This window comes from Pseudomonas sp. 20P_3.2_Bac5 (genome assembly GCF_025466035.1).
In the GTDB taxonomy this organism is placed as follows: Bacteria; Pseudomonadota; Gammaproteobacteria; order Pseudomonadales; family Pseudomonadaceae; genus Aquipseudomonas.
The window spans coordinates 1-57671 of record NZ_JANLOA010000009.1; the positions used below are offsets into that span (position 1 = coordinate 1).

Annotated in this window: 44 protein-coding genes (1 of these 44 running past the window's edge); 9 read left to right on the plus strand and 35 right to left on the minus strand. The window is 65.2% G+C overall.

The genetic code is table 11. The features are described from left to right. Window positions 1-2: 2 nt before the first annotated feature. From NTD88_RS01040 to NTD88_RS01050, 3 genes are read right to left on the minus strand one after another with little or no spacing between them, the layout of a single operon-like run. A complete protein-coding gene (locus NTD88_RS01040) occupies window positions 3-1322 on the minus strand; it encodes a di-heme oxidoredictase family protein (protein ID WP_262191702.1) in 1320 nt (439 codons plus the stop codon). After that, window positions 1322-2620, minus strand: a complete 1299-nt coding sequence (locus tag NTD88_RS01045; RefSeq protein WP_262154847.1) for an ABC transporter substrate-binding protein — start codon at window positions 2618-2620, stop codon at window positions 1322-1324. The genes NTD88_RS01040 and NTD88_RS01045 overlap by 1 nt, the downstream gene beginning before the upstream one ends. Then, window positions 2607-4652: a TonB-dependent receptor plug domain-containing protein gene (locus tag NTD88_RS01050; protein WP_262154846.1), complete on the minus strand. Its 2046-nt coding sequence runs from the start codon at window positions 4650-4652 to the stop codon at window positions 2607-2609. Before NTD88_RS01050 ends, NTD88_RS01045 begins: the two co-directional genes overlap by 14 nt. Before the next feature lie 361 nt (window positions 4653-5013). Between NTD88_RS01050 and NTD88_RS01055 the strand changes: the two genes are divergently transcribed. Then, entirely contained in the window at window positions 5014-5655 is a 642-nt protein-coding gene (locus NTD88_RS01055) for a LysE family translocator (protein WP_095153684.1), read from the plus strand. Between the two features lie 43 nt (window positions 5656-5698). Here NTD88_RS01055 and NTD88_RS01060 read toward each other — a convergent pair whose 3' ends face one another. From NTD88_RS01060 to NTD88_RS01080, 5 genes are all read right to left on the minus strand, one after another. Then, on the minus strand, window positions 5699-6001 hold the full coding sequence (locus NTD88_RS01060) for a DUF3077 domain-containing protein (protein WP_095153683.1): 303 nt from the start codon (window positions 5999-6001) through the stop codon (window positions 5699-5701). 365 nt (window positions 6002-6366) lie between these two features. Next, the gene (locus tag NTD88_RS01065; protein ID WP_262154845.1) at window positions 6367-7149 is read right to left on the minus strand and encodes an SDR family NAD(P)-dependent oxidoreductase; all 783 of its coding nucleotides are present in this window, start codon (window positions 7147-7149) and stop codon (window positions 6367-6369) included. A gap of 151 nt (window positions 7150-7300) precedes the next feature. Next, window positions 7301-7807: an HNH endonuclease gene (locus NTD88_RS01070; protein ID WP_262130573.1), complete on the minus strand. Its 507-nt coding sequence runs from the start codon at window positions 7805-7807 to the stop codon at window positions 7301-7303. Window positions 7808-7909: 102 nt separating this feature from the next. Continuing rightward, window positions 7910-8128 (minus strand): hypothetical protein, encoded by a 219-nt coding sequence (locus NTD88_RS01075; RefSeq protein WP_262154844.1) that lies wholly within the window; start codon window positions 8126-8128, stop codon window positions 7910-7912. A 61-nt stretch (window positions 8129-8189) separates the two neighbouring features. Beyond that, complete coding sequence (locus tag NTD88_RS01080) at window positions 8190-8747, minus strand: GNAT family N-acetyltransferase (protein WP_175650712.1); 558 nt, start codon at window positions 8745-8747, stop codon at window positions 8190-8192. Between the two features lie 81 nt (window positions 8748-8828). Here NTD88_RS01080 and NTD88_RS01085 point away from each other — a divergent pair, with 81 nt between their 5' ends. Beyond that, complete coding sequence (locus NTD88_RS01085) at window positions 8829-9305, plus strand: GNAT family N-acetyltransferase (protein ID WP_262154843.1); 477 nt, start codon at window positions 8829-8831, stop codon at window positions 9303-9305. A 27-nt stretch (window positions 9306-9332) separates the two neighbouring features. On the opposite strand, the gene NTD88_RS01090 is transcribed toward NTD88_RS01085, so the two are convergent. Together NTD88_RS01090 and NTD88_RS01095 are read right to left on the minus strand one after the other, a co-directional pair. After that, window positions 9333-9677, minus strand: a complete 345-nt coding sequence (locus NTD88_RS01090; protein ID WP_095153678.1) for a carboxymuconolactone decarboxylase family protein — start codon at window positions 9675-9677, stop codon at window positions 9333-9335. A 95-nt stretch (window positions 9678-9772) separates the two neighbouring features. Beyond that, window positions 9773-11170 (minus strand): L-lactate permease, encoded by a 1398-nt coding sequence (locus NTD88_RS01095; RefSeq protein ID WP_262154842.1) that lies wholly within the window; start codon window positions 11168-11170, stop codon window positions 9773-9775. A 77-nt stretch (window positions 11171-11247) separates the two neighbouring features. Between NTD88_RS01095 and NTD88_RS01100 the strand changes: the two genes are divergently transcribed. Further along, entirely contained in the window at window positions 11248-11802 is a 555-nt protein-coding gene (locus NTD88_RS01100) for a helix-turn-helix domain-containing protein (RefSeq protein ID WP_095153676.1), read from the plus strand. Window positions 11803-11845: 43 nt separating this feature from the next. Here NTD88_RS01100 and lpxO read toward each other — a convergent pair whose 3' ends face one another. Both lpxO and NTD88_RS01110 read right to left on the minus strand, forming a co-directional pair. Beyond that, complete coding sequence (gene lpxO / locus NTD88_RS01105; RefSeq protein ID WP_262154841.1) at window positions 11846-12745, minus strand: lipid A hydroxylase LpxO; 900 nt, start codon at window positions 12743-12745, stop codon at window positions 11846-11848. Between the two features lie 159 nt (window positions 12746-12904). Beyond that, window positions 12905-13420 (minus strand): AidA/PixA family protein, encoded by a 516-nt coding sequence (locus tag NTD88_RS01110; RefSeq protein ID WP_095153674.1) that lies wholly within the window; start codon window positions 13418-13420, stop codon window positions 12905-12907. A 330-nt stretch (window positions 13421-13750) separates the two neighbouring features. Between NTD88_RS01110 and NTD88_RS01115 the strand changes: the two genes are divergently transcribed. The 3 genes from NTD88_RS01115 to NTD88_RS01125 all read left to right on the plus strand — a co-directional run bounded on the left by NTD88_RS01115 (window position 13751) and on the right by NTD88_RS01125 (window position 24571). Then, complete coding sequence (locus tag NTD88_RS01115; RefSeq protein WP_262154840.1) at window positions 13751-14170, plus strand: diguanylate cyclase domain-containing protein; 420 nt, start codon at window positions 13751-13753, stop codon at window positions 14168-14170. A 721-nt stretch (window positions 14171-14891) separates the two neighbouring features. After that, window positions 14892-20450: a Tc toxin subunit A gene (locus tag NTD88_RS01120; RefSeq protein ID WP_262154839.1), complete on the plus strand. Its 5559-nt coding sequence runs from the start codon at window positions 14892-14894 to the stop codon at window positions 20448-20450. Next, window positions 20447-24571 (plus strand): neuraminidase-like domain-containing protein, encoded by a 4125-nt coding sequence (locus NTD88_RS01125; RefSeq protein ID WP_262154838.1) that lies wholly within the window; start codon window positions 20447-20449, stop codon window positions 24569-24571. Before NTD88_RS01120 ends, NTD88_RS01125 begins: the two co-directional genes overlap by 4 nt. A 358-nt stretch (window positions 24572-24929) precedes the next feature. On the opposite strand, the gene NTD88_RS01130 is transcribed toward NTD88_RS01125, so the two are convergent. The 10 genes from NTD88_RS01130 to NTD88_RS01175 form a co-directional block, all read right to left on the minus strand. Continuing rightward, window positions 24930-27764: an RHS repeat-associated core domain-containing protein gene (locus NTD88_RS01130; RefSeq protein ID WP_262154837.1), complete on the minus strand. Its 2835-nt coding sequence runs from the start codon at window positions 27762-27764 to the stop codon at window positions 24930-24932. Next, entirely contained in the window at window positions 27757-32064 is a 4308-nt protein-coding gene (locus NTD88_RS01135) for a SpvB/TcaC N-terminal domain-containing protein (protein ID WP_262154836.1), read from the minus strand. Before NTD88_RS01135 ends, NTD88_RS01130 begins: the two co-directional genes overlap by 8 nt. Before the next feature lie 90 nt (window positions 32065-32154). Next, window positions 32155-33006, minus strand: a complete 852-nt coding sequence (locus NTD88_RS01140) for a CAP domain-containing protein (protein WP_262154835.1) — start codon at window positions 33004-33006, stop codon at window positions 32155-32157. 208 nt (window positions 33007-33214) lie between these two features. Continuing rightward, window positions 33215-33835: a cell wall hydrolase gene (locus NTD88_RS01145; RefSeq protein ID WP_095153667.1), complete on the minus strand. Its 621-nt coding sequence runs from the start codon at window positions 33833-33835 to the stop codon at window positions 33215-33217. A 162-nt stretch (window positions 33836-33997) separates the two neighbouring features. Next, window positions 33998-34705, minus strand: coding sequence for a GNAT family N-acetyltransferase (locus NTD88_RS01150; protein ID WP_262154834.1), 708 nt, complete (start codon window positions 34703-34705; stop codon window positions 33998-34000). A gap of 67 nt (window positions 34706-34772) precedes the next feature. Next, the gene (locus tag NTD88_RS01155; RefSeq protein WP_262154833.1) at window positions 34773-36398 is read right to left on the minus strand and encodes a methyl-accepting chemotaxis protein; all 1626 of its coding nucleotides are present in this window, start codon (window positions 36396-36398) and stop codon (window positions 34773-34775) included. A 116-nt stretch (window positions 36399-36514) separates the two neighbouring features. Next, window positions 36515-37369, minus strand: a complete 855-nt coding sequence (locus tag NTD88_RS01160) for a helix-turn-helix transcriptional regulator (RefSeq protein ID WP_262130585.1) — start codon at window positions 37367-37369, stop codon at window positions 36515-36517. After that, window positions 37366-37686, minus strand: coding sequence for an AzlD domain-containing protein (locus NTD88_RS01165; RefSeq protein ID WP_262154832.1), 321 nt, complete (start codon window positions 37684-37686; stop codon window positions 37366-37368). The genes NTD88_RS01160 and NTD88_RS01165 overlap by 4 nt, the downstream gene beginning before the upstream one ends. Next, window positions 37686-38381 (minus strand): AzlC family ABC transporter permease, encoded by a 696-nt coding sequence (locus tag NTD88_RS01170; protein WP_262154831.1) that lies wholly within the window; start codon window positions 38379-38381, stop codon window positions 37686-37688. The genes NTD88_RS01165 and NTD88_RS01170 overlap by 1 nt, the downstream gene beginning before the upstream one ends. Window positions 38382-38472: 91 nt before the next feature. Continuing rightward, the gene (locus NTD88_RS01175; protein ID WP_262154849.1) at window positions 38473-39114 is read right to left on the minus strand and encodes a sel1 repeat family protein; all 642 of its coding nucleotides are present in this window, start codon (window positions 39112-39114) and stop codon (window positions 38473-38475) included. A 272-nt stretch (window positions 39115-39386) separates the two neighbouring features. Here NTD88_RS01175 and NTD88_RS01180 point away from each other — a divergent pair, with 272 nt between their 5' ends. Together NTD88_RS01180 and NTD88_RS01185 are read left to right on the plus strand one after the other, a co-directional pair. Then, on the plus strand, window positions 39387-41753 hold the full coding sequence (locus tag NTD88_RS01180) for a DNA polymerase II (protein ID WP_262154830.1): 2367 nt from the start codon (window positions 39387-39389) through the stop codon (window positions 41751-41753). A 213-nt stretch (window positions 41754-41966) separates the two neighbouring features. Continuing rightward, entirely contained in the window at window positions 41967-42524 is a 558-nt protein-coding gene (locus NTD88_RS01185) for a DUF4174 domain-containing protein (RefSeq protein ID WP_095153662.1), read from the plus strand. A 58-nt stretch (window positions 42525-42582) separates the two neighbouring features. Here the strand turns inward: NTD88_RS01185 and NTD88_RS01190 are convergent, their stop codons facing one another. The 6 genes from NTD88_RS01190 to NTD88_RS01215 form a co-directional block, all read right to left on the minus strand. Further along, on the minus strand, window positions 42583-43368 hold the full coding sequence (locus tag NTD88_RS01190; RefSeq protein ID WP_262154829.1) for an amino acid ABC transporter ATP-binding protein: 786 nt from the start codon (window positions 43366-43368) through the stop codon (window positions 42583-42585). Between the two features lie 30 nt (window positions 43369-43398). Then, window positions 43399-44640 (minus strand): NAD(P)/FAD-dependent oxidoreductase, encoded by a 1242-nt coding sequence (locus tag NTD88_RS01195; protein ID WP_262154828.1) that lies wholly within the window; start codon window positions 44638-44640, stop codon window positions 43399-43401. 25 nt (window positions 44641-44665) lie between these two features. Continuing rightward, the gene (locus NTD88_RS01200) at window positions 44666-45376 is read right to left on the minus strand and encodes an ABC transporter permease (RefSeq protein WP_095153659.1); all 711 of its coding nucleotides are present in this window, start codon (window positions 45374-45376) and stop codon (window positions 44666-44668) included. Next, window positions 45373-46092, minus strand: a complete 720-nt coding sequence (locus NTD88_RS01205; protein ID WP_095153658.1) for an ABC transporter permease — start codon at window positions 46090-46092, stop codon at window positions 45373-45375. Before NTD88_RS01205 ends, NTD88_RS01200 begins: the two co-directional genes overlap by 4 nt. Before the next feature lie 126 nt (window positions 46093-46218). Further along, window positions 46219-46977, minus strand: coding sequence for a transporter substrate-binding domain-containing protein (locus NTD88_RS01210; RefSeq protein WP_262130592.1), 759 nt, complete (start codon window positions 46975-46977; stop codon window positions 46219-46221). 32 nt (window positions 46978-47009) lie between these two features. Then, entirely contained in the window at window positions 47010-47879 is an 870-nt protein-coding gene (locus tag NTD88_RS01215; protein ID WP_262154827.1) for a MurR/RpiR family transcriptional regulator, read from the minus strand. A gap of 149 nt (window positions 47880-48028) precedes the next feature. Between NTD88_RS01215 and NTD88_RS01220 the strand changes: the two genes are divergently transcribed. Further along, a complete protein-coding gene (locus NTD88_RS01220; protein ID WP_262154826.1) occupies window positions 48029-49039 on the plus strand; it encodes an Ldh family oxidoreductase in 1011 nt (336 codons plus the stop codon). Window positions 49040-49059: 20 nt separating this feature from the next. Here the strand turns inward: NTD88_RS01220 and NTD88_RS01225 are convergent, their stop codons facing one another. From NTD88_RS01225 to NTD88_RS01255, 7 genes are all read right to left on the minus strand, one after another. Next, window positions 49060-49809, minus strand: a complete 750-nt coding sequence (locus NTD88_RS01225; RefSeq protein ID WP_262130595.1) for an SDR family oxidoreductase — start codon at window positions 49807-49809, stop codon at window positions 49060-49062. Between the two features lie 54 nt (window positions 49810-49863). Further along, window positions 49864-51252: an MFS transporter gene (locus NTD88_RS01230; protein WP_262154825.1), complete on the minus strand. Its 1389-nt coding sequence runs from the start codon at window positions 51250-51252 to the stop codon at window positions 49864-49866. 503 nt (window positions 51253-51755) lie between these two features. Beyond that, a complete protein-coding gene (locus NTD88_RS01235) occupies window positions 51756-53369 on the minus strand; it encodes a dipeptide ABC transporter ATP-binding protein (RefSeq protein ID WP_262154824.1) in 1614 nt (537 codons plus the stop codon). Further along, window positions 53366-54208: an ABC transporter permease gene (locus tag NTD88_RS01240; RefSeq protein WP_262154823.1), complete on the minus strand. Its 843-nt coding sequence runs from the start codon at window positions 54206-54208 to the stop codon at window positions 53366-53368. The genes NTD88_RS01235 and NTD88_RS01240 overlap by 4 nt, the downstream gene beginning before the upstream one ends. Next, the gene (locus tag NTD88_RS01245; RefSeq protein ID WP_262154822.1) at window positions 54205-55164 is read right to left on the minus strand and encodes an ABC transporter permease; all 960 of its coding nucleotides are present in this window, start codon (window positions 55162-55164) and stop codon (window positions 54205-54207) included. The genes NTD88_RS01240 and NTD88_RS01245 overlap by 4 nt, the downstream gene beginning before the upstream one ends. Before the next feature lie 3 nt (window positions 55165-55167). Further along, complete coding sequence (locus NTD88_RS01250; RefSeq protein ID WP_262154821.1) at window positions 55168-56769, minus strand: ABC transporter substrate-binding protein; 1602 nt, start codon at window positions 56767-56769, stop codon at window positions 55168-55170. A 9-nt stretch (window positions 56770-56778) separates the two neighbouring features. Further along, window positions 56779-57671, minus strand: the 3' portion of a protein-coding gene (locus NTD88_RS01255) for an LLM class flavin-dependent oxidoreductase (RefSeq protein WP_095153648.1). 427 nt of this gene lie beyond the right edge of the window; only the last 893 of its 1320 coding nucleotides appear in the window; the start codon falls outside the window, past its right edge; its stop codon occupies window positions 56779-56781.

The following is a 57671-nucleotide window of genomic DNA, read 5'->3' on the forward strand; positions in this document are numbered from 1 at the left end:
CGTCACAACGACTTTAGAAACCCCAACAACGCCCCCCGATCCTCAGCCGACAACGCCGCAAACCGCTGCCGCGCCACCGCCGCTTCGCCGCCGTGCCACAACACCGCCTCGGTCAGGCTGCGGGCGCGGCCGTCGTGCAGGTAGCCGGCGCCGGGGTTGATCTGTTCGATCAGGCCCACGCCCCACAACGGCGGGGTGCGCCATTCGCGGCCGCTGGCCAGGTAGTCGTCGCGGCCATCGGCCAGGCCTTCGCCCATGTCGTGCAACAGCAGGTCGGTGTAGGGCTCGATCTTGCGCCCGGACAACGTTTTGTAGTCCGGGTGCACCCCGGTAGTCAGTTGCGGCCGATGGCAGAGGGTGCAACCGGCCTCGGCGAACAGCCGTTCGCCGCGTTTCACCGCCGGCGTATCGCGGTCACGCCGAGGCGGCGGCGCCAGATGGGACAGGTAGAAATGCAGCTCGCTCAGTTGCATCCCGTCCACCTCCGGCTGCCCGCCACTGACGGCCTGTTTGCACGCACTTTGCTGCGGGGCGCAGTTTTCCTGCGGGTACAGCGACGAGGTCAGGCCCATGTCGCCGTGCAGGGCGCTGGCGATCTGCTGGTTGAGGCTCGGCTGGTTGGCCTTGAGGCCGAAGCGCCCGACTTCCAGGCGCTGGCGCTCGACGCTCCAGACCTTGTTGACCCGCCCGCGCACGCCATCCGGCTTGCGCTCGTCGGCCATGCGCTGCAGGGTGCTGGCGCTGACCGTTTCCAGCAAACCAAGGCCGAACACCGGCGTGCCGACCCGCGCCGAGGTACGGATATCGCCTAGCGGTCCGTAGGCCAGTTCGCTGAATTTCAGTTGCGGCCGACGCAGGTTGACGGTTTCGCCGGCAGACAGCGTGACCTGTTTTTCCTGCCAGAGAATCTGCGCCCGGCCTTCGCCGCGCACGCCGGGAATGCCCAGCTCGTTGAGCTGGTCGCCATAGGCCGGATGCGGCTGCGGTCCGCCGTGGGCATCGCGGCCCGGCAACGACAGGCGGACCAGCATGGTGCGCATCGGCGAATGTTCATTGATCGGTGCCTGGCCACGGCCGTTTTTCGGGTGGCAGGCAATGCAGGTGATGCGGTTGTACAGTGGGCCGAGGCCGTCCACCGCCTCATCCCGCGACGGGGCGACGACCCAGGCCTGGCGAAACAGCCCGCGTCCGCGGAAGAACCGTTCCAGTTGCGCCTCGTCGTCCATCCCCGCCAAGGGCTGGGCGAAGGCCTCGCGGTCGGCCTCGGCGCTGGCGGAAACACTCGCCAGCGCCGCGATCATGGCCAATAACCAAGCGCGCATTACAGGCCCATCTCGTCGAGCTGTCGCGCCGCCTCGGCATGCCGGGTGGCGCTGTAGAACTGCCAGGCGATTTCGCGCTTGCCGAGTTCGTCCTGGTCGGTGACCGGCTGTTGCTCCATGCCGCGGTCCTGGCGCTGGCCGAACAGCGTGAGCAGGTCCGCCGCGGCGGCCTGTTCAGCGCTGATCGGGGGCACCGTGAGGTATGCCCGCACCGCGCTCAGATCGCGGCCCGCCGCTTCGCCGGCATGCACCCGCGCCCACAAGGCCGTGAGGCGCTCATGGGGTTGGCTGAGCCATTGCGCGAACAGCGAGGTGATCAACGACAGGCGCTCGCGGGACATCTTGTCGCCGTATTGGTAGGCGCCGTCGCGCGCCGCCGCGAACGGGTCGTGATAACCCGCCGGCAGTTCGGCGTACACGCTCGGGCGCACCGGCAGCTTGCGGATGTCCGGGTCGGCCAGCAGTTTCTGCCCGGCGTCGGACAACACGAAACGCACGAACGCCCGCGCCCCTTCGACGTCCTTCGCACTGCGGGTAATCGCAATGTGCGCCGGGTTGAGCCCGCCGTGGGCCGGGTAGACGAAGTCCACCGGCTGGCCGTTGCTCACCGCCGAAGCGACGAAGAAGTCGATCGACAAACCCACCGCCGAGCGCCCGCTGGCCACCTCGTCGCTGACCAGGGTGCCGCCGCGACTGACCAGCCGCGACTGCCCGGCAATCTCGCTCCACAACGCCCAGCCCCGTTCCCAGCCGTAGGCTTGCAGGACGATGTCGAGCAACACCGGGGCGAAACCGACACGCGCCGGGTCCGGCAGGGCAATGCGTCCGCGCAGCCGGGCGTCGAGCAGGTCAGGCCAGTCCTTCGGCGGCGCCACGCCCAGTTCGGCGAGCACCTTCGGGTTGGTGGCGAAGCCGTAGCCGGCCAGTTCCGTGGCCTGGTAACGGCCGTCGCGGTCGCGCAGGGCGGTGCCGCCGATCCGCTCCGGCAGCCCTTGCAGATCGACACCCAGCGGCTGCCAACTGTCGTCCCTGGCCAGCCGGGCGAAATTGCCCGGCGACGGCGCCCAGTAGACATCGACCCCGCCCTGGTCCGCCTGGCGCAGGAAGGGCAGGGCATCGAAGCCCTGGCGCCAGAGGATCTGCAGGCGGTAATCGGGGTTGGCCTGTTCGAAGGCTTCCTCGAAGCGGGTCATCATCTCTTCCGGGTAGCTGGTCATCACCACCACCGGCTGCGGCGCGGCCAGTGCGCTGGTCGAACCGAGCGCCAGGGCCAGCAGCCACGCCTTACAGCGGAACATTGAACTGCACGAAGTAGTTACGGCCAATTTCCGGGTATCCCTCGCTGTATTCATAGAGGCGGTCGAACAGGTTGCGCACGCCGGCTTCCACCAGCACGTCGTTGCTGAAGCGGTAGCCGGACTTGAAGTTGTACACCGCGTAGCCGCCGGACATCTGGCTGCCATCGGACACGTTGTAGCGACGCGACGCGGCTTCGGCGCTGCCGGTCAGGCGCAGGGCATCGAGGTTCCAGGTGGCCGAGGCGAACAGGTTGTGGCGCGGTGTGTCGATCGGGTGCAGCTCGGGATTACTGCGGTTTTCGCGGTCGAGGAAGGTGTAGCTGGCGCCCAGCTCCCAGTCGCCCAGATCACCCTTCAGGCCCAGTTCGAAGCCCTGGTTACGCGCCTTGGCGATGTTCTGGTATTGCCCGCACGGCGCCGCGCAATTGAGTTGCGCCGGCACGGTGACCTGCTGGATGGAGTCCTCGATATTGGCCACGAACAACGCCGCATCCAGGCTCCACTGTGATGTCAGCGCGCCACTGTAGCCCAACTCGTAATGGGTGGCACGTTCGGACTTCAGGTCCGGGCTCGCGATGACCGTGCCGAAGCGCGTGGAGTAGCGGTCCTTGATGGTGGCGAAGCGGCTCTTGCGCGATACGGTCAGGCGCACCTGGCCGTTGTGGTCGATGTCCAGCAGCGGGCCGGTGTTCATGAACAGGCCGAGCTGGCTGTTGACCGCGTCGTCGCTGCCGGTGGGCTCGTCGTACAGGGTCTTGACCCGTGGCGAGGACGGGTTGGTGCCGAAGTTCTCGGCGTCCAGGCTCTTGCGGTAGTTGTACGAGACGCCGCCGACCACGCTGAAGATGTCGTTCAGGCGCAGGGTGTCTTCCAGGGCGATGGATTGGGTCTGGTCGCGGAAGTTTGTCTGCGGGTCGCTGCCGTCGCGGGAGCGGTGCACGTCTTCCTTGAAGTGGTACGCCACGCCCAGGCGGTTGCCCTCGGTGATCGCCAGGTCGCCTTCGACCGAGAAGCCGGTGGATTCGTCGTCGTACTTGCTCGGGAAGCCCGACTGCAGTGTGCCGGGGATGCCGTTGTTGTAGTTGAAGCTTTCCAGCGAGTTCTTGAAGGTGTCGTGGTAGATACGGGTCTTCAGGCCGTGCTCGCCGAAGCGGGTGTTGGTGGCCAGGAACAGGCTGGTCTTGTCCCATGTCGGCCATTCCCACCAGCGCTTGCGCTGGCCGGTGGCGGGCAGGTCGCCGGCGTAGGGCGGCTGGCCCTTGCGGCCTTGCTGCTGGACGTAGCCGAGCACGTATTCGTCGGTTTCGTTGGGGGTGAAGCCGAGCTTGAAGCTGAACTTGCCGTCGCGCTTGTCGCTGTTCTCGCGGCGCCCGTTGCCTTGCTGGTTGTTGGTCGGCTCGAAGTCGTCCGGCAGCAGGGTGTAGTCGTAATCGACGTAGGAAACGCCGCCCTGCATCCACCACGCACCTTGGTTGGTGCCGACGTTGGCGTAGCTGCGGTAGGCGTTGACATTGCCGTGGTCGGTCAACTCCAGGCCGCCACCGACTTCACCTTCGAAGGCCTCGGTAGGACGCCGGGTCACCAGGTTGATCGCCCCGCCCAGGGTGTTCGGCCCGTACAGCAGCGACGCGAAGCCCTTCGCCACCTCGATGCGCGACAGGTCGTAGGTGGTGAAACGGCCCAGGTCGATGTTGCCGTCATACGGCACGTAGGTCGGGATGCCGTCGATAAACACCGGCACCTGCAGGCGGTCGAAACCGCGCACGTACACCACCTGCTCGGCGCGGCCGCCGATGTAGCTCTGGTTCACGCCGGGGGCGAGGGCCAGGGCGCGGTCCACGGTTTCGCGGTCGTGCAGGCGCATATCCTGCAACTCGACCACGGTGCTGCCGGTGGCGAGTTTCTCGTCCTGCGGGGCGGAAATCTGGATTTCACCGAGGCTGAAGGGCTTGCTAGTTTCGGCGGCGATAACGTACTGAGCGTTGATGGCGGCAATGGCCACGACCAGGGCGCGAGGGGTGAACGACTTCATGACTGCTCCATGTTATGGAGGCTGGCGTGTTGTTTCACGCGCCAAAGAGCGCCACAAAACCGCGACCCAGCCTCATCGTTATATATTCTTGTATACAACGACACCCGTAAAAAGACCCGAAACCTCCCTCCCCGGAGAGCTCGAATCCTGACGACCGAACGGATATCTGACCCGGAGGACAACCAGGCCGGGGCGAATACTAGCGTTGCCGGCTGCCTGCTGACAACGCTGTATATCAAAATGCATAACGATATTGCCGTAATGGCACTGTCGATGCTCGCGTCTTCCTGCGCGTTTCGTGCCCTGTTAGCCCGAAGCATTCGGTAACATGCAGCCTTTCAACCGTTCACGAGCCGGAAAAATGGATCTTCACTCGATACTCGCCTTCACCTTGGTCGCCGCGATCGCCATCGCCAGCCCCGGGCCGGCGACCTTGATGGCCATCAACAACAGCCTGGCCCACGGCCAGCGCAGCGCCGTGTGGTCGTCCCTCGGCAATGCGAGCGGCCTGTTCTGCCTGTCGGCGGCGGCGATGCTCGGCTTGGGCGCGCTGCTGCTCAGTTCGGAATGGCTGTTCAACGCCGTGAAAATCCTCGGTGCCGGCTACCTGTTCTACCTGGGCGCCAAGCAACTGCTGAACAAGCGCCCGATGCTTGCGGAAGGCATCGAGGAGGGCGCGGAGAAGGTCCGGCCCACACGCCTCAAACTGTACAAATCGGCTTTTTTGACCGCGGTCACCAACCCCAAGGCGACGATGTTCTTCACTGCGCTGTTTCCGCAATTCATCGACCAGAGCGCGGCGCTGCTGCCGCAGTTCTTTATCCTGACGGGCATCTTCATGACGTTGTCGGTGACGTCGTTGAGCCTGTACGCCGCGCTCGCCTCGCGGGCCAAGGGTGTGCTGACCCGGCCCTCGCTGTCGCGTTGGGTGAGCCGGGTGGTGGGCACGACGTTCATTGGCTTTGGTGCGGCGATTCTGACGTTGCGGCGGCAGGGGGCGTAAGACTGCGATAAAGGGGCCGCGAGCGCGGCCCCTCTACGGTCGATCACCTCACCTGCGGCCTTTCGACCCGGCCCAGCAACGACTCCACCAGCGCCTCGCAAATTTCCAGCGAATGGCACGTCGCCCACGCCACCCTGTCGAGCGGCGGGGTGTCGATCATCTCGCAGAGCTGGGCATTGGTTTCGAAGGCTGACCTCAAGGTCGTGGACAGATGCACCAGGGCATCTTCGATATCGACACCTTCGCACACGGCAAACAACGCCTGATGGCTGTCATTGCAGGTGCTGAAACGGGTGTGGGCAGTGGTGAGGCGAGGGGCGGGTGGATCGGGGACGATCTTGATCATTGCGGTTCTCCAAGTTCAGTGGCGCCGCCACGCATACGTGACCAAACGATGGGTGGCGGCTGTACGCAGGTTGGTCAACCGGGGAACTTGGAACCCGGCGCACACTAAGGTGCCCCACGCACAACCGCCATAACACGGAACAGCAGCCATTACTTGCTGCTGAATCGGATGCGGACGCCTGAGCGTTAAGTTCCAGACAGGTGACCAAACCTGATCGCTGATGTGCAGCGACCGGCGAAGCGTAGGCACTGATGCCGTGGGAAACAACCGCTCAGGAGGCGCGGCAGTATGATTCGGAAATTGCCTACGGGAAAGTCGTACATCGAAGGGATTTCGTAGCTTTTTGCGTCATCGTTCAAGCGAGTTCAACCGCCCGGACTGGCCGCCGACCCTGCCAACAAACCACCGTCGATATTCACTTCCGTCCCCGTCATATACGCCGCCTCATCCGACGCCAGCATCAGCGCCACCGCCGCGACTTCTTCGACCGTGCCAAAGCGCTTGAGCGGCGTATCCGCGACCAAGGCGGCCATCCGCGCTTCGCGATCAGGCCCGTCGCCGAGCATGGCTTCCCACATCGGCGTCAGAATTGCCCCCGGATGAATCGAGTTACAGCGAATCCGCCACCCCTGCTGCGCGCAATAGAGCGCCACCGTCTTGGTGTGATTGCGCACCGCCGCCTTGGACGACGCATAAGCTGCCGCCCCCGGAATCCCCACCAGCCCGGAGCGCGAGGAAATATTGATGATCGAGCCCGCGCCGCGCCCCTTCATTGCGCCGATTGCATAGCGACAACCGAGAAAGGTGCCATCGAGATTGACCCGATGCACCGCACGCCAATCCTCCAGACTCGCGTGCTCGGGATCGTGCGCCACCATACCCGTCTCGAAACCCGTGATGCCGGCATTGTTCACCAGCACATCCAGCGTCGGCACCTGCTGCGCCAAGCGAAGCCAGTCGGTTTCGTCGGCCACATCGAGTTTTATGAACTGCGCGCTGATTTCACGGGCGATGGCGGCACCGTTCGCCTCGTCGATATCGGTCACGATGACGTGACCGCCTTCTTCCTGGAAACGGATGGCGATGGCCCGCCCGATGCCCCGTGCGGCGCCGGTGATCAGGCAGGTTTTTCCCTTTAGTCTGTCCATAGTTACTCCGGCTGAGGGTGGTTTTTTTACGTGGCGTATCAGCGCTTGTCGGCCTGAACTACATGTGGCTATGAAGTTGCGAGTCTGGAGAAATTCCTTGGTGGAGAGATTCTAGTAGGCGCTTCTAGTGTTGTAGAACGTATTGCCTAGATCATGTGCAACGGCCCTGATTCTCAATGATCAGGGTTTCTTCTGCTCTGCGATTTTCGACCTCCGCTTTCAAAGCTTTTGCTCTGCCAAGCAGTTTTTCCCATTCGCGCACGATCTCTATATATTCAACCTGCTCTGATGGTGTTAACGCATTTTCTAAGATTGCAGGGCGATAGTTGAACCGATTTATATGCTCTTCGATTTTTGCAATGCGCATAACCGCATAGTCAGGATAGCGAGCGGTTAGAAAATTTTTCCAATCTCGGTTTCCCCTGGAGTCATTGCAGGTCTGGCAAGCAGGAACGGTATTACCGGCGACCAGTTCACCAAATTCGGTGACGGGTATGAGGTGATCGGCAACAATGCCTCGGTTCTCTGCGCTTGCCTCACTGCCACAATAGGAACAGCGCCCGTCGAACTCTTCGAGGATGCTGATCCAGTCGGCTTTGTTCAAGCGGTGTGATGACGCCACGATTTCTCGCAGACCCCGTCGCACGTTGTAATTCATTCTTGAAAAGTGCCTTGTTCCCTTCATGGATACTCGATTTTTGAAGTTTGCGAGAAGTGCGAATTAGTATTTTTTAGCTGATTGACGAACTGATATAAGGTTCTATTTTATTTTAAAAATCCTATTTATCGCAGTTATCGCTTTCTGGCCGTCAGTGTCATAAATATTACTCACTAACGTTTGGTCGGCGAGGCGATGCAAGTGGAAGAAGTTATAAAAAGCCTGGCCGAGCCGTTGCTGCTTGAAGGCGTCTTGGCTCCAAAGAGCCAGAAACTCATCATAGGTGGCGCGTTCGATTTCCAATTTCGGTCCATTTTCCATATCGCCCCCCGCTAGTAATGCTCGAGAGCCGTTGCGCTGAATGCGAGCGCTGATGGGAGATTCACCGTCCCCGCTTCCGCGAAACCACCGCCTCAATATTCTTCCGCCCAATCAACTTCGGCTGCTCCAACTCCCCCAACCACTTGTACATCACCAGACAATCCACCAACCCCAACCGCCCATGCCTATACGCTTTCGGCAATCTCCCCACCACCTCGAATCCAAGCTTCTGCCACAGCGCAACCGCCGCATCATTGGTTGCGACCACGGAATTGAATTGCAGCGCGAGAAACCCCGAGGCGCGGGCCAGTTGTTGGGAGTGTTCGCACATTTGCCGGGCGATGCCGCGGCCGCGGGCGGCTTCGCTGACCATGTAGCCGCAGTTGCCGACATGGTTGCCGGGACCGGCGGCGTTGGCCTTGAGGAAGTAGGCACCGAGCAGTTCGTCGTTTTCTTCGGCAACAAGGGTGTGTTGCGGGACGTCCAGCCAGAGGTGGCGGGCCTGTTCGAGGGTCATGGCCGGGTCGTAGGCGTAGGTCTCCCGGGCGGCGATGATGCTCTGGAAGGTGGGCCAGAAGCGGTCGAAGTCAGCAGCGGTCATCGGGCGGATGTGGAGCATGGTGTTCCTTGGCAGGTGATCGGGCAGTGGGGAGATGCTAGCGTTGGGCCGGGACTCATTCAATCTCAGAGAAGGATACTCATGAATTCCATTGTTCTGCGTCCGGCCCGGGCCGGCGACGGCGCTGCGGTGTTCGCGGTGACGCACCAGTCGATCAGCCGCCTCGGCCGCGAGCGTTATTCCAGTGATCAGTTGCTCGGCTGGATGGGCGAGCGCACGCCAGAGGACTACGAACGCTCGATCGCCAAGGGCGGGATGGTGGTGGCCTGTCTCGCGGATCAGGTCGTCGGCTTTGTCGATGCCGAGCCGGGCGAGGTGACGCGGCTGTTCGTGCTGGAACAGGCGGCGGGTCAGCAGTTGGGCAGCCGGTTGTTGCAGGTCGGGATCGAGAAGGCGCAGGCGCCGGGGGTGGAGCGGGTGAGGGTGGAGTCGACGCTGAATGCCGAGGGCTTTTATCAGCGCCACGGGTTTGTGACGCTCGGCCATGGCGTGTTTTCCCACGGAGTGGGCGGGGCGCCGATCGAGGTGGTGACTATGGAACGGCCTGTCACCGACTGAGCAGTGGCAGGCCGTGAGGGGATTGGCTTATTCGCTGGCCTTGCCCACCGCATCCAGCGCGCGGGCGGAATAGACCAGGGCCGCGCCGGCGTTCATGGCGACGGCGACGCCCAGCGCTTCGGCGATTTCCTCGCGGGTGGCGCCATGCTTGACCGCCTGCTGCGAGTGCACGGCGATGCAGCCGTCGCAGCGGGTGGTGACGGCCACGGCGAGGGAGATCAGTTCGCGGGTCTTGGCGTCGAGGTGGTTGGTCTTGGCCCCGGCGCCGCTGGCGGTCATGTAGCCGCTGACGGTGTCGGGGGAAAGTTGCTTCAGATCACCGATGCCGGCCATCAACTGCTTACGGTAGGCATCCCAGTCCATCATGCTCATCTGCTTCACCTTGTGCGTTGCGACAAATTGAACAGTGAAGCTAGTTTTTTCCAGATTGCCTGGCCGCTGGTCGTTGGTCGCAAGCCGTTAGTGCTTTAGGCCAGTACGTTCACCACCGCCAACAGGCTGACCACGGCCAACACCACCGCAATCGCCATGCGCTGGATCCAGCGGCGCTGGAACGCGGCGTCGCCTCCCGCCAGTTGAATGGCCATTTCGATCTTGCCCGGTGAGGCGAGGATGGAGATCGCCGCCGCGACGTTGTGGGTGGCCATGAACAGCAGCAGGTCGGCGCCCAGCGAGCGGGAAATCTCGGCCTGGGTGGCGGCGAACATGGCGTTGGAGCCGCTGCTCGACCCAGTGACGAAACCGCCCAGTGCGCCGACGTAAGGTGATATCGCCAGGTAGCCCGAGCCGATTTCGGCCAGCAGGCGGGCGAGGTGCGCCGCGGTGCCGGTGACCGCCATGACGATGCCCATGAAGATGAATAGCGCGGTCACCGGCGCCACTTGCAGCCAGGCTTTCCACGCGCGGGTCCAGGGCTCGGCGGACGGACGCCCCGCGCAGAACCACAGTGCGGCGACAAACAGCCAGAGCGCGGGGGAGGCGAGGTAGCGCCATTGCTCCGGCAGGTGGCCGAAACGCATCACCGCGCCCATCACCAGCACGCCGCCCAGCAACAGGCCGTAGGCCTGAAGCGCACGACGGCCGATGGGCAGAAGCGGTTCGCTGTCGGGGCCGCGTCGGCTGCTCCAGAGCAGGTGCAGGCAGATGATCGCAACGCTGCCGAGGGCGCCGGCGGGGGCGGTGCCGAACGCCAGGTTGGACAGCCCGACGACGCTCGCGAAGACCAGGGCCGAGACGCCGGCCAAGGCCAGCGCACGGCCTCGTTCGCCGGGCACGCTGATCAGCCAGGCCGCGACGCCGCCGGTGATGCCGAAGGGGATGATGCTCAGCAGCGCCGAGGCGATGCCCAGTTCATCGAAACCGATGCCGGCCAGGCTGGCGGCGATCATGGTGCCCGGCCCCATCGAACCCCACGGCACCGCGCACAGGCCGAGCAGGCCGATCAACGCCGCCTGGCGCGCCGGCAGGCCCATGAACACCAGCAGCGGAATGCCGATGGTCACGCCGATGCCGAAGCCGGTGACCGATTCTGCGAAGGGTGTGATGCCGTGGACCACCAGCAGCACGGCGGCGACGCCGGTGCCGGCGCGGCCTTTGATCCAGTTGGCCAGCGCCGCCTGCGCGCCGGCATGGCGCAGCACTTCGGACATCAGCAGACCGCCGCCGACGATCAACACGACCTCCGCCACCAGCGGCAGCCACTTGAGACTTGCGTAGCCGATTTCCGTTGCGGGCAGTGGAAACGCCATAATCGCCGCAACGAGCGCGGCGACCACCCCCAGCATCGCGGCATGCAAGGAGCGCATGCCGAAGCCGAGGGCCAGGATGGAGGATAAAACGGGGGAGGCTGCGAGAAAGGCGTTCATTTCGACACTCGACGTTTGCGTATGCGCAATTATTATTTGCGTAACGGTAAAATCGCAAGACTAAAAAAAGGCTCAGGATGAAAGACAACAGCGAACAGGCGGAGCAGGGGCAATTTGGCGCGGCGGTGCGCCAGCGGCGGCTGCAGTTGGGCGTCACCCTGGATCAGTTGGCGCAGAGCAGCGGCGTATCGGCGGCGGCGCTGTCGCGGGTAGAGCGAGGGATGCTGAGCCCGAGCCTGCGCAATGCGCTGGCGATTGCGCGGGGGTTGGGTTGCGATCTGTCGGAGTTGATCGAGCAGGACTATGCCGAAGTCACTCGGGCGGGCGAGAACCTGCGCTTTGTCGATGAGGCGACGGGGATTGTCAGGCTGGCGCTGGCACGGCCGAGTGCGGACCTGGAGTTGCTGTCGTACACCGTGCCGCCAGGGGCGTCATCGGCGCGGTTTGCCCCGCACAGGAGCGGCGGGCGGGAGATTTTCCACATTCTCTCGGGAACGCTGGAAGTGAATGCCGGGGATCAGGTGATCGAGTTGCGGGCCGGGGATACCGCGACGGTGCGGGTGGATTGCGAGCATTGGTTCCGCAATGTCGGGGATGAGGATGTGCGGATTGTTTTGACCATCATGAAGTAGCGGACAGTGCAGGAGCCGTCTGGCCGGCTCCTGCAGTGGCAGATCAGATATAGATAAACACCAACGCAATCGCCGCCACCACCGCCCATTTCTCCGCGTAATACCGCGCGCGGTTGCGTTTTTTCAGGGCCTTGCCGCGTTCGCGGATTTTGTAGATGCGGGTGAACAGGCGGTTGATGCCGCCGGTCTTGTCGCCGGCATCGTTCGGTGCGGCAGCGGCGGCCATGACGTTGGTGCTGAACCAGCGGTTGAACGCGGTAGCCCAGCGGTATTTCAGCGGACGCTCGACGTCGCAGAACAGGATCACCCGGTTGTGCTCGGTCTGGTTGGCGGCGTAGTGGATGTAGGTTTCGTCGAACACTACCGCCTCGCCATCGCGCCAGTGGTAGTTCTTGCCATCGACGCAGATGTAGCAGGCTTCGTCGTTCGGCGTGTCCAGCCCCAGGTGGTAGCGGTACGAACCGGCATACGGGTCGCGGTGGCGTACGAGTTTCGAGCCCGGCGGCAATGTGGCGAACATGGCGGCCTTGACGGTGCCGATGCTCTGCAGCAATTCGGTGGTGCGCGGGCAGAGTTTCATCGCCGACGGGTGACTCTCGCCGTACCACTTCAGGTAAAAGCGCTTCCAGCCGCTCTTGAAGAATGAGTTGAAGCCGACGTCGTCGTAGTTCTTCGAGCTCTTGATCTCGCCACCGTGCAGCAGTTGCAGGGCTTCTTCGCGGATCGCCTGCCAGTTGTCCTGCAACGGCTTGAGCTCCGGGAAGGATTCGGTCGGCAGGTAGGGCTTGGCCGGCAGTTTCGAGAACAGGTAAAGGAAGGCGTTGACCGGCGCGAGGAAGCTGGAGTGGTCACCCAACTGGCGGCTGATCTTGTGCCGTACGCGACCACGGAAGTGGACGTAGGCGATGGAGAGTACAAACAGCAGGACGATAAATACTTTCATGGGCGTTTACTTGTCGATGTGGCGATGCGCCATGGCATGAGCCCGCCAGCATAAACAATCGGCCCTGGGGTTTGTACAAAATGTTGCGGGGAGTGGGGGAGACATTGGTATCAGGCTCACCCTGGCGTATGCCGTGGGGTGAGCCGTTTCAGCAGGCGGTCAGTCGGTGATGGTGATGTACGGGTCCCAGGAATGGGTACCGCCGATTTGTTGCAGTTCCTGGTTCAACAGCACGAACTCAATCGTGTACCAGATTTTGCCCGGCTTCTCGGCGGTCGCTTGCCACTCGGTGTAGGTCACTTTGTTCCCGGCGACCTTGATCGGGTTGATGCCGGCCAGGTAGGCCACCGGCGCGTCATACACGGTGATGAAGGTCGGATCCGAAATGGCCCCGTCGTAGCCCGGTTGGGAGCGACCCTGGGTCACCTTGGTGATCAGTGCAGTGGTGTCGAAGTTGCGCGACAGGGTGGTCGCGCGCCAGCGGATGTTGTCATTGCGCTTGACGTCGAACCACAGCTCGTTGCCGCCATCGAGTTCATTGCCGGTTGCTGCCTTGTCCACCAGATCGTCGCTCACTACCAGCGAAACCGCGCCGGGGACGTCGCTTGGATTGGCAATCAGGTGATCGGCGTTGACCAGCAGAAGTACGTCGACGGTTTGTGTCGTTCCAGACATGGTGGTGCTCCTTGAGGTGTGATGGGCAGTGTGCGACCGCACCCATGGCCGGCTGCCAGGGGTGTCCGTTACCCCGTCCTTGGGTGCGGTAGCGGATTCAAGCGTGGATGATGGCACTTCAATGTCAACTTTCCGGTTTTTGACGCACCCAGTACGCTCTTCAAGGACGGCGCATCCATCTCCTTGAATCCGTTCATTTGTCGATAATGTCGCGCCTCGCTCCAGGCGATTCTCCTGTGCTGCCTATGGGAAATGGCTGACGCTAGCTGTCAGAAACTCCTGGCTGTTTCCGTTGTCTGTCCCCCGCCCGCGCGCGCTCCATCGCGGCTTGTGATCTATCGTTCTGAGATCACCATCGTCGATGCCGAGGGCCATGTGCTGGCCGCGTGGCCACCGTCGCTGCTGCGCGATGGCCAGGCACTGACGTCCAGCGGCGCCGAGCACGCGCTCAACAGCCGCGTGCCGTTGATCAGCGATGCCTACACCTCCAGCGCCGGCAACCTGGTGGTGTTCATTTCCCACCCTGTGTTCGATGCGCAGAAGCGCTACCTGGGTGTTGTCGGCGGCGCCGTGCACCTGCGCGAGAAGGGCATCCTGCACACCCTGATCAGCAACCACTTCACCGTGTCGCTCGGCGTGGCTCGCTGCGCCGGCGGCGGGGATTTCGCCGAGGCGCTGAAGCGGGCTGACGACTTGATGTACCAGGCCAAGCAGGCCGGACGTAACCGGGTGCTCAGCGAGCCGCTGTGAAGCTGACCTCGGCGGTCGGCTCGACGTGGATACGCGGGCCGAAGCTGGTCATGTTGGCGAAGATTGCCAGTCAGGAAACTGGGTAATGGCGACCAGGCGCTAGCCGAAAGGTTTTCAGCGCTCTCAAGATCGAGCGCCGCCCGCGCGGCGCATCGCGACGGTTCGGCGCCCCGACAAGCTCGCTCCTACATTTTTTGCAACGTGCCTATGCCTGTCAGGCCATGGTTGACTGCCTTGGTGGTTCGACTCGATTTTAAGGTTGGGGGGCTTTCAGCCTCCTTGCACTCTCCAGCCATGTACCAAGGCTGACTACGCGAATCCCACAGGCTATGGCGCGTTACAGCAAATGTAGGAGCGAGCTTGTCGGGGCGCCGAACCGTCGCGATGCGCCGCGCGGGCGGCGCTCGATCTTGAGCGCGCTAGAAAATTCCCGACATGCGCCTGGTGGCCATTACTCGGTCTTATGACAAGCGACTTCCAGCCATCACATGACCGAAAGATGTGTAGATACCCATGCTCTCAGGTGCGGGCTGCGCGGGATCGCGCCGGGACACGGTCCAGTCGAAAAAAAACGCAGGTTATCCCGCCCGCCTGGCCCTGTGCCAGCGCCTTCCGGGCCAGCACCTGTTATTTCTGTCAGTAGTCGGAAAATCAATCTCTGGTTAGTTTCGGCGGAGGGCGGCCCAGTTGGCGCCGTTCCTCTACCGAAGGAGAACACCTCATGCCCCGGCGCTCCCGTGTTTCCGCACCTGCTGCTCAGCCCCGGGACCTGTTACAGACGGGACTCGATTCCGCGTTCAGCATTGCTCGCGGGACCGTGGAGCAACTGATGGCGCGGCGACCGGACCTGGCCGGTGACGAGGCGCGCGCGCTGCACCAGCGCGCCAGCACTCTGGCGGTGCTGGCAGCGCGGCACTACCGCGAACAGCGGCTGACCGGCAGCGTCTCCGCCAGTGAGCCCTGGCGAACCGGCCTGCGCGCGCTGGTGGACGGGCCGACCTTTGAAAGCCAGTTCCAGCCCAGTTGGGGGGATAACTGCCTGCCCGGCGCCATCGAAGCGACGACCTCGCCCGTGGCCTACCTCGTGGCGTTGTACCAGTGGGTGACCACGGTCATCGAGCCGATGGCCAATGACCAGGCCATCACCTTGGCGCAGCGCCGCCCGGACCTCGCCGCCTTGATGCTGGACAACCAGGCGTTCGAGCGGGTCGAGCCAACCATCGGCATCGTCAACGGCATCCTCGAGCATGCGGCCCGCAAACACCTGGACGACCATAACCAGAAAGACCGCACGGTGGACGATGCCCTGGCCGAAACGCGCTACCCGTTTACGCTGCCGTTCGAGCGTTACCTGTCGCAGATTCGTGCGGTGCTGCAGCGTGAAGACTATGGCCTGGGTGACCTTATCCGCGAGTTGGACCCGGACTTTCCGTACTTCTGCCAGGGTGGGCTGCATTCGCAGCGTTCCGACGATGCCCTGCAAATGGACATGGCCATGGGGCCGGAACTGCGAGCCTTGTTGCTGGAGAGTCCTTACTTCCCGCGTGGCGCCAGGCGGGCGAGCACGCGCTCGGTGCAGACCCGGACCCACCCGCGCACGCTGCTGCGCGAATCGGTACACGCCGCCCAGAGCGGGTTTTTCATGCGTCATTACGGCGTGGATGCGGCCAAGGATCTGCTGGACCTGAGCGCGTTCAGCCTGCGCACCACCCTTGACCAGGACTCCGTGGCGTCGCTGCTGTCGATCGAACACCATGCGCCGACGGCCTCGCCCAACGTCCCGGGGCTGGCGCCGGCGAGTCCGGCGCGCTTTGGCTCGACCTACATCAACGCCGGCCAGGAACCGGTGATTTCACTGGTCAGCAAGGACGGCAGGCACACGCTGACCGACTGGACCGAGGACCATTTCGACCGCATGCAGCGGGTCATTCGCCTGTCGCGCGGGCTGGGCCTGGCGCTGGGTGAAACCGACCGTCTGCTCGATGCGGCGCTGCTGGCCGAGCATGGCGAAGCGGGGCGCGGCGCGGACATCAGCGAGAACACCCTAAGGGCGTTGGGCCTGTTCTGTCGGCTGCGGCGTGATTTCAAGGTCAGCGCCGAGGACTTCGCCGCCCTGTTGAACGGCCTGGCGCTGTACGCGCTGGGCAGCGAGGTGGCGCAGTTCGACCGGGTGTTCAACGACCCGACGCTGTTCAGCGAACCCTTGCTGCTGGACGACAGTGCCTTTGACATCGCGCCGTCCACCGAGGCGCAGTACCGCAAGGTCCATCACCTGTGCAGCGCCCTGGGGATCAGCTTCGAGACTTACCTGTACGTCGCCCGTTACATTGCCCAGACGCTTGGCGAGCAGCAGTTGCTGGACGGCACGGTGCACCAGCAGTTGCATTGGTCGCCGGCGGTGGTGTCGGCCTTCTACCGCCTGACGCGTTTGCCGGCCTTGCTCGGGCTGAGCAGCATCGAGGCGATCGCGCTGTTGCAACTGATCGGCCAGCGCGGCCATCAATACGTGTCCCGGCTGATCCGGCCTGAACTGGCGGTGCACCAGCACACGCACCTGAGCGATACCCTCAGCGTGATCCAGTCGCTGACCGACACGGTGCAGTGGTGCCGCGACAACGACCTCACGGTCGCGTGGCTGTACCAGCACTTGATGCCGCTGGCGCCGGTCGCCGCGGCCAGCGACCGTGAGCTCGATCTGCTCAAACATATCAACGGACGCATGTTGCCGGCGATCCTCAGCGAGACGACCTTCATCGATGCTGGCGTGCCCATGGAGGCGGGGATCGATCATCCGGTGCCCATCGACTGGTTGCAGCAGCTCGATCACTTCGTCTCGGCGCAGGGACTGGTCCGCGAGTTGCCCGGCTACCGCAACACAGATGCCTATGAAGAGGCCCTCAAGGCGCGGTTGCAGATCATCATCGATAACCTGGAATTGTCCCCGGCACCGGAGCTGCTGGTGCGCCTGTTCCAGTTGGTGATGGGCGCCCGTGCCGCGCAGCAGAGCCTGGTCTGGGAATCACTGGCCAACACCCTGGGCGGCAGCGCCGAACTGAGCCGCGAGTTGCTGGTCTGGACCGGCGGCAACAGCTATCAGTTGCTTCAGGAGGTGTTGCGCCTGTTCGACGGCAGCGACCCGACGCCATTGCCGGTGCCGGTGGGCGACGAGGTCCTGGCGTTGCTGGCGCGCCTGACTCACCGCATGGGCATCGTCGAGCACCTGTCCCTCAGCCCGCTGGCGTTGCGCAGCTACATCGCCCACCCGGAGTGGTTTGATGCGGCGGGCGAGCCCGGCCCAGATGCGGCCGACATCAGCTTTTCCCGGCTGCATGTGCTGGTGCAATACCGTGCGCTGCTGGAGCGGACCCGCCAGGGCGAACAGGCGATTCTCGATTACCTGAAGCTGGTCAACAGCCTGCCGCCGGACCTGAGCGAGCAGGACCTGCTGATGATTCGTGAGGATGCGGCCGGCAAGATCGCGCTGTTCACCGGCTTCGGCATTCGCGATGTGCTGGAGACGATGGCGGAAATCACCGCCACCGGCTTCGTCACCACGGTGCGCCAACTGGACCACCTGGTGCGCGTGCGCCAGGCCTGCCAGACCCTGCAACTGGGCAGCAGCGCGGCCATCGCCTTGAGCCGGCTGCGCAGCAACAGCTCGCGCGAGCACTACCGCAACGCCGCCGAGGGCGCCTTGAGCAGCCTGACCGGTAATCTGCAGGACCAGGCCGCTGTGGACCAGGGCGAACTGGGCCAAAGCGAGGCCTCCTGGATCGTCGTCGACACCCAGCAACTGGTGGCGGGCTCCGGTGAGAAAGCCCTGTGCCTGCTGACCGTGAAGAACTTTCTCGGCCAGCCGATGGCCGACATCACGGTCACCTGGGAAAGCAGCCTGGGCCAGTTGCACGCGCCATCCTCGACCAGTACCGACGAGAACGGCCAGGTCAGCGTCGAACTGCTGGCCGCCGGAGAAATGGGCGTGGCCCAGGTGATTGCGCGCTTCGGCCTGGACCGGCGGATTCTGGCGCCGTTGATTCACATCGACTGCGATGAGGCCTCGCTGCGCTTCAAGGACCCTGTCTGCGAGCCGACCGAGGCGCTGGCCGGCAATCTGCAAACCATCAGCTTTCATCTGCAGTTGCTCGACAAGTACGACAACCCCGGGCGGGACCGGGTGTTGGCGTGGAGCACCGACCTCGGCACGTTCGAGCGCCCGCAGACCCGCACCGACGCCCAGGGTTTCAGCCGTGCGGGACTGCGCAGCCTGTCATCGGGGCTGGCGCTGGTCATCGTCGATTTTGCCAGCAACGGCGAGCGCGAGCGTTTCGAACCGGTCACCTTCCTTGAACAGCCGTACTTCCAGTACGTGCGCTTCAGCGGCCCGGCGGCGACCACCCAGGAAGTGACCGTGACCTGCCGGGTGGTCAACCTCGACGGCAGCCCGGTGGCCGGCGCCTCGGTGGACTGGACCGCGGACCTCGGCGGCTTTGTCGAAGACCCGGCGCACAGCCTGACCGATGCGCAGGGCATTGCCAGTATCACCTTCCTCAGTGCCGTGACCGGTCAGGTGCGGGTGACGGTCAATGCCGAGGTGAAGGACGTGCCGTTGCAGACACTGACCTCCGATGCGGTGACGGTGCACGAACTGCCAAGGCTGTTCTACATGTATCCGGAAGAGCAGGACTTCGTCATTTATCAAAGCAGGCCGGCCCACTTCGAGGTCGGACTGATGCCGGAAGCGGCGGGTTATCCGGTCACCTGGTGGGAAGGCGAGCAATTGCTGGCGACCACCGCCACCGACCGCTATGGCAAGGCCGAGTATCAGCGTCACTTCACCCAGGCCGAGCTGGGTGAGCACACCATCCAGGTGCGTTCGATTCGCGAAGATGACGTGTTCGACTACAAGGTCCGGGTGGTCAACGCGCATGACCAGCTCACGGCCCATATCGCCGATGACAGTGCCGGGCTCTTGCCGGTGGCGGGGGCGGCGGAGACGTTCGTCGTGGACCTTGGTTTTGCCGGCGGCGTGCTGATCCGCGCCGTGCGCAGCGACGGTTCGGGTGACGCCGATTGCCGCCTGACATTCAGCCTCGGCAGCGGCGCCGATCCCTCGCGCCTTGGCCTGCAACTCGACCCGCCGATGGGCAGCCCGGTGGACTGCGATGCCAAAGGGGAAGTGCTGTTGAGCATCGACGCCACGCGAGCCGCCTTCGAGGCCAACAGCGACCCGTACAACAACGAAGTCGTGCTGAACGTGCTGTCGAACCTTGGCGTGACGCTGGTCCTGCGGGTTCGTCTGCGGGAGGTCGTGGACCTGACCCTCGGCACGTTGCGTTTCGCCCTGGACAGCAACGAACTTGCTTCCTACGCAGGGTTGTCCGGCTACCTGCGGCGCTTGAATGGCAACGCCGCGCCGAGTGTTCGTGAGACGGCCAATACCTTGCGCCTGACGGTCCGCGGGGCGACCCATAGCGCCGATAGCGCCTTGCACACCGACAGCGCCGGACGGGTGTGGATTTACTACCCCGTTGTGTTTGGCGGGCCGGGGGCCATGAAGCCCCATTGCACCTTCGAGCCGGTCGATGGCCTGGAGAAACGCCTGCACCTGGTGGCGAACAGCATCGAACCGGAACCGCTCAGCAAGGCCGCCCGGATTACCGTCACGGCAACGCCGTCGGACGCGCTGATCGAACTGGACGGCGACTATCTGCTGGACCACGGCAGCATTCACCGCTTCGTGCTGAATGTCAGCGATGGGTCCGGGGGGATCAGCGGCGTGCGCTTGCTGGGGCCAAGCCTGAGCCTGCGGGGCGCGTTGTACACCAGTGATGGGTTGAGCGATCAGGCGGGCGACATGCTGCTGACGGTCGATACACGCAATGCCGATTGCGTAGCGTCCTCCATGCCACTGGTCTTTGGGGCTGTGGGCGAAACAATCGACGTGCGCGTCTGCGAGTTCGTGGTCATGGAGACGAACCTCCAAATCGACCTTGGAGCCAAAAAGGTCAAGGCGTCGGTGGAGTTCTCCCGACGTGAAGAGCAAGTGTTCGGCTCAACCAATACCTGGTACGGCTTTTTCAGGATAGAGGGCGGCGCACTCAATCCCGTCACGTTCAAGGGCGACCCACGGCGTGTGCAAGGGTCGAGCGTCTGGCTGTCGACACCGGTGCCCGGCAGCCTGGAGATCGGATTGTCATTCCCCACGAGTCAACGCCTGTACCTGCTGGGTCCGACCGAATTCCCCATCACTGACGATCTGCCTTCGGGAGATGCATCATGACCCCTCTGTTCGGCACCCTCGCACAGGACCATCGCGATGCCCTGGTCGCCTATTACCTCGGCCAGATCGTGCCCCAACACACGGTGCCAGCCGGGCAGGGGCTGGTCACCGAGCAGGACCTCTACGAATTCCTGCTGATCGACAACCAGGTCAGCGCGCAGGTGGACACCAGCCGCGTGGCCATGGGCATGGCCAGTGTCCAGCAGTACCTTCACGCGATCCTCAATGGCATGGAGCCCGGTTACCAGGGCGTGTTCGACAGCAAGGCGCAGCAGGAATGGCGATCGAGCAAAAGCGAGTACGCCGTGTGGGCCGCCAACCAGATGCTCCAGGACTACCCGGAGAACTACATCGATCCGGGCTTGCGCCTCAAGCAGACCCAGGGCTTCCGCGCGTTCGTCAATGACATCAACCAGAGCCGGATTTCCACCGACGCGGTGCAAAAGGCGCTGCAGCATTACCTTGGCAAGTTCGAACACATCAGCAACCTCGACGTGCTCAGCGGCTATATCGACGGCATGGATTTCCGCCACGCCGAGTACTACCTGATTGGTCAGCAGAACGTCGAGCCGCACGCCTACTACTGGCGCAAGGTCAGCGTGCGTTTCGCCGCCGAGGACGCGGCTGCCCGTGCCGACGATTACCTGAGCCCGACGGCCTGGAGCGAGTGGTTGCCGGTCGAGATTCCCAAGGGGCACAGCGTGCTGCACATCCGTCCGCTGGTGATCGAAGGGCGCCTGCACGTGGCCTGGATCGAGCACCGCCTGGAGCAGAAACCGATACCGGCGCGGCGTGCCGACATTCCCGGCCGGTTCGAAGAGGTCTCGCGCTACAGCGTCAACCTGGCGTATCGCACCCTGGACGGCAGTTGGTCCGTACCGATGAGCCTGCCGTTGTTGAGCAGCCAGGATCATGTCGTCGGCGCCGACGCGTTCGCCGCCTTCGTCAGCGAGTCCGATCCGCACGACAAGCGGATCGTCCTGGCCTACGGCGCCGACAATGCGTGGGCCAAGGATTTCGAGGTCATTGTGCTGAACATGCGCTTTGGCACGGTGTTGCACGAAGTTGTGGGCGGCTTGCCAACGGATGGCAGCTACCTGGACAAGATCGTCAATGCCCTCGGGCATTTCTCAAGCGACTCGCACGAGTTCCAGCACCCGCTGGCGACAGACCGCGCCGCCCACACATCGGTACACCGGGACCCCGACGGCGAGCACAACGAACCAGGGCCGCACAACGCCAAACTGTCGTTGTGGGCAGGGTTTGGGCAGGCCACCGACGGCAGCTATCTGCTGTTGTGCCAGGGGATTTGCGACCTGCTGCTGATGGGCTGGGATGGTGAGTACTGGCAACTGCGGCGCGGCGTTCTGCGGATCACCTATCACCCCAGCCAAGGCGCGGAGCAGACGCTGGAGCAAGAGGTGCTGCTGAACGGGGGCGCCCAGATGAGGTTGATGCAGATCCCGCTGGGCCGGGATTTCGACGCCATTCCTCCGGTCCTGGCCCTGAGTTTCAGCCTGGGCCCGGATGATCTTCATGGCGTCGTCCAGTTCGCCGTGGAGGTGGGCGCGTTGGCGACAGAACGCCCGAGCATCGTTGTGCAGCCCGACGGCAGTCAATTTCTCGACCTGGCCGCGCTCGACCTGCAAGGCTTGCGCTACGTTCGCCTGAACACGCTGTTTGCCAAGGATCTGGTGGCCCGCGCCATGGTCTCGGTCGATGCGCTGCTGAGCTGGGATACCCAGCACATCGAAGAACCGCCGTTGCCCGGCAGCTCGGCCAGCCAGCTCATGGATTTCCATGGCGCCAACGGGCGCTATTTCTGGGAGCTGTTCTTCCACATCCCGCATGCGGTGGCGTGGCGCCTGCACCACGAATTCGACTACCTCGCCGCCGAGCAGTGGCTGAACTACCTGTTCAACCCGCAGGCCCGCATCAAGCCGACCCATCCGCCAAGCCCGTTCTACTGGTCGGTGCGACCGCTGGAAGAGGAAGGCCGGGGCGAGTACGAAGTGGACGGCATCACCGACCCGGATGCCATCTGCTATTCGCAACCGGTGCACTACCGCAAGGCGATCTTCGCCTTCTACGTGCGCAACCTGCTGGCCTACGGTGACCTGCTGTACCGGCGCCTGACCCGCGATGCGCTGACCGAGGCGCAACTGATGTACACCCGCGCCCTCAACCTCCTCGGGCCCAAACCCGACAACCGCACGGTGGGGCGCTGGGAACCGGTGAACCTGGAACAGGGCGCCGAGCCCGACAGCGCGCTGCTCGCCGGCATTGACGCGACACTGCCGCAGGCGCTGTCGCTGCACCTGCCGGTCAGCAGCGGGCCGTGGTTGGAGCTGCTCGATTCCCCGCGTTTTCGCCTGCCGGTCAATACCGAACTGCTTGAACTCTGGGACCAACTGGCCACCCGCCTGAACAACCTGCGCAACAACCGCACGCTCGACGGCAAGCCGCTGATGGTGCCGTTGTACGCCCCGGCGCTTGACCCCAAAGACCTGCTGCGCGCGCAAAACAGCGGCAGTGGCCTGGTGCAGCGCAGCGTCGGCAGCCTGGCGCCGATTCCGCCGTTCCGCTTTCGGGCGCTGTTGCCGCGCCTGCAAAATGCCGTGGAAACCCTCGGCCGGTTTGGCGAACAGGTCCGCCTGTACCGCGAAATGAAGGACCGCGCCCTCCAGGAAGAACTGCAGCAGTCCCATGTGCTGGAGCTCTCGCAGTTCTCGATCCAGTTGCAGGGCGCGGCGCTGGAGCACGCCGAAGCCGGGTTGTTGGCGCTGGAGGCGAGCCGGCGCGTGATCGACAAACGCCTCGGGCATTTCCAGGCCCTGGCGGCGGAAAACATCTCCAGCACCGAGCAACACGTCATGGACTCGTACCTGACGTCGACGATTCTCGGCACCAGCGCGCAAGTGATGCAGATCGCCGCTGGCGCGACGCAGATGGGCTCGTTCATCGCCACGGCATTCGGTGGCGGTCACATTCGCGTCGGGGCGGCGGTGCTGGCGGCGTCCGAGGGCCTCGACATGGTCGCGGCCATCACCAGGACCGCCGCCGACCGGCTCGGGGTCACCGAGCAGTACCGTCGGCGCCTGGAGGAGTGGACCCTGCAGCGTGACCTGGCAGAGGCCGAGTTGGGAGCCATCGATGAGCAGATCGCCGGCCAGCGCACCGCCATCGAGATGGCGCGTATCCAGTTGGCGCAGGTGCGCAAGGGCGAGCAGCAGTCCCAGGACTATTACCGCTTCCTCAAAACCCGCAGCACCAACGCCGACCTGTATCAGTGGCTGCTCGGGCAGATGTCGACCTTCTACTTCCAGGCCTACGACGCAGTGGTTGCCCTGTGCCTGAACGGCGAAGCGTGCTGGCAGTACGAGATGGGCGACTACCAGACCCGCTTCATCCAGCCCAATGTCTGGTTCGACAATTACTACGGGCTGACGGCCGGCGATGCCTTGCGCCTGCAACTGCTGCGCATGGAATCGGCTTATCTCAAGCGTTTCGAACGGCGCCAGGAGTTGGTCAGGACCTTCTCGCTCAAGGCCCTCTTTGACAGCCAGTCCTACCCCGAGACGTCCTGGGCGGCGGTACTCGAAGAGCTGGCCGAGGGCGAAAGCGGCAGCCTCGGTTTCGAGCTGTTCGCCCGGTTGTTCGACGACGACTACCCCGGCCATTTCCTGCGCCAGCTGGTCAGCGTCTCGGTGACCCTGCCGGGGCTCGTGGGTCCCTACCAGGACGTGCGTGCCGTGCTGACCCAGATTTCCAGCCGCACCGTGCTCAAGGCCGATCCACGGGCGATGAACCATCTCTATGGCAAACCCGACAGCGACACCCGCCATATCCTCTACAACCCGCGGGCCAGTCAGAGCATCTGCCTGTCCCGCGGGCTGGACGACCACGGCGTGTTCCAGCTCGATTTCAATGACGAACGCTACCTGCCGTTCGAAGGCACCGGTGCGTTGTCGCGCTGGGAACTGCGCTTTCCGCACCATGGCTCGGCGCAGCAACAGGTGCTGTTGCAGAGCCTGACCGACGTTATCGTGCAGGTCCGCTATACGGCGCTGGACGGTGGGCCGGACTTTGCAGCGCATGTGGAGGGGTTGCTGGGTGGTTGAGGGGGCCGGGAGATGCATGCCGGGATTTTTTCAGCGCTCTCAAGATCGAGCGCCGCCCGCGCATCGCGAGCAAGCTCGCTCCTACATTGGTTGCAACGTGCCATGGCCTGTCAGAAGGGTGTTGCCCGCCTTTGGCGATTGGCGATGAACCGCAGGGAGGCTGTCGTACAAACAAGGCAGTCAACCATGGCCTGACAGACATAGATACGTTGCAACCAATGTAGGAGCGAGCTTGCTCGCGATGCGCCGCGCGGGCGGCGCTCGATCTTGAGAACGGCAGAAAACTCTCGGCATGCGTCTGGTCGCCGCTACCCGGTCTACTGACTGGCGCCTCATGCCCACACCGGCCCCGGCGCTTTCAAAAGCGCCGCAACAGCGGCCCGATGCGTGGATTCGCGCTGTGCTTGCCCGCAAGTTGCAGTGACTGAACGACAGCCTCGAATTGCGAAGCCGGCACCAGGGCTGTATCGAACTGTTGGCCGTCCAGCCGGTAATAAATGCTTTGTGCTTCACTCAGCGAAGCTGTTTGAGACCATACCGAGCGGTTGTTGACCCCCTCCATGAGATTGTTCGCCAGCCAGTTCTGGCTTAACGCAGGCATCGTCGAATAATGTTGCGCGCGCAGTTCAGCGACGCGTTCGGTACTGATGGCAAAGCCCGGGTCACCGGGCATTCGCGGTGTGAAGTCCAGCGTTGGCTGGTCGATGCTGTTCTGTCCCCATGACAGCGGGTGGGGAACCGGAGCAGTCACCCACGGATCGACCACTATCGGATCGGTGAGACGCGGATCACCCAGCATCCCGAAGCTGTGATCGTGTGTTTGCGCAATGGATACCGGCGTTCCGGGCCATTGGGCGGACGAAGCTGCCAAGTGCACGAACACTGCCGCGTGTTCATCGCACAAGCCTGTTGCGGCTGCGAGGCCATGTTCGGCATGAGCCCTCCAGTCGGTTGGCCCGCCTGCCGGATCGATCGCCTGACGCAGCATGCTGCTGTAAATCGCCGAGGTATAGCTGCTGCGCAGGATATCGCCGAGCTGATTGCCGGCGCCTCGGGAAAGATAGCGCTTGGTGCTCCAGATGACGTTGTAGGCAAAATCAACTGCCGGTCCTTCACTCGCTCGTAGAGAAACACCCTGAGAACTACCGCTGTTGATCAGCCCGGCAGGTAGCGAACGCTTTGCCTCTTTACTGAAGGGCTGGACAGCGTAGTTGGCGTTCAGTCCGTGGAGGTCGCGCCAGGTCAGCGGATTATTGCGCACGAACGCAAAGCGGTTCAGCCCGTCCACATCTCCCGCGGGGTCCGGGTTGATCCACCTCGCCAGCCACGGTGCGAAGTAGCGCAAACCATAGTCGTACAACCCGCTGGCATCCCGTTCCTTGCCCGCGTAACGGCGCACCTTGTAACCCGCTTCCACCGCCGAATGCGCCGCCCACCAGGCCGTGCCGCCGAACGGGTAATAGCCTTCGTGGCTGATGATCCGCGCTTGGCCATCCAGTTCCAGGGTGCTGCTGTCGAGAGGGTCGCCGAGGCTGTAGCGCAGTTGTGGGGTGTCAATGCCGTCGGGTTTGCCTTCAAGCCAGTGCAGGCCGCGCACCGCGCAGCGGCCGGCCTGGAGGTTGATCACGCTGAGGCGCTCGCCGTCACGGTTGCGTAATTCCAGTCCGGGGAGATAGCGCACTTCACTGCGCTGCAAGCGGCCGCCAACCAGGCGTGTGGTGACCTTGCGCACCCGCAAGCCATCGCCGCCGTAGCGGTAGTGTTCTTCATCATTCTCGCCATCTTCGCGAGCGACCTGCCGCGTGCTGTGCAACTGGTTGCTGGCGTTCCACTGCAAGGGCTGACCGGGTTGCAGGTGCAACAGGTTGCCGTTGCCGTCGAAGCCGGCGCGGGGATTTTCAGGGGCAACGCCATCGACCCATGGCAACGCGTGATTGCTGTCGTCCGCTACCGCCATATGGCGGTTATAAGCCTGCCAACCGATGTGCTGGAGGCTGAGCAGGTTGCCGCTGGAATCGTATTCATAGTGCTGGCGGTAGTTGAGCAGGCGGCTGGTATCGCCGGGTGCCGGGGTCATTGGTGGCAGTCCGGGGCTGATCGCCGCGCCGGTAGCTTCTCGGCCGGTGGCCTCGATCAGGCGGTACAGCGAGTCGTAGTGAAAGGTGCTGACCGGGTCGACTTTCTGGTTGGAAAAATGGCTGACCGGCTGGCTGAGGTCTTCGATACGCAGCACATTGCCGACCTGGTCGTAGGCGTAAATCAGGTTCTGCAAGGTGCCGCGTTCCGGGCGGCTGGCGCTCAGGCGTTGCAGGCGACCGTCGACGGGGTCGTAGTGGGCGAGGCTGATAACGCCATTGCCAGCGGTCTGGCTTTCGATCTGGCCGAAGGCGTTGTAGCGGACGTCGCCCAGCAGCTCATGCTCACTGCGGTCTTCCAGCCCCAAGGTGATCGAAGCCAATTCGCCGGCGAGGTTGAAGCGCGAGCTGTGGCGGTTACCGAGAGCATCGGTCTGTTCCAGCACCTCGCCCAGTGGGCCGTGGAGAAAGGTGGTGTGGGCGCCGTCGCCGGGCTCCAGCAGGGCATCGCGTTCGCCGGTTGCGGCGGGCCAGTCGGGCAGGTCGAGGTCGGCTAGAAAGAGGCGAATCTCGCCCTGTTCCGCACCGCCCAGGCTGTAGCCGGGAATCAGGCGACTGCCGGCTTCATCGTCGTGGCGCAGCAGGCGGCCGCAGCGGTTGTTGGCAGACGCTTCGGCTCCGCCGTAGCTGAAACGCTCGGCAGCGCGCGCGGGCTGCTCGGCTGTGGTTTCGCGAATCAGTACCGGGCGCAGAAGCGCGTCGTAGTCGGTTTGCCAATGGCTGTCGCGGCTGTCCCAGTTCTCCAGCGACTGCCCGGCATCACCGAACAGCGTCAGGCGCCAGCCGGCGTCGGCGCTTTCCAGCCATAACGGATTACCGGACAGCGATGACAGCAGCGCCTGGCCAGGCGCGACGCTGTCGTCCTGATCCAGCCGCTGGAACAGCCGCGGATCCCATTGCCGTGACCACTGCCCGGCGGCGTCATACCTGCTCAAAGTGACTCGGCGTTCAGCCGTCTGCTGCGGGGTGTCCCGACAGTAAGCCACCTGGCGCAGCGGTCGGCCGAGGCTGTCGCCGACGTTCAGATCAGGCGTGTGCAGGTGGGTTGCGCTACGCATCCGGTCCCCGCATTTCTTCCCACGTGTCGTTTTCGTCCTCGCTGATGCTGTACCAGGGCAGGTGGCGCTGGCGGCGCAGGTAGCCCTTGGCGGTGAGGGTGCGCAGCACCCGGCCCAGCGGGTCGTAGAACTGCTGGTCGTTGTAGCCGAACAGGCGGAACGAGGCATCGTTGATGTAGCGCCAGCGATTGGCGAAATACGGCCGATAGACCCGCACCGCCAGCCCCTTGTTGTTGTATTCGACACGCTCGCTGACCCGCCAGCGCTCGGGGCTGTCCACCAGCACCGGCTGACCGTCCTCGATCAGCAGTTCGCCCTGTTCATCCACGGCGTAGGCCATGCCCGGTTCGACCTGCTGTTTGCCCTGCAACTCCCGGCCAAAGCCGTCGCTGCAACTCAGGCTGATGCGCACCTGCACTTCGGGATCGCCGGGGTAACGGTCGGCCAGCAACACCGCGCTGTGCACCGGCTGGCGCAGTTCGGCCGGTTGCATCCAACTGAAGGCGTTGTAGTAACAGGCGCTGGCGGCCTGTTGCAGGGCGCGGGCGGGGTCGGCGAGGGCGTCGGCGAGGCTGTCGCTGTCGCGCTGGTAATCGCTGAGCGGGGCGAACCCCACTGGCTGACCGGCCTCGGTGCCGTGGAAGCTGCTCGCCAGCACGTGCCCGAAGCCGTCATACAGGGCTTCCTGGTGGTTCTGGTTGGGGTCGGTGATGTGCACCGGTTGCAGGCAGTGATAGTCGAACCGGGCGTGGGTCCGGCAGCCATCGGCCAGGGTGATGTCGCTGATCAGGCAGTGATAGGGGTCGTGCCCGACCTGGGTCAGGCCGTGGCTGTGGGTTTCGCGAAATTCCACGGTGCGATGGAAGGCGCTGGCCGGGCCGAAGTGGGTGAAGCCCTGGCGCACGGACCAGAGTTCCATCTCCGGCTGCGCCGGGAGGAAGGCCGGCATGCGTTGGTAGCCCAGGCTCAGCAGCTTCTCGCGCAGTTGTTCGCGGGTCATCACCCGGTCGTAGGCCGCTAGCGCGCTGTCGTTCAGTTCGGCGCTTTCGAGGAAGCCGGGCAGGGCTTCGAAGGTTGCTTCACCGTCCGGCAAGTCGGTGCGAAGCGGGCTGTCGGCGGCCTGGTAGCGTTGCAGGGTTTGCCCGGTCAGGGCGCGTTCGGCCTCCGCGTGCAGCGGGCCGTCGGCACTGGCGAAGTGTTCGTAGCGGCGTTGCCCGGCGGGCAGTTGCGCCCGTGGCAGCACCAGGGCGTTGCCGCGCTGGCGCCAGGGCAGGGCGATGCGCCAGCCCTGCGGATCGGTCAGGTGAATGGCTTCGGCGCGGGTTTCGTGCAGGTAGTGGTTGTACTGGGCCTCGTCGTGCGCGTCGCGCCACCAGGTCTGTTCGTGCTCTGTATCGAACGGCGGCGGATCGCTGACCTGGCGGCGCCGCGCACAGCTGAGGGTGACGCCGTGGGTCAGTTGGCCGAACCGATCGTGGGCGAGGTTGATCTGGTGCTGGCAGCGCGGGTCGTCGGCCTGGCGTTCGTAGTCGTGGCGCACGGTTTCCAGGGTCAGGGGCAGCATCTGCGCATAGGGTTGGTGCGGGCTGGCCGCTGCCAGTTCGCGCACCCGGTAGCGGTGTTGTTCCACCGAGTACGGCACTGTGCTGTCGGCGCCGGGGGCCAGGCCATGACGCTCGCTGCGGATCGGCAGGCCGCTGAGGGCGTGGGCCATGGCGTGCCGTTGCGGTTCGCCTGGGCTGTCGATGAGTTGCTCGTCTTGCGTGTGCGGGTCAAGCCGGCTGAGCAGGTCGGGGCCAAGGGTCGGGGCTTCGGGGTCGTGCCAGGGCGTGTCGAGTGCCGGCGCCGGGTACTCGCCGGTGTGGAACCAGTGCTTGCTCAGCAGCGGCGCAGTGAAGTGTGCGTCGTCGCTGCCCTGGGCGCTCTCGCTGTCGGTTTGCAGCAGCAGGGCGAAACCGCGCAATTCGCGGTCGTGGCGGTCGTAGTAGCCACCGCGGTAGCGCATGCACTGGACCAGGCGGTTGCCGGTGATTTCATCGAGCTGGCTCTGCCGCGTCACCAGGTGCAGGGCGAAGGGCAACTGGCTGACCGGCGACTGGCCGGCCTGGCGCCGCTCCTGTTTTTCGTCCAGCCATTCCTGTGCCGAGCTGCGGTATTCGACGCAGCCGACCGCGCCCATGTGGTTGTCAGTGCGGTGCAGCAGGTAGGGCTTGCGAGTGGTGAAGTCCATGCGCCAGTGGCGTGGGTTGATGTGCGGCACGGTCAACACCAGGCTGGCACAACCGAGACCCTGCAGGTCGGCGGCGCTGACCTGGCACAGGCGGTCGTAGCGCACGCCGTCCGGCCAGGGGTAAAGCACGGGCGCTTCCAGGCCGAAGCCGCTGCGGTTCATGAACACCTGCACGCCATCGCTTTGCAGGTACAGCAGGTCACTGGCGCCGGAGCCGTCCAGGTCGGCGAGGAGCAGACACGAGGCATCGAATTCATCGTGGCCGAACGGCAGATCAGCAAGACGAAAGCCCTTGCCGAAGCGGCCATGACCCAGGTTCGGCCAGCAGCGCACCTCGTCGTGGCGAATGCGCACCAGATGCTGCTGGCCGCTGCCGAGCATATCGCTGAAGGCGACCACCTCGGCGCGGCCATCGCTGATCACCGGCAGGTTGTCGTCGTGGTGTTCGACGTCCACGCCCTGGCCGTAGCCCCGTTCGCGGCGCGACGGATACAGCCGCACGCTGCGTGGGCCGATCAGCGCCAGGTCGGACAAGCCGGCGCCGCTCAGGTCGGCCAGTTGCGCCAGCGGGTGCAGCGCCTCGTCGGGGACGACGGCAAAGGGCACGAAGTTCGACCACTGCCGGTCCGGATCAAGGGTGAAGAAGCCGTTCAGGCCCGGCGCGCTGACGCACCAGTCGAGCCGGCCATCGCCGGTCATGTCCGTCAGGTGCTGGTGCACGGGCCGACTGCGGTCAGCCAGGGGGATGCGCGGCAGGACGGTCCATTCGCCGTAGGTCACCGCATCGGGCTGCTTAGCCTCGGCAAGGCGCAGGGGTTCGCGGTAGTACCAGCCCTGGTCATTGCCGTGCAGCACACCGGGCAAGCCCTCGCCATACAGATCCACCAACTGGTAGAACTGGCCGTCGTTGAGCCCCGGCATGGTCGGGAATTCGCTGAAAGTGCGCTCGGCCTGGCTGTTGAAGGCGCTGTAAGCGAAGCCCAGTGGCGGCAGGCTGCTGCGCCGACCGTCGGCGCCCCAGCCCTGTTGATGCACGGCGGCGAGCAGGGTGTAGGACAGCGTCGTGGTCTGGTAGTCCAGCAGCAGACGGGACACCAGCACCGGGTCCGGGCCCAGTTCGCCTGGGAAGTGATGGAACATCAGCAACTGCCGGCACAGGCGCAGCGTGCCCAGCTCGAAACCGTAGGCGAAGCTGCTGTGGGGATCGCTGCGCACGGGCCAGGGTGTGGATGCGCCGTACTGCGGTTTGTCGTCGATGTCGACCGGGCGTTCGCCGTAGTCCAGCAGCAGGTCGAAGTGCCATTGCTGGCGCTCGATGTCCTCCGGCTGCCACAGGTACAGCCACGGATACGCCTCGGCGTTGCCGTAGCGCACCCGGCCCAGATAGCGCTGGGCGCGGAAGTCACGCGGGGTGTCCGGCGCCAGGCCGGCCAAGTCCTCGATCTTGTACTGGTAAAGGATGTGCTCGCCGTGGGCGTTCAGGCTTTCTTCCAGCAGCCATTCGGCGACCCGTTGCGGATCATCCGGATCGGCATGGCGCGAGGCGGCGGTGCGGCCATACAGGTGCAGGCTGCCGTCGGCGCCATGAACCAGCCAGAAACCTGGGTCGCCGGGGTCCGCGCGCCAGTGTTCGATGCGCTCGAAGGCGCCCTCGATGCGCGGGAAATGACGGATGACCTGATAGCGCTGGTCCAGCGCCAGGCCACGGTAGGTGTCGATTTCGCTGAACAGCGGCGCGCCGTTGCCGTCCAGTTCCGCCAGCCAGGGCTGGCCGTCGGGGCCGATGATCACATCGTCGTCGCTGTAGCGCGGCACGCCTTTGCTGGTGCGCCGGGCAACGCAGCCCAGCGACAGGCTCCAGCCCATGCCGAACACGCCGTTGCTGATGGTACTGCGGTAGTTCAGGGACAGTGTCGGGGCGTAGCCGCGACCTGGCGAGAGCGGCAACGGAATCTCGAAGGCGGCGGCACCGCTGCCGCCGGCACCCCCCCAGCTACCGCCGAGGCTCTGGATTGCGCCACCGCCCTTGGGCAGCGCGGGTGGGGTGATGGCGGGCGTCTGATCCTGCATGTCCTTGCTCCATGTCCGTTGGGCATGGCGTCAAGAGTGCACTGTCAGGCGCTTTCCGTTAACTGACAGAAATAACAGGTGGCGCGGCCCTCATGGTGTGCCGAACAGCGCCGTCCAGTAGATTCCTGCATCGCTTTTCGGGTCGGTGGCATACGCCGCGCCGAGTTCGCGCAGGGCCGGGTTCATCAGGTTGGCGCAGTGGCCGGGGCTGGCCAGCCAGCCGTCGAGCACCTTGCGCGGGCTGTCGAGGCCGGCGGCGATGTTCTCGCTGATGCGCTGGCCGTTGTAGCCGGCCAGCTCGGCGCGGTCGCCGGGAGTGCGGCCGTCGCGGTCGATATGGTCGAAGAAGTTCTGGTTGGCCATGGCCCGGCTGTGACTCTGGGCGACCCCGGCCAGGGTGGTGTTCCAGGCCAGCGGGCGGGTGGCGGCCATCGTCTGGCTGCCGCATTGGCGCGGTTGGGCGCGGGCGCTGTTGATCGCTTCGAGCAGTTGCTGGCCTTCGCTTTGCCAGTCGCCGAGGCGGGCGCTGAGCAGGGGGCGGGCGACGACGATGCGCCATTCGCGGTCAACGCGGCTGACACCGATATCAACGAACTGCGGGTCGAGCACCACTTGGCAGAAGCTTTCGCGGATCGCCTGCATGGCGGCCGCCGCGTCGCGCGGGCCGGACAGGCTGATGGCCTGGACGTTGACCATCGGGTACGTGGCCCGGGCCAGTTGCTGTTGCAAGTCGCCCATGCCGGTGACCGACAGCACCAGGCGCGGATCGCTCGCCAGTGGCGGCAGCTCCAGCGAGCCTTGGCCGGCGCAGTGTTGTGGCTGGTTGCGGAAACCGTTGATCGCATCGATCAGTTGCGTCTCTTCGCTGGCCATGGCCTGGCTGGCGAACACCGGGGCCAGGCAGAACATGGCGATACGCAGGATGGATGAGCTGACGCGCATTTGAATCTCCCTTGATCTGGCGCCACGGGGCGTGCTGGAGGGCCCGGTGTGGCACGTCTTGCGGTAAATCCGGCGGGTCCGCGGTCATGGCCGGCCGGTGGTCCCCGGTCAATTGGGGAATGGTTGCCTGATGGCGTGCATGGTAGCCAGATATGGCGTGCGCGTGTCGTCTTTGTCTGGCGCAAGGCCTTGAGGGTTCCGCAGGTAATCAGTGGGCGGCGCCATTCTTCGGTCGATAGAAGACGAATTTGCCGGTCTGTGCGGTTCTGAGGAAGGTTTTCGACCACGCGGGGGAGGCGTTGCGGGCGTGGAAATAGAGGGCGCCGCGGCTGTTGTCCGGCAGTTGCCGGTTAAGCACCTTGCGGGCGATTTCCTTGGTTTTCAGGTATTGCTCGTCTTCCTTGATCTGGTCGGCGCGGCCGTCGCACCACCAGGAGAACTGGCAGGCATGGCGTTCGGAGCCGTCCTTGACCACCGCGCAGACGGTGTCGGGGAAGCCCTCGTGGCCGACCCGGTTCATCACCACATTGGCCACCGCCTGCATATCGGCGTCGCTGGCGCCCTTGGATTCCCAGTAGATGGTGCGGGCCAGGCACGTCAGGGTGTCGTCGAGGGGCGCGGCGCCTTGCGGGTCCACGGCCTTGGCTTCGGTGGGGGTGATGGTTTCGCTGGGGGCGGGTTTGGCGTCGGTGGCCTGGGTGGCGACCGCGTGTTCCAGGGCTTCGGCTTTTTCCTCGGCCTTGACGGCGATGGCGGGGTCGGCCGCGCTGGCGGTGGTTGTGAGCACAAGCATGATCGACAGGCAGACGGCATTCAGCATGAGGCGCATGATCGAACCCTTCCCGCAACGAGAGCTACCTGATTCGGTAGACATTGGCTGAAGTTCAATCATTCCGAAGTTGCCGCCGGACGGTAGGGGCGAGCTTGCTGGCGAAGGGGCGCGCGAGGTTTTCCGGCCTTTCGCGAGCAAGCTCGCGCCTACAGTACAGGCTCAGACCAGGCGGATCTCGCGAACCTGCACCTGCGCAATCCGCTCCAGCACAAACGCCCGTGCATGCCGGCTCAGTTCATCCAGATGGCGGTCACGCTTTTTCTCCGCCTCGACCATCGCCTTGCGCCCGTGCTGCTTGAGCAGGTAGCTGTGGATCTGCTGCACTTCGACCGTCCGCCACACCGGCGCGACGTCGAGCATCAGCAGCACGCCATCGCCCGGCGCCGCGCCGCTGGCCATCAGCACCTGGGTATCGCGCACGCCCGCCACCGCGAAGCCGAGCGCCTCGAAGCAGGGCACCTTGCCCTGGCCGCAGGCCAGTTCGATACGGTTGTAGCGCTGGCGTAGGTGGTCCAGCAGCGACCGCGCAATCCCGCGCCGGCGCAGATCAGGCCGCACCGCCATCCAGGCCACCGCGCAGGCGCCGGGCTCGCCGTCGATCGGCAGGCACAGGGCAAAGCCGTGCAACTGCTGCGGATCGTCGTCGTCACAGGCCAGCAGCAACTCGACCGGCAGCCGCGAGCCGCCCAGGGCTTCGAGGTACAGGTGCACTTCGAAGCCAAGGCCGTACTGATAGAGGTTGTACAGCGGATTGCTCGGCGGCAGGGCGGTGCTGCTCAGTTGGCTGAAGTCATCCACCACCCACTGCAGCAGTTGGCTTTTCAGCGGTTCTTCGGGCGGGGTCTGGAGCAGGGTGACAACGGGCATCGGGCGGGCAGTTCCGGAAAAAGGGCGGGGCGCCAGTCTACAGCAGCCCCGTCCGGAGTTCCCGCGCTTACATGCGGAAGCGCCCGACCAGCGCCGTCAGTTCCTTGGCCAGCCCCGACAGGGTGTGGCTCGCCGCGTTGGTCTGTTCGGCGCCTTCGGCCGAGCGCGCCGAGAGTTCGCGGATGTTCAGCAGGTTGCGGTCCACTTCGCGGGCGACCTGGGCCTGTTCCTCGGCGGCGCTGGCGATCACCAGGTTGCGCTCGTTGATCTGGCCGATGGCGGCGTAGATACCTTCCAGCACCTGCTCGGACGCCTGGGTGGTGTCGAGCGCGGCGCGGGCCCGTTCGGCGCTGGTGTGCATGGAACTCACCGCGACTTCGGTGCCGCTCTGCACGCTGCCGATCATCTGTTCGATTTCCTGGGTCGATTGCTGGGTGCGGTAGGCGAGGGTGCGCACTTCATCGGCAACCACCGCGAAACCGCGCCCGGCCTCGCCCGCCCGCGCGGCCTCGATGGCGGCGTTGAGCGCCAGCAGATTGGTCTGCTCGGACACCGCGCGGATCACCTCCAGCACCTTGCCGATATCGCGGATCTCGCCGGCCAGCAGTTGCAGGCGCTCGCTGCCGGCCTGCACTTCGCCGGCCATGGCCTGGGTGCCGTCGAGGGTTTCGCTGACCTGACGACGGCTCTGTTCGGCAAGGCGGTTGGAGTCGTTGGCGGCCTGTGAAGTGGACACTGCATTGCGCGCGACTTCTTCCACCGCAGTGGTCATTTCGGTCACGGCGGTGGCCGCCTGCTCCAGCTCCTCGTCCTGGCGGCGCAGGCTTTCGGCGCTTTGCTCGGTCACCGCGTTGAGGGCCTGGGCAGCCTCGGCCAGTTGTCCGGCGCAGCCGCTGATACGGCCGAGGGTGTCGCGCTGGCTGTGCTGCATGCGCTGCAGTTCGGCGAACAATTGGCCGATTTCATTGTTGCCCGGCACCTGCACCGGCTCGCTCAGGTCACCGCCGGCGATGCGCTGGAAGTGCCGGCCCGCCTCGCGCAGCGGCCGCAGCACACGCTGCTGGATGAAGCTCCAGCACAGGGCCGCGAGCAACAGGGTCACCGCCAACAGGGCGAGGCTGATGATCTGTGCGAGGTGCAAGCGCCGTTCGGACTCGGCCATGACCTGCTGACCGCGCTCGCTGAGGGCCTTGACCAATTCCTGGCGCAGGTTCTGCAAACGGCCCATGGCGTTGCCGGCATCGACGTTGACCGCGAAGTAATGGTCCAGCGAATTCGCTAGGGTCGCCTCGCGCTGGCCGGCGACGGCCTTGGCGTAGGCGGCGAAGGTGCGTTGCAGGTCGTCGGCCACCGGTTTGAGCGCCGGGTCCTGGACGTTGTCGACGAAGGACGCCACCAGTTTCAGGCTCTCGCCGATCAGTTCTTCGGAGCGCACCAGGCGGGCCTTGGCGCTGTCGGTATGGCCGCCTTGTTGTTCGATGAAGCCCGAGGACACGTTGGCGCTGGCGCGGATAGCCATCAGCAGGGCGTTGTTCAGACGGTCGGACTGGTGCGCGGTGTCGTCCAGTTCGTTGATCTGTGCGTCGCTGCCCACCGCGCCGCGCCAGGCGCTGACGGAGGAAAACAGCAGGGTCAGGCTGAACAGCGAAAGCACCCAGAACATTCCGGTGCGGATTTTCAGGTCGACGAACATGCGGGCAAGGCTCCTGTAGGCAGTTTCAAGGTCCGTCACTTTTTGTACCGGACGGTTCAATGGCTATCGGAGGCGCAGGGTGACGACTTGAGGGGTGCAAGCGGGGTTTGGTTCGATTATCGAACAGAGATTACCGGCTGCCGCTCGGCGCAGGCGCGGCGGTATTCCCCGGGAGTGACGCCATAGGCTTGCTTGAACTGGCGATTGAGGTGGCTCTGGTCGGAGAAACCGAGGTCGAAGGCCACGTTGAACGGCAGGCCGCCGTGACGCAGCAAGGTCCGCGCCCGGCCCAGGCGGCGCTGCTTGAGCCAGGCGTGGGGCGGCAGGCCGGTGGCCTGGCGGAATACCCGGGCGAAATAGAACGGCGACAGGTTCACCGCGGCGGCCAGTTCTTCCAGCGACGGCGGGCAGTCGAGGCGGGCATCCATCAGTTCCCGGGCGCGGATCACCGCCAGCGGCTCGTTGCCCGGCGCGCGGGCATCGCCAACCCGGGCGTGGCGCTGCATCAGCAGCAGCGCCGCCTCGCGCCAGGCCGATTGCTGCTCCAGCGCGCTGGCGCCGCCCTGGGCCGAGCGGTGCAGGCCGATCAGTGCGGCATGCAGTTGCGGGTCGTGCAGCACGCTGCCGGTGAAGGCGGGCGTGCCGCCGTGGCGAATGTCCAGTTCGTCCAGCACCTTGGTCAGGTGCATGACGTCCGGGTAGGAGCCGCGGTAGCTCCAGCCGGCCTCATGGGCGCGGGCGCCGGTGTGCATTTCGTCCGGGTTGATCACCACCACGCTGCCCACCGGCGCCACATGGTCGGCGCCGCGGTGCCAGAAGCACTGCGCGCCAGCCTCGAGGGCGACGATGGAATAGCCTTCGTGCACATGCGGGGCGAAGCGCTGCTGGAAGTAGCGGGCTTGCAGCAGCTCGAGGTTGTCCAGCGCCGCGGCTTGCCAGAAGTGTGTTTGTTCCCGGGATGCAAGGGTCATGAACCGCCCAGCCACCAGCGATAGACGAAGAAGAAGCCCATGCTCAACAGCATGCTGAGCAGGGTGTTGCGCGTCCAGAGTACCAGCCCGATGGCCACCAGCGAACCCAGCAGGTAAGGGTTGAGCGGGTCCAGGTTGAGCTGGTGGTCGGGCAGGAACACGATCGGCCCGCAGATCGCGGTGAGCATGCCGGGTACGGCAAAGCCGAGGAACTGCCGCGCGTTGGAGCTCAGGCGCAGCGGTAGGCGCGGTTCGAGAAAAGCGTAGCGGTTGAGGAAGACGATCAGGCCCATGGCGAGGATCAGCAGGAAAACCATTAGCGTGCACCCCAGAGTTTTTGACAGATGAACCCGGCGCCCATGCCCAGCAGGCCGGCGATCACCAGGGCGGTTTCCCAGTGCCAGTAGCTGAACAGCACCGAACAGAACAGCGACACCGCCACGCACACCACCGTTGGCACGTTGCGCACGCATGGGGCGATCAGCGCGACGAAGGTGGCGGCGATGGAGAAGTCCAGGCCCAGCTTGTCTAGGTGCGGGATGTTCTGGCCGAGGATGATCCCGGCCAGGGTAAACAGGTTCCACGCCAGGTAGAACGTGAAGCCGACGCCCAGCGCGTACCAGCGGTTGAACTGTTCGCGGTCGTACTGGCTGACCAGGGCGAAGAATTCGTCAGTCAGCAGAAAGCCCAGCGCGACACGCCAGCGGCCTGGCAGCCCGGAGATCACCGGGCGCATCGACAGGCCGTAAAGCAGGTGCTGAGAGGTCAGCAGCAAGGTGGTCAGCAGGATCGACGCCAGGTTGGCGCCGCCCTTGAGCATGCCGATCGCCACCAGTTGCGCGGCGCCGGCGAAGACGATCGCCGACAGGCCCTGGCCTTCGAGCGGGGTGAGGTTGGCTTCGATGGCCATGGAGCCGGCCAGCAAACCCCAGGGCGCGACGGCCAGTGACAGGGGCATGCTGGCGATGGCGCCATGCAGGTAAGCAGTGCGGGCGAGGCGGGATCCGGGCATGAGCGACAGCGTGATGATTGATGGCCAGACAGGATGCCAGAGCGCCGTCCGACTGGATTGAACAATCTTGCTCAGCTCAGGCGTGTTCAATTCAGGGAAGGTGATTGACCACCTGCGGGCGCACGGCGCGGCAGCCGTTGATCTCCACCGCCTTCTTCTGATAGCTGGCGCGCTGGTTCGGGTCCAGGCCGGCGAGCAGGCGATAGACCTCGGCCTGGAAGTCGCGCTGACGCCCCCATTGCAGCGCCAGCCCTTGCGGTCGTTCGCTCAGGCACTGCAGGCGCACCGCCGGTTGCGGGAAATAGCCGGCGTACAGCGAGTCGCGGGTCGGCACCTGCTCCAGCGCCTGGCGGTATTCGGCGCTGTTGCGCAGCTCCGGGCACCAGTTGCCCACTTCCAGCGCCGCCGGGGTAAAGCCTTGGGACAGGCTGGAACGCAGCAGCGGGCAGGCTTCGGTGGCAATCTGGCTGACCGGCAGGTGGGTGATGTAATGCAGGGCCAAGCGGTACTCGGCCACCGGGTGATGCAGCAGGGCGGCGCGTTGCAACAGCGCCACCGCCGGTTGCAGGGCCTGGTCCAGCGACTGCACCTTGCGGATCAGTTCCTGATCGTTGGGCGCGGTGTCGGTGGGCAGGGTGTTGCTTTGCGCGTCGGCTTTCTCCAGCAGGGGCAGGGCCTGGCGATACAGCAGGTCGGCGTGAGGATCGATGACGGGATCGCCGGCCACGGCCATGACGGGCAGCAGGCACAATAGGGAGAGCAGGGAGCGATCACAACGCACGTGGTAGATCCTTGTGCCCCGTAGGGTGAGGGCGGGAAAAGGCTGGGGCGTGATTCATGGCGATAGGCACTGTCCGTAGTGGATGAAGCATTTCCTTTGAGGGCGCATTCTAGCGGGAGAGGCAGCGCGCCGAAACCCGTCGCACTGTCGCGCCGATAAGGGGCGCTCCGGGCCGGTGGCTCGGGTAGACTCCGTGCCCTTTGAATGTGGTCGAGGAAGCAGCGGTGCAGGTAGAACAGGGCTTTGTCCTGACCCGTCATTGGCGGGATACGCCGCAAGGCACCCTGGTGGAGTTCTGGCTGGCCACCGAGGCGGGGCCGCGGCGTGTGCGCCTGCCGGCGCAGACCTCGGTGGCCTTCGTTGCGGCGGATCAGCGCGAGCGGCTCGGCGAACTGCTGCGCGGCGAAAAGGACGTGGAACTGCGCCCGCTGGCACTGAGGGATTTCGCCCAGCGCCCGGTCCTCGGCCTGTATTGCCGCCAGCACCGGCAACTGATGCAACTGGAGAAACGCCTGCGCGGCGCCGGCATCGAGTTGCTGGAGGGCGACATCCGCCCGCCCGAGCGCTACCTGATGGAGCGCTTTATCACCGCGCCGGTCGATTTCAGCGGCCAGCCCGACCGCGACGGCGTCTGGCTCGACGCCCAACTGAAACCGGCCAACGACTACCGGCCACGGCTGAAACTGGTGTCGCTGGACATCGAGACCAGCGAGCGCGGCGAGCTGTATTCGATTGCCCTGGAAGGCTGCGGGCAGCGCCAGGTGTACATGCTCGGCCCGGCCAATGGCGACGCCAGCGGCATCGACTTCCAGCTCGAATGGTGCGACAGCCGCGCCGAACTCCTGCAGCGCCTGAACGGCTGGCTGGCCGAGCACGACCCGGACGCGATCATCGGCTGGAACCTGGTGCAGTTCGACCTGCGTGTTTTGCACGAACACAGCAAGCGCCTTAACGTGCCGCTGCTGTTGGGCCGCGACAGCCAGCCCATGGAATGGCGCGAACACGGCAGCCGCACTCACTACTTTGCCAGCGCCGCCGGGCGGTTGATCATCGATGGCATCGAGTCGCTGCGCTCGGCGACCTGGAGCTTCCCCTCGTTCAGCCTGGAAAACGTCGCCCAGACCCTGCTCGGCGAGGGCAAGGCCATCGACACGCCGTACCAACGCATGGACGAGATCAACCGCATGTTCGCCGAGGACCGCCCGGCGCTGGCCCGCTACAACCTCAAGGACTGCGAGCTGGTGACGCGGATCTTCGACAAGACCCGGCTGATGGACTTCCTGCTGGAGCGGTCCACGGTCACGGGTTTGCCGGTGGACCGCAGCGGCGGTTCGGTGGCGGCGTTCTGTCACCTGTACATTCCGCTGATGCACCGCCTGGGCTTTGTCGCACCGAACCTTGGCGGGCGCGAAGGCGAGGCCAGCCCTGGCGGCTTCGTCATGGACTCGCGGCCCGGCCTCTACGAATCGGTGCTGGTGCTGGACTACAAAAGCCTTTACCCATCGATCATCCGCACCTTCCTGATCGACCCGGTGGGCCTGGTGGAGGGCCTGCGCGAACCGGACGACGAACACTCGGTGCCGGGTTTTCGCGAGGCGCGTTTCTCGCGCACGCAGCATTGCCTGCCGGCCATCGTCGAGCGCGTCTGGCAGGGCCGCGAGGCGGCCAAGCGCGACGGCAACGCGCCGTTGTCGCAGGCGCTGAAGATCATCATGAATGCCTTCTACGGCGTGCTCGGCTCCAGCGGCTGCCGCTTCTTCGACCCGCGCCTGGCGTCGTCCATCACCCTGCGCGGGCACGAGATTATGCAGCGCACCCGCAAGCTGATCGAGGCCCGTGGTTATCAGGTGATCTACGGCGACACTGATTCCACCTTCGTCTGGCTCAAGCGCGCCCACGACCAGGACGAAGCCAGCCAGATCGGCCAGGCGCTGGTGCGCGAGGTCAACCAGTGGTGGCGCGACCACCTGCGCGAGCAATACGGCCTGGAAAGCGCCCTGGAATTGCAGTACGAAACCCACTACACCCGCTTTCTGATGCCCACCATCCGTGGCGCCGAGGAGGGCAGCAAGAAGCGCTACGCCGGCGTCGTGCAGCGTGCCGATGGCAGCGAAGAGGTGATCTACAAGGGCTTGGAAACCGTGCGTACCGACTGGTCGCCGCTGGCCCAGCAGTTCCAGCAGGCGTTGTATTTGCGCATCTTCCGTCGCGAGCCGTACCGGGAATTCGTGCGTGAATACGTGCAACGCACCCTGGCCGGCGAACTGGATGACTTGCTGGTGTACCGCAAGCGTCTGCGCCGGCCGCTGGATGACTACCAGCGCAACGTCCCGCCGCATGTCCGCGCGGCGCGGCTGGCTGATGACTTCAACGACAGCCTGGGCCGGCCGCGGCAGTACCAGAATGGTGGCTGGATCAGCTACGTCATCACCACCAGTGGCCCGGAACCGCTGGAGGCGCGGCGCAGTCCGATCGACTACGAGCATTACCTGAGCCGCCAGTTGCAGCCGGTGGCGGACGCGATATTGCCGTTCGTGGGGGATGATTTCAGTGGGTTGATCGATCGGCAGATGGGCTTGTTTCAGGACTGAGAGGTTTTGGGGGCTCATCGTGCTGTAGGAGCGAGCTTGCTCGCGATACACACGCCCATCCGCCGCCATCCCAAATCCATCAGCTATCCTTCTGACACCGGAAGTTACTTTTGTCCCGTCCACCAGGTGATTGCGTTCGTTTAGGCTGCGGCCTTCGGATCTTTCCTACAGGTCTGTAGTCATTTGTTACGAGGAAAAAAGAAGGAGAAACACATGCTTGCCCGGTCACTGACCCTCGCCACTCTGCTCGCCATCGCCGCTCCCCTGGTTGTCGCCGATGACGCCCCTCTGGCCCAGGATCTGGGCAAGGCTCGTCCCCTGGTGGTGATAGCCCCCAGTACCGCCGACCCGGTGTTGCGCGGTATCAACGAAGCGCTCAAGGACCCCGCCGCCCAAGCCGGATTCAAGGAGCGCAATCTGGTGCTCTACAGCGTCGCCGGCATGGTCGGCAAGCGTGACGACAAATTCCTTGAGCAGCAGACCACCATGGCGCTGATCCGCGAGCTGTCCCTGGGCGCGCGCAATGGCACCCAGGTGATTCTGGTGGGCAAGGACGGCCAGAAGCACGAAATCAAGCATGACGGCACGCTCGATCCCCAGGAAATCTTCGCCGCAGTGGATGCCTTGCCGGCCGAGGAAAAAGCCATTACCGCGCCGGAACCGGTGCCGGTCGCCGAGACCAAGGCCGGCAAGCCCGCCAAGGCCGGTGAGCCTGCAAAACCGGCCAAGCCGGCCAAACCCCTGCCACCGCCCAAGCCGCTGGACGACTGAGTTCCAGGCCGCTGGAAAACACGGGCCGACGTCATCGTGACGCCGGCCCGTGTTGGTTTCAGTGCAGGATCTGCGCGAGGAAATCCCGCGCCCGCGGGCTGCGCGGTGCATTGAAGAAGGTTTCCGGCGGGGCGTCCTCGATGATCTGTCCGCCGTCGAGGAACAGCACCCGCTGCGCCACCTGACGGGCAAAGCCCATTTCGTGGGTCACACAGAGCATGGTCATGCCGCTGTCGGCCAGCTTCACCAGCACGTCCAGCACTTCGGCAACCATCTCCGGGTCGAGCGCCGAGGTGGGCTCGTCGAACAGCATGATCTTCGGCTTCATGCACAACGCCCGGGCAATCGCCACGCGCTGCTGCTGACCACCGGAAAGCTGGCCGGGGTATTTCGCCGCCTGGCTGGAGATGCCCACTTTGTCCAGGTAGAACTGCGCCAGCTCCTCGGCCTGGGCGCGACTGAGGCCGCGCACGCTCATCGGCGCCAGGGTGCAGTTGTCGAGCACGCTCATGTGCGGGAACAGGTTGAAGTGCTGGAACACCATGCCGATTTCACTGCGCACTTTCGTGGCCTCGCGGCTGTTACCGGCAAGGTCGGTGTCGTTGACCAGGATCGTGCCGTGCTCGGCGATTTCCAGGCGGTTGATGCAGCGGATCAGGGTCGATTTTCCCGAGCCCGAGGGGCCACAAAGGACGATGCGTTCGCCCTCGTGCACCGTCAGGTCGATACCGCGCAGCACGTGGTAGGGACCGTAGTATTTCTCCAGGCCGCTGATATGCACCGCGACGTTGCGCGAGTCGGTGGTCGCTTGCGGGGCGGCGGCAAGGCTGAGTGAGGCGCTCATTATTGTTGTTCTCCGGCGGGTGGGCGGAACTCAGTTGAAACGCTCGGCGCTGTAGGGCGCGGGGTCGGTAAAAGGCTGTTCGCCGGTCATCATTTCGGCCAGCAGGCGACCGCTGACCGGGCCCAGCGTCAGGCCGTGGTGGGCATGGCCGAAGTTGAACCAGAGGCCGGGATGGCGGCCGGCCGGACCAATCACCGGGCGCATGTCCGGCAGGCACGGGCGGCGGCCTAGCCACGGGGTTTCTTCGATGCGTTCACCGAGGGGGAACAGCTCGCGGGCCACGGCTTCGCAGCGCTGCAACTGGATCTCGTTGGCGGCGTCAGTGCTGGCGGCGAACTCGATGCCGGTGGTCAGGCGGATGCCCTGTTCCATCGGCGCCAGGACGTAGCCGGCCTGGGCGTCGCAGATCGAATGGCTCAGTTGTGCGCCGCCGCGGGCTTTGTAGTGCGCGTGGTAACCGCGCTTGATTTCCAGAGGAATCCGGTAGCCCAGCGGCTTGAACAGCTCGGCAGCTTGCGGGCCGAGGGCGATCACCACTTCGGGCGCGGTGATCGGGCCGCGGCGGCTGTCCACCTGCCACTCGCCGGCGATCTGGCGCAGGCTGCGCGCATCGCCGTGGATGAAGTGGCCGCCACGCTGCACGAACAGCGCCGCGTAGCCACGCACCAGGGCGCTCGGGTTGCTCACGGTCTTCGGGTCGCGCCAATGAATGCCGCCCACCGCACCCTGGGTCAGGTCGGCTTCGCGTTCGTGCAGTTGCCGACGGTCAAGGACTTCGAAGGCCAGGCCGTAGGCTTTCAGTGCTTCGGCTTCGACCTTCGCCGCTTCGAAGGCGGCGTCGTTGCGGTAGACCTCGATCCAGCCATTGGCCTTGACCAGTGACTGCACGCCGGCCGCCTCGATCAGCGCGTCGTGTTCTTCGACGCAACGCTCCACCAGCGGCAGCATCGCCTGGGTCGCCACGGCCAGCGGCGCGGGCGCGGAGTTGCGCCAGTAGCTCAGCAGCCACGGCGCGGCCTTGGGCAGGTAGCGCCAACTGAAGCGCACGTCGGATTGCTGGTTGAGGCCATAGCGCACCAGTTTCGGCAGCGCGCGCGGGAAGGAATAGGGGATCACGCTGGAGCGCTCGATCAGCCCGGCGTTGCCGTGGCTGGTGCCGCTACCCGGTTCGTCGCGGTCGATCAGGACGACCTTGCGGCCGCGCGCCTGCAGGTGCAGGGCGGTGCTGACGCCGACGATTCCGGCGCCCAGAACGATGGTTTGGCAGTGCATGACAAGGATCCTCTACGGCAAGGGTTCAGCGCAGGTGGCGGCCCAGGCGGGCTTCGATATGTTTGAGGCTACGTCGTACGATTTCGACGATCAGCAGGTAGAGCACGGCGGCCCAAAGGTAGATCTGGAAGTCGAAGCTGCGCGAGAAGGCCAGCTTGGTCACGCCCATCAGGTCGTAGATGGTCACCAGCGAGGCAATGGCGCTGGCCTTGATCATCAGAATCAGTTCGTTGCCCAGCGGCCCGATCGCCACCACCAGTGACTGCGGCAGGATCACTTTGAAGAAGGTGGTCGAGCGTTTCAGGCTCAGCGCGCTGGCGGCTTCGTATTGCCCCGGCGCGACGGCCAGCAGGCTGCCGCGGAAGATTTCCGCCTGGTAGGCAGCGGTGTTCAGGGTGAAGGCCAGCAGGGTGCAGAACCAGGCGTCGCGGAAGAACCACCAGAGGCCGACGTCCTGCCAGAAGCCCTTGAACGAACCCAGGCCGTAATACAGCAGGAACAGTTGCGCCAGCAGCGGCGAGCCGCGGAAGAAATACACGTAGGCGGCGCTCAGGCGTTGCAGCGTGAGGCTTTTCGACATCCGCGCCAGGGCCAGGAGCATGCCCAGCAGGGCGCCGAGGGTGAAGGAGATCGCCACCAGTTTGGCGGTCACCAGCAGGCCGTCGATAAAGCGCGGGCCATAGCGCTCCAGCAGCTCGGGATTGAGGAACATTGCCAGCAGTTCGTCGAAGCTCATGGACGGGCGCTCCGCAGGTGGCGGCTGAAGTGGTTCTCGATGAAGTGGAAGACCCGGCCCGACAGCGCCGAGAACAGCAGGTAGCAAAGGCAGGCAACGCCGTAGAACAGCATCGGCTCCTTGGTCACGCTGACGGCCAGATTGGTCTGGCGCATCAGGTCGACCAGGGAGATGGTCGAGACCAGCGAGGTGTCCTTGAGCAGCGACAGCCAGTTGTTCGACAGGCCGGGCAGGGCGATGCGCAGCAGTTGCGGGAACACCACCTTGCCGAACGCGGTGCGTTTGCCCAGGCCGAGGGCGGCGCAGGCTTCGTATTGGCCCTTGGGCACGGTCTTGAACGCGGCCAGCCAGATTTCGCTGGAGAACGCGGCGAACACCAGGCTGAAGGCGACCATGGCGGCGAGGAAGGTATTGATCATCACCTCGCCTTCATAGCCCATGGCGGCCAGTATTTTCTGCGCGGCGATCTGGCAGCCGTAGTAGATGATCAGCAGCGTGAGCAATTCCGGCAGGCCGCGAAACACCGTGGAAAACACCGTGGCGAAGGCCCGTGGCAGGCGTTTTTTCGAACGCGCGGCGAGGGCGATGCCGAGGCCCAGCGGCAGGCCTATGGGCAGGCAGGCGAGGGCCAGCGCCAGGGTCACCAGCGCACCGGCGAGCAACGCCTGACCCCAGCCGCCGCTGGCGAAGGAGAGGAGTGACAAATGTTCGAGCATGGGCGAAGCCTCGGGAAGGGGCAGTCTTGAGGGCCGCTATCGCGAGCAAGCTCGCTCCTACAGGGAGGGGGAGAAAGGTGTAGGAGCGAGCTTGCTCGCGATAAGGCCGTAAGCAGCCCTAAACGGTCACTGGTAGATATCGAAGTCGAAGTACTTGCCCGCGATCTTCTGATACGTCCCGTCCGCCACGATGGCATCCAGCGCCTTGTTCAGCCGCTCGCGCAGGGCTTCGTCTTCCTTGCGCACGGCAATCGATGCGTCGGCGCGGGTGCCGTCGACATCGCCGAGGGTCTTGCAGCAGTCCTTGCCGGCCTTGCCCAGCCATTCCAGCAGCGGGAATTTGTCGGCGATCACACCGTCGAGGCGGCCGGCGGCGAGGTCGGCGTTGGCTTCGTCGAGGGTCGGGTAGAGCTTCACATCGGCACCGGCCTTGCCGTACACGTCTTCGGCATAGATGGCCTGGGTCGAAGAGGCCTGGGCGCCGACGGTGTAGCCCTTGAATTTGGTCTGGGCGTCGGTGATCTCGCTGTCTTTCGGCACGGCTACCGCCAGCGGGGTGCGGTAATAGTGGTTGGTGAAGGCGATCTTCTTGCGCCGTTCCTCGGTGTTGATCATCGACGCCACCACCGCGTCGTACTTACGCGCGATCAGGGCCGGGATGATGCCTTCCCAGTCCTGGGCGACCACGGTGCACTCGACTTTCATCTGCTCGCACAGGGCCTTGGCGATGTCGACGTCGAAGCCGTGCAGGTTGTTGTCCGAATCAACGTAGTTGAAGGGCGGGTAGGCACCTTCCGTGGCGATCTTCAGGGTTTCGGCCTGGGCCGACGTGATGCCGGCCAGCAGCAATGCGCAGGCCCCTGCGAAGCGAAGAACAGGTTTCATGTGACACCTCGATCTGTAGTTGCACTCTCTTGCTATTGTTTTGCCGTTGACGTGTAGCCAACGAACTCGTTGTGTAGAGCGGCAGTTGCGTCCAAGCGTTTTTCAACATCAGGCCCGAGCTTCTTGCAGACCTCGTTGACCATCAGGTGAGCCCACGACAGCATCGTCGCGGTGGACTCCCAGAACAGGTTGAACTGGGTGGGAATGCGGAACACCTCGTCGGCATTCGCATCGGCCCAATCACAGAAGGTGTCGGTAACCAGTGTTACCGGGATGCCCGCCTCGCGTGCCTTGTGACACAGCAGCAAGGCATGGCGGGAATAACGCCGCGCCTCGAACACCACCAGCGCGCAGTGCGCCGGATCGCCCAGCAGAACTTCGCCGAAATGCCCGGCGCTGCCGTCGACCACCTGCACGCCGTCGCGCAGGTATTGCAGCAGGTGGGCCATGCAGTGGGCGATGCCGCGCTCGGTCTGAAAGCCCGCGACGAACACCCGCGGACGCTGCGCCAGGCGCGTGGCGACACGGTCCCACTCGGCGGTGCGGCTGTATTCGTAAACCCGCACCAGCGCGGCGACTTCCAGTTCCAGGCTGCGGCTGCGGTCTTCGCGGTCATCGCTGGAGTGTTGGCGGAATTCTTGCAGCCGATCGCCCACCAGCCAGGGACCGTCACCGAGGTCGTCCTTCAAGTCCTGCTTGAGTGCCTTGAGGTGCTCGTAGCCCAGCGAGCGGCAGAAGCGCCCGACGCTGGATTCGCTGACGCCGATCTTCTCCGCAAGGCTGGCGGAGGTTTCGAACGGCAGGTCGGTGAGGTGGGCGAGCATATAGGTGGCGATCTTGCGACCCGAGGCCGACGCATTGGGCAGGCTGCTTTCCAGGCGTTGCTTGATGGGTTGGCTCACGGGCGATGCTCGATGACGGTTGCGGTGGAAGAGAAAATGAATGTTTTCTGTCATCAAGTCAATATTTGACAGCTAACTGTCAAAAAGAGGAAAGTCCGCTCACTGCCATCCCTGTTGCCCAGTCCAATTCCAATCATCGGAGCTACAGAATGTCCGCACCTGCCACACAGATTCCCTTCAACGAACTGGAAACCCTGCTGCAGCGCATTTTCGTGCGTCACGGCACCAGCGAGGCGGTGGCCCGCGCGCTGGCATTCAACTGCGCCAGCGCCCAGCGCGACGGCGCCCACAGCCATGGCGTGTTCCGTATTCCCGGGTATGTCTCGACCCTGGCCAGCGGCTGGGTCAATGGCCAGGCCGTGCCGAAGGTCGAGGATGTGGCCAGTGGTTACATCAGCGTCGATGCCGGCGGCGGCTTCGCCCAGCCGGCGTTGGCGGCGGCGCGTGACTTGCTGGTGAGCAAGGCGCGCAGTGCTGGCATCGCCGTGCTGGCGATCCATAACTCGCACCACTTCGCCGCCTTGTGGCCGGATGTCGAGCCGTTCGCCGACGAAGGTCTGGTGGCGCTGAGCGTGGTCAACAGCATGACCTGCGTGGTGCCGCAGGGCGCCGAGCGGCCGTTGTTCGGCACCAACCCGATCGCCTTTGCCGCGCCGTGCGCGGGCGGGGCGCCGATTGTCTTCGACATGGCCACCAGCGCCATCGCCCACGGCGATGTGCAGATTGCCGCGCGCAAAGGCGAATTGCTGCCCGAAGGCATGGGCGTCGATCGTCTCGGCCAGCCGACCCGCGACCCCGCGGCGATCCTCGACGGCGGCGCGCTGCTACCGTTCGGCGGACACAAGGGCTCGGCGCTGTCGATGATGGTGGAGCTGCTGGCGGCGGCGCTGACTGGTGGCAATTTCTCCTTCGAATTCGACTGGTCGCAGCACCCCGGCGCCAAGACCCCCTGGACCGGGCAATTGCTGATCGTCATCGACCCGCGCCTGGCCCAGGGCGAGCGCTTCGCCGAGCGCAGCCGCGAACTGGTGCGGCAGATGGAAGCGGTGGGCATCACCCGCCTGCCGGGCGAGCGCCGCTTCCACGAGCGGGAGAAATCAGCGCGTGAAGGCGTGAGCCTGACGCAGGAAGAACTGGAGCAGTTGCAGGCGTTGAGCTGATAGCCGCTCGCGGCGTGCGCTCAGATATTGCCCACGCCGCCGTCCACCAGCAGTTCCGTCCCGACCACGAACGACGACTCATCCGACGCCAGGAACACCGCCGCCTGCGCCAGCTCCCATGGCTTGCCCAGGCGCCCCAGCGGCACCAGTTGGCGGATGCTGTCGCGCAGGGCCTGTTCTTCTTCCGGCGGCAGGCCAAGCTTGCCGAGGGCGGCGGTGTCGGTAGGGCCAGGACTCAGGCCGTTGACCCGGATGCCGCGGCCGATCAATTCACCCGACAGGGTTCGTGCCAGCGACAACAGCCCGGCCTTGCTGGCGGCGTAGGCGCTGCTTTGCGCCAGGCCGATACGGGCGCTGACCGAGCCGCAGAGGATCACCGAAGACGGGTCATGCAGCAGCGGCAGCAGGGCCTGGATCAGGAAGAACGGGCCTTTGAGGTTGGTGTCCTGCTGGCGGTCCCAGGTGGCTTCGTCCCAATCTTGCAGCGGGCGGTGAGTAACGTCGCCGGCGTTAATGAACAGCACGTCCAGACGCGGCCAGTGTTGTGCGAGGGTGTCGGCGACGCGGCGTTGCCCGGCGATATCACCGGCGTCGCTTTCGATCAGCAACACCTCGTCGCCGAGGGCGTCGCCGGCCAGGCGCAGGGCCTCGGCACTGCGTCCGGTGATCGCCACCCTGGCGCCCTGGGCGAGAAACTGCCGCGCGGTTTCCAGGCCGATGCCGCCCGTGCCCCCGGTGATCAGGGTGTATTTGTCTTTGAGTCTGCTCATTGAAATGGCCTTTGCCGAGGGGAGACTGAGGGCCGCTACAGCGGCCCGGATCGCTTAAACCGAATCAACGCTGGCAAGCGGCCGTGCCCGGTTCACCAGCACGACCAACCCCAGCAACACCAGGCCGCTGGCCGCCGCCAGCAGCACCATGGTGTCCTGGTAGCCGGAAACGAAAGCGCTGCCGTTGTGCTGGAACAACGCCGCCGTAATCGCCAGGCCCAAGGCGCCGGCGAGGTTGTGGAAGGTCCACGACATCCCCATCGCCACCCCGGCATCCTGCGCCGGCACCGAGGCCATCGCCGCCACGGTGGACGGTCCGAGAATGCACGCCCAGCCCGCGCCCATCAGGGCGAAGGCGGCGATCACCAGCGGCCAGGCACTGTCACTGGCGAAGCGCGTTTGCAGCAGCGCCGAGGCTGCCAGCAACACAAATCCGGCCAGCAACACCAGCCGCGTGCCATGGCGATCCGCCCAGCGTCCGGCCCAGGGCGACAGCAGCGCCAGTACCGCGGTGGTGGGCAACAGCAACAGGCCGACGCTGGCGGCATCGAGGCCGCGCACCTCCGCCAGGTACAACGGCATCAGCAAAAACGCCGGGCAGTAGAAAAAGGCCAGCCCGCCTGTTGCCAGGCAGGCACCGGTGAAGGCCGGTCTGGCCAGAAAATCGAAACGCAGCAGCGGCGCCGGCACCCGGCGCTCGGTCCACACCAGCAGCCCCGAGAGCAACAGCGCCAGACCGAACAGCCCCAGCACCGACGGCGACGACCAGCCCCAATTGCCGCCCTGCACCAATAGCAAAACCCACAGCGGCAGGCTCAGGCTGAGCAGCGCCAGGCCGGGCAGGTCGAGGCGCTGGCTGTCGCCTTCGGCGGCGGACTCACGCACATGGCGCCAGCACAGCAACAGGCCGATAGCGATCAGCGGCACATTGAGCAGGAACACCCAGCGCCAGCCCAGGCTTGCCACCAGCAACCCGCCGGCCACCGGCCCGATCGCCAGACCGAGACCGTTGGCGCTGAACAACAGGCCGATGGCACGGCCGCGGCGCGCCTCGTCGAAGGCATTACTGACAATCGCGCTCGACGCGGTGTACAGCACCGCGCAAGACAGCCCTTGCACCACCCGCCAGAACACCAGCGCCGCGAGGCTGTGACTGAGCCCGGCGGCCAGCGAGGCCAGGCCGAACAACAGCATTGCGACGAGCATCAAGCGACGTCGCCCGAACAGATCGGCCAGCCGCCCGGCGCTGACCATGAACGTGGACAGGGCCATGACGAAGGCGGTGATCAACCATTGGGATTGTTGCAGGCCGATGCCCAGTTCCTGGCTCAGGGCGGGCAGGGCGGTGTTGACGATGGTGAAGTCGATGCAGCCGAGGAAACTGGCAATGGCCACCCCGGTGAGGGCCAGCCACGGATTGGGCGAGGGTACGGCGGAGGACATCAGACAATCCTTTGCGACGAAGGGCAGGTGGCGACGATAGGCGGCGGGGGGCGGGGTTGTGAAAGACTTTTCGGGCCTAAGCTTAGGTAGCTACGCATCTCGGGACTGTCCTGAGACCATGAAGTGCCAGTCAGGGAATTGGGTAATGGCGACCAGGTGCTAGCCGACAGGTTTTCAGCGTTCTCAAGATCGAGCGCCGCCCGCGCGGCGCATCGCGGATGAATCCGCTCCTACATTTTTGGCAACGTGCCATGGCCTGTCAGAGAGGTGTTGCCCGCCTGTGCCTTTTGGCGATGAATCGCTGGGAGGCTGTCGTACAAACAAGGCAGTCAACCATGGCCTGGCAGACATAGGCACGTTACAACCAATGTAGGAGCGAGCTTGTCGGGGCGCCGAACCGTCGCGATGCGCCGCGCGGGCGGCGCTCGATCTTGAGAGCGCTGAAAAACTTCAGGCATGCGCCTGGTAGCCATTACTCGGTCTTTTGACGGAGAGCCCGAACCTCACAACCCCGCCACCTGCAACTCCCGCCCCCGCAACGGCAATAACTGCCCCGGCATATCCTCCAGCAACCGCCGCGTGTAATCGCTCGCCGGCCGTTCGAACACCTGCTCGGTCGGCCCGTGATCCACCAGCCGGCCCTGGCTCATCACCAGCACCTGATCGCTGATGCCGCGCACGGTGGCGAGGTCGTGGGAGATGAACAGGTAGGTCAGACCCAGGTCCCGTTGCAGGTTTTGCAGCAGGTCCAGCACTTGCGCCTGGACCGGCGCATCCAGCGCCGACAGCGGTTCATCCAGCACCAGCAATTCCGGCTCCGCGGCCAGGGCGCGGGCGATGGCAACGCGCTGGCGCTGGCCACCGGAAAGCTGGCCAGGACGACGGTGCAGCAGGTTACCCGGCAGGCCGACCCGCTCCAGCAGTTCCAGCACGCGCTCGCGGTCATCGCGGCGCTGGCCGATGGCGAAGGCGCGCAACGGTTCGCTGATGATGTCCAGCAGGTCGTGCCGTGGGTCGAGGGCGGCCCACGGGTTCTGGTAGACCAGTTGCACCCGTCGCCGATAGCCGTGCAGTTGCCTGCGCCCGGCGCTGAGGATTTCCTCGCCGTCGAAGCACACGCTGCCGGCGCTGGCTTGTTCCAGGGCTAGGATGATCCGCGCCGTGGTGGATTTGCCCGAGCCGGACTCACCCACCAGGCTGGTGGTGGTGCCCCGTTGCAGGCTGAAGCTGACGTCCTCCACCGCCGCCGGTCCGTGGCGGTTGAAGCGCCGTTGCAGGCTGCTGACCTGCAACAGCGGCTCGCCCGCTGCCACGGCGGGCGCCGAGCGTCGTTGTTGCAATCGCGCCAGGGGCGAGGCCTGGAGCAACTGACGGGTGTAGGGGTGTTCCGGCGCATGCCACAACTGGCTCGGCGTGCCGCTTTCCAGCAGGCGGCCATGGCGCATCACCAGGATGCGGTCGGCGCGGTCGAGCGCCACCGCCAGGTCATGGGTGATCAGCAGCAGGCTGCTGCCGCGCTCGCGCACCAGGTGTTGCAGGCGGTCGAGAATCTGCCGTTGCACGCTGACGTCGAGGGCGCTGGTGGGTTCGTCGGCGATCAGCAGCGGCGGGTCGTTGGCCAGGGCGATGGCGATCAGCACCCGCTGGCACATGCCGCCAGATAATTCATGGGGGTAGCGCTTGAGCAATTGCTCGGGATCTTTCAGGCCGACCTGATGCAGCAGCGCCACACCGCGCAGGCGCGCTTCGGTCCTGGCCACGCCGTGCACGGTCATGGCTTCGACAAGCTGGGCGCCGATGGTCTTGACCGGGTCCAGCGAGGTGCCCGGGTCTTGTGGGACGAAGCCGACCAGACGGCCGCGCCGCTCGCGCCAGTCGTGTTCGTCGAACTGGTCGAGGGCCTGGCCTTGCAGCCATAACTGGCCGGTCTGTTGCACACCGGGCGGCAGCAAGCCGGCCAGCGCGGCGGCAGTGGTGGATTTGCCCGAGCCAGACTCCCCCACCAGGCAGACGATTTCGCCGGCGGCGATTTCCAGGTCCAGTCCTGCCACGGCGGCCTGCGGGCTGCCGGGGTATTCCACGCCGAACTGGCTGATGCGAACCAGTGGTGCGCTCATGAAGCTTCTCCCTGAAGACGTTGCAGGCCGCGGGCCAGTTGCTGGGTGGCGAGCACCACGGTGGCCACCACCAGCCCTGGCAGGGTGGTGTACCACCAGGCCACCACCATGTAGTTGCGCCCTTCGGCGATCAGCAGGCCCCATTCCGGTTGCGGCGGCGGTGCGCCGAAACCGAGGAAGCTCAGCGCCGACACCGCCAGTACGGCGCTGGCGAATTCCAGCGCGGCCAAGGCCAGCAGCGGTCCGGCGGCGTGGGGCAGGACATGCCGCCAGAGGTTGGTCCAGGAGCCGACACCGGCCACCCGCGCCGCTTCGACAAAGGTCCGGCTGCGCCAGCGCAGCACTTCGCCACGGGCCAGGCGAGCGAAGATCGCCACCGACGACAGGCCCACCGCCAGGGCGATTTCCAGGGTGCCGAAGCCGAGTGCGGTGACGATGGCCATCGCCAGCAGCAGCGCCGGGATCGCCATCAGCACTTCGACAATGACCGCCAGCACGCGGTCGGCGACGCCGCCGAACCAGCCGGCGATACCGCCCAGCAGGCTGCCGGCGACCAGCGCGATCAGCACGGCGATGCTGGTGGCTTGCAACGACAGCGCCGCGCCATGCACGGAGCGGGCGTAGAGGTCGCGGCCGAGGTGGTCGGTGCCGAACCAGTGGCGGACGGAAGGGGCTTGCAGGGTCTGGGTCGGGTCGGCCAGCAGCGGGTCGGCGCTGCTGAACAGGCCAGGCCAGAAGGCCCAGCCAAGGACCACCGCGAACAGCGCCAGGCTCAGCGCCACGGACAGTCCGGGCCAGCGCAGCGGGCGGCTGGCGGCGTACGCGGGTTGCAGGATCATGGACGGCTCCCTTGGCGGATGCGCGGGTCGAGCAGCGGGTACAGCAGGTCGGTGGCCAGGTTGGTCAGCACATACAGGGTCGCGGCCAGCAGCACCACGCCCTGGACCACGGCGATGTCCTGGCTGGCGACGGCGGCCTGAGCCAGGCGCCCGACGCCGTCGCGGGAGAACACGGTTTCGGTGACCACCGCGCCGGCCAGCAGGTTGCCGAGCAGGGTGCCGGCCAGGCTCAGCATGGGAATCGACGCGTTGTGCAGGATGTGCCCGCAAAGCAGGCGCCAGGGTCCGACGCCTTTGCTGCGCAGGGCCTGAACGAACGGTTGCTGGCTGACGCTGGCGATCGAGCGACCGAGCACCTGGGCGATCATCGCCGCGCAGGGCAGGGCCAGGGTCACTGCCGGCAGCACCAGGCTGGCAAGGCCGTGGTCGCCCATCGCCGGCAGCCAGTGCAATTTGAAGGAGAACAGTTGCAGCAGCACCAGCCCGACCCAGAAGGTCGGCAGCGAGACGACCACCGCCGGCGCATTGCGCAGCGCGCTCTGCAACGGCCGCCGCCGTACCTGATGCGCCGCCAGCGCCAGGCCGATGCCCAGAGGCACCGCCAGCAACAGCGCGGCGAAGGCCAGCGCCAGCGTTGCCGGCAATGCCGCGGCCAGGGCCTGGGCCACCGGCTTGCCGGTTTGCAGCGAGGTGCCGAGGTCCAGGTGCAGCAACCGCCACAGCGCGCCGCCGTACTGCTGCCAGAGACTGCCGTCGAGGTGATAGCGGGCGCGCAGCTCGGCGACCTTGGCCGGGTCCACCGCGCCCGGCTCGCCGTTCTGCGCCAGGAGGATCGCCACCGGATCACCCGGCAGTGCGTAGAGGATGGCGAACGACAGGGTGAACGCGGCCCACAGCACCAGCGCGGCCTGGGCCACGCGCCAGAGCAGTGCGCGGTGGTTGGTCTGGAAGGTCATCGGTCAGTGGCTCCCCGGTTGTGCCAGCCAGGTGTCGTAGAACTGCAGGCGGGTCGAGGCCTCGTAATGCAGGCCGTGAACGATGTCGCGGAACGCGGTCACCGTGGCCGCTTCCACCAGCGGAATCACATGGCCCTGGTCGAGCAGCTCGGCGCTGGCCTGCTGGATCAGCGCGCCGCGTTTCTGCGGATCGAGGCTGGCCGCCGAGTCCTGCAGCGTCTGGTCCAGCGGCGCCGGGCCGCGGACGTTGACGTTGCGCCCGCTGGAGAGGAACACGGTGCGCAGCACGTCCGGGTCGGCGCGGGTCAGGTTGAAGAACCACAGTTCGTAGTTGAGCGAGGTCTGCAACAGGCTGACCTGGCCGATGGTGGATTTGTTCAGGCGCAGCTCGACGCCGACCTGACGCAGTTGCTGCTGCACCAGTTCCAGCACCGGGGTGGTCGCCTGCCAGTAGTCGAGGGCGAAGCTCAGGCGCTTGCCGTCACGCTGGCGCCAGCCATCGGCGCCCTTGTTCCAGCCGGCGGCATCGAGCAGTTTGCCGGCGCCTTGCGGGTCGTAGGCGAGCTGGGCGCTGAGGTCCTGGTAATACGGCGTGCTGCTGGCCAGCACCGAACTGGCCGGTTTCTGGTAGCGGGAAATCACGCCCTTGAACTGGCTGCGGTCGATGGCTTTGTTCAGTGCCCGGCGCACGTTCACGTCATCCAGCGGCGGGCGGGACTCGTTGGGCGTCAGGCTGAAGACGATGCCGGGGTTGGGCCGGGCGATGGAGGGAATGCCCTGACTGTCCAGCACCGCTTCGTCCTGCACCGGCACGCTGGTGTTCACGTCGATCTGCCCGGACACCAGGCTGCCGAGGCGCACGCCGGATTCCGGCAGGATGTGGAACTCGATGGCGTCCAGCCAGGCGCGGCCCTGGTGTTCGGCCAGGGACGACGGCCAGGCATAGTTGGCGCGGGCCTCGATGCGCACCAGCTTGTTGTGCTCGAAGCTCTTCACCGTGAACGGCCCGGAACCGACCAGCGCACCCTGGCAGCGTTCCTCGGCGCTGCGCGTGAGGGTGGCGGGCGACAGCAGCCCCAGGCTCATGGTCGAGCTGGCCTGAAGGAACTGCGCGTTGGCCTGTTTGAAGTTGATCTGCACGCTGAGCGGCCCGGTCACCTCGACCGACTCCAGCCCGGCCAGGTAAGTCCCGGCCAGTTGCGCCTGGGCGCCGAGGGCGACGATGGCCTCGACGTTGGCCTTGACCGCCGCCGCGTCGAGCACGCTGCCATCGGCGAAGGTCGCGCCCTCGCGCAGGTGGAAGGTGAACTGCCGCGAGTCGTCGCTGACCTCCCAGCGCTCCGCCAGCCAGGGCACGATCTCGGCGGTTTGCGGGTCCTGGTCGGTCAGCGAGTCCACCAGTTGCCGGCCGACATTGAGCGCGGTGTTGTTGCCCGCCTGTTGCGGGTCGATGCAGTTGGGATCGCCGTCGAAGGCCACCCGCAACACGCCGCCCGCCTGGGGCTGCGCTGGGGCGCCGGAGTTGGCCTGCTGCCCGGATGGGTTATCGCAGCCGGCGAGGGCCAGGGCGATTGCCAGGCTTAGTGAAGCCAAGGGTCGAGACATGGGCGCTCCTTAAAAGAACCGGTTGGTGCGATACGGCAAACCGAGGTTTTCCCGCAGCGTGGTGCCGGCGTATTCGCGCTGGAACAGGCCGCGGCGTTGCAGCTCCGGCACCACGCCGTCGACGAAGTCGTCGATGGCCGAGTGCAGGCCGCTGAACATGATGTTGAAGCCATCGGCGGCGCCGGCTTCGTACCAGGCCTGGAGGTCGTCGGCGATGCTTTGCGGGGTGCCGATCAGGATGCGATGCCCGCCGGAGGTGAGCTGGTTGAACAGTTGGCGCACGGTCGGCCGCTCGCGGCGGATCAGGTCGAACACCAGTTTCTGCCGGCTCTGGTGGGTGTTGGTGGTGAAGGATTCCGGCGGCAGCGGCACCACTTCGTCAAACGGCAGTTCGGAGAGGTCGTAGCCGAGGCTGACGAATTTCGAGATGGAACTGAGAAACGCTTTGGGCTCCAGCAGCTCTTGCTGGCGGTCGTATTTGGCCTGGGCTTCGGCGAGGGTCTTGCCCACCACCGGCGAGACGCCGGGGAGGATTTTCAGCTCGTTGGCGCCGCGCCCGAAGCCGGCGGCGGCGAGCTTGGTTTCCTGGTAGAAGGCCTGGCCCTGCTCGATGGTGTGCTGGGCGGTGAAGATCAGTTCGCCGACCCGCGCGGCGAGGCGCTTGCCGGAGGTCGAGGCGCCGGCCTGGGCAACCACCGGATGACCTTGCGGCGAGCGCGAGACGTTGAGCGGGCCGCGCACCTGGAAGTGCTCGCCCTGATAGTCGAGGACATGCAGTTTGTCGATGTCCAGCCAGGTGCCGCTGGCCTTGTCCTGGACGAAGGCGTCGTCGGCCCAGCTATCCCACAGGCCGCTGACCACGTCGTAGAACTCTTCGGCGCGGGCGTAGCGGTCTTCGTGAT

Excerpts from the sequence above, each read along its gene's own strand:
- NTD88_RS01040 (WP_262191702.1), bottom strand. The coding sequence starts at position 1,322 with ATGCGCGCTTGGTTATTGGCCATGATCGCGGCGCTGGCGAGTGTTTCC.
- NTD88_RS01045 (WP_262154847.1), bottom strand. The coding sequence starts at position 2,620 with ATGTTCCGCTGTAAGGCGTGGCTGCTGGCCCTGGCGCTCGGTTCGACC.
- NTD88_RS01050 (WP_262154846.1), bottom strand. The coding sequence starts at position 4,652 with ATGAAGTCGTTCACCCCTCGCGCCCTGGTCGTGGCCATTGCCGCCATC.
- NTD88_RS01055 (WP_095153684.1), top strand. The coding sequence starts at position 5,014 with ATGGATCTTCACTCGATACTCGCCTTCACCTTGGTCGCCGCGATCGCC.
- NTD88_RS01060 (WP_095153683.1), bottom strand. The coding sequence starts at position 6,001 with ATGATCAAGATCGTCCCCGATCCACCCGCCCCTCGCCTCACCACTGCC.
- NTD88_RS01065 (WP_262154845.1), bottom strand. The coding sequence starts at position 7,149 with ATGGACAGACTAAAGGGAAAAACCTGCCTGATCACCGGCGCCGCACGG.
- NTD88_RS01070 (WP_262130573.1), bottom strand. The coding sequence starts at position 7,807 with ATGAATTACAACGTGCGACGGGGTCTGCGAGAAATCGTGGCGTCATCA.
- NTD88_RS01075 (WP_262154844.1), bottom strand. The coding sequence starts at position 8,128 with ATGGAAAATGGACCGAAATTGGAAATCGAACGCGCCACCTATGATGAG.
- NTD88_RS01080 (WP_175650712.1), bottom strand. The coding sequence starts at position 8,747 with ATGCTCCACATCCGCCCGATGACCGCTGCTGACTTCGACCGCTTCTGG.
- NTD88_RS01085 (WP_262154843.1), top strand. The coding sequence starts at position 8,829 with ATGAATTCCATTGTTCTGCGTCCGGCCCGGGCCGGCGACGGCGCTGCG.
- NTD88_RS01090 (WP_095153678.1), bottom strand. The coding sequence starts at position 9,677 with ATGAGCATGATGGACTGGGATGCCTACCGTAAGCAGTTGATGGCCGGC.
- NTD88_RS01095 (WP_262154842.1), bottom strand. The coding sequence starts at position 11,170 with ATGAACGCCTTTCTCGCAGCCTCCCCCGTTTTATCCTCCATCCTGGCC.
- NTD88_RS01100 (WP_095153676.1), top strand. The coding sequence starts at position 11,248 with ATGAAAGACAACAGCGAACAGGCGGAGCAGGGGCAATTTGGCGCGGCG.
- lpxO (WP_262154841.1), bottom strand. The coding sequence starts at position 12,745 with ATGAAAGTATTTATCGTCCTGCTGTTTGTACTCTCCATCGCCTACGTC.
- NTD88_RS01110 (WP_095153674.1), bottom strand. The coding sequence starts at position 13,420 with ATGTCTGGAACGACACAAACCGTCGACGTACTTCTGCTGGTCAACGCC.
- NTD88_RS01120 (WP_262154839.1), top strand. The coding sequence starts at position 14,892 with ATGCCCCGGCGCTCCCGTGTTTCCGCACCTGCTGCTCAGCCCCGGGAC.
- NTD88_RS01125 (WP_262154838.1), top strand. The coding sequence starts at position 20,447 with ATGACCCCTCTGTTCGGCACCCTCGCACAGGACCATCGCGATGCCCTG.
- NTD88_RS01130 (WP_262154837.1), bottom strand. The coding sequence starts at position 27,764 with ATGCGTAGCGCAACCCACCTGCACACGCCTGATCTGAACGTCGGCGAC.
- NTD88_RS01135 (WP_262154836.1), bottom strand. The coding sequence starts at position 32,064 with ATGCAGGATCAGACGCCCGCCATCACCCCACCCGCGCTGCCCAAGGGC.
- NTD88_RS01140 (WP_262154835.1), bottom strand. The coding sequence starts at position 33,006 with ATGCGCGTCAGCTCATCCATCCTGCGTATCGCCATGTTCTGCCTGGCC.
- NTD88_RS01145 (WP_095153667.1), bottom strand. The coding sequence starts at position 33,835 with ATGCGCCTCATGCTGAATGCCGTCTGCCTGTCGATCATGCTTGTGCTC.
- NTD88_RS01150 (WP_262154834.1), bottom strand. The coding sequence starts at position 34,705 with ATGCCCGTTGTCACCCTGCTCCAGACCCCGCCCGAAGAACCGCTGAAA.
- NTD88_RS01155 (WP_262154833.1), bottom strand. The coding sequence starts at position 36,398 with ATGTTCGTCGACCTGAAAATCCGCACCGGAATGTTCTGGGTGCTTTCG.
- NTD88_RS01160 (WP_262130585.1), bottom strand. The coding sequence starts at position 37,369 with ATGACCCTTGCATCCCGGGAACAAACACACTTCTGGCAAGCCGCGGCG.
- NTD88_RS01165 (WP_262154832.1), bottom strand. The coding sequence starts at position 37,686 with ATGGTTTTCCTGCTGATCCTCGCCATGGGCCTGATCGTCTTCCTCAAC.
- NTD88_RS01170 (WP_262154831.1), bottom strand. The coding sequence starts at position 38,381 with ATGCCCGGATCCCGCCTCGCCCGCACTGCTTACCTGCATGGCGCCATC.
- NTD88_RS01175 (WP_262154849.1), bottom strand. The coding sequence starts at position 39,114 with ATGGCCGTGGCCGGCGATCCCGTCATCGATCCTCACGCCGACCTGCTG.
- NTD88_RS01185 (WP_095153662.1), top strand. The coding sequence starts at position 41,967 with ATGCTTGCCCGGTCACTGACCCTCGCCACTCTGCTCGCCATCGCCGCT.
- NTD88_RS01190 (WP_262154829.1), bottom strand. The coding sequence starts at position 43,368 with ATGAGCGCCTCACTCAGCCTTGCCGCCGCCCCGCAAGCGACCACCGAC.
- NTD88_RS01195 (WP_262154828.1), bottom strand. The coding sequence starts at position 44,640 with ATGCACTGCCAAACCATCGTTCTGGGCGCCGGAATCGTCGGCGTCAGC.
- NTD88_RS01200 (WP_095153659.1), bottom strand. The coding sequence starts at position 45,376 with ATGAGCTTCGACGAACTGCTGGCAATGTTCCTCAATCCCGAGCTGCTG.
- NTD88_RS01205 (WP_095153658.1), bottom strand. The coding sequence starts at position 46,092 with ATGCTCGAACATTTGTCACTCCTCTCCTTCGCCAGCGGCGGCTGGGGT.
- NTD88_RS01210 (WP_262130592.1), bottom strand. The coding sequence starts at position 46,977 with ATGAAACCTGTTCTTCGCTTCGCAGGGGCCTGCGCATTGCTGCTGGCC.
- NTD88_RS01220 (WP_262154826.1), top strand. The coding sequence starts at position 48,029 with ATGTCCGCACCTGCCACACAGATTCCCTTCAACGAACTGGAAACCCTG.
- NTD88_RS01225 (WP_262130595.1), bottom strand. The coding sequence starts at position 49,809 with ATGAGCAGACTCAAAGACAAATACACCCTGATCACCGGGGGCACGGGC.
- NTD88_RS01230 (WP_262154825.1), bottom strand. The coding sequence starts at position 51,252 with ATGTCCTCCGCCGTACCCTCGCCCAATCCGTGGCTGGCCCTCACCGGG.
- NTD88_RS01235 (WP_262154824.1), bottom strand. The coding sequence starts at position 53,369 with ATGAGCGCACCACTGGTTCGCATCAGCCAGTTCGGCGTGGAATACCCC.
- NTD88_RS01240 (WP_262154823.1), bottom strand. The coding sequence starts at position 54,208 with ATGATCCTGCAACCCGCGTACGCCGCCAGCCGCCCGCTGCGCTGGCCC.
- NTD88_RS01245 (WP_262154822.1), bottom strand. The coding sequence starts at position 55,164 with ATGACCTTCCAGACCAACCACCGCGCACTGCTCTGGCGCGTGGCCCAG.
- NTD88_RS01250 (WP_262154821.1), bottom strand. The coding sequence starts at position 56,769 with ATGTCTCGACCCTTGGCTTCACTAAGCCTGGCAATCGCCCTGGCCCTC.